56 protein-coding genes and 1 rRNA gene (1 of these 57 only partly in view) are annotated in these 55,087 nt (G+C 68.8%); 34 read left to right on the top strand and 23 right to left on the bottom strand.

What is annotated here, in order from left to right; translation table 11 throughout:
- Positions 1-84 (top strand): 5S ribosomal RNA (gene rrf, locus ACYVJH_RS08840); the annotation flags it as partial.
- Between the two features lie 127 nt (positions 85-211).
- Here rrf and ACYVJH_RS08835 read toward each other — a convergent pair.
- Positions 212-1,138: a carbohydrate kinase family protein gene (locus ACYVJH_RS08835; RefSeq protein ID WP_460454242.1), complete on the bottom strand. Its 927-nt coding sequence runs from the start codon at positions 1,136-1,138 to the stop codon at positions 212-214.
- A 125-nt stretch (positions 1,139-1,263) separates the two neighbouring features.
- On the opposite strand from ACYVJH_RS08835, the gene ACYVJH_RS08830 reads away from it, so the two are divergent.
- The 15 genes from ACYVJH_RS08830 to yedA all read left to right on the top strand — a co-directional run bounded on the left by ACYVJH_RS08830 (position 1,264) and on the right by yedA (position 17,426).
- The gene (locus ACYVJH_RS08830) at positions 1,264-2,301 is read left to right on the top strand and encodes a rod shape-determining protein (protein WP_188659651.1); all 1,038 of its coding nucleotides are present in this window, start codon (positions 1,264-1,266) and stop codon (positions 2,299-2,301) included.
- 37 nt (positions 2,302-2,338) lie between these two features.
- A complete protein-coding gene (mreC, locus tag ACYVJH_RS08825; protein ID WP_460454241.1) occupies positions 2,339-3,310 on the top strand; it encodes a rod shape-determining protein MreC in 972 nt (323 codons plus the stop codon).
- On the top strand, positions 3,307-3,795 hold the full coding sequence (gene mreD, locus ACYVJH_RS08820; RefSeq protein WP_460454240.1) for a rod shape-determining protein MreD: 489 nt from the start codon (positions 3,307-3,309) through the stop codon (positions 3,793-3,795). Before mreC ends, mreD begins: the two co-directional genes overlap by 4 nt.
- A gap of 4 nt (positions 3,796-3,799) precedes the next feature.
- The gene (gene mrdA / locus ACYVJH_RS08815; protein ID WP_460454239.1) at positions 3,800-5,662 is read left to right on the top strand and encodes a penicillin-binding protein 2; all 1,863 of its coding nucleotides are present in this window, start codon (positions 3,800-3,802) and stop codon (positions 5,660-5,662) included.
- Positions 5,659-6,768 carry a rod shape-determining protein RodA gene (rodA, locus tag ACYVJH_RS08810; protein ID WP_460454238.1) on the top strand — a complete coding sequence of 370 codons (1,110 nt, stop codon included), beginning with the start codon at positions 5,659-5,661 and terminating at the stop codon, positions 6,766-6,768. Before mrdA ends, rodA begins: the two co-directional genes overlap by 4 nt.
- Before the next feature lie 56 nt (positions 6,769-6,824).
- Positions 6,825-7,856, top strand: a complete 1,032-nt coding sequence (gene mltB, locus ACYVJH_RS08805; RefSeq protein WP_460454237.1) for a lytic murein transglycosylase B — start codon at positions 6,825-6,827, stop codon at positions 7,854-7,856.
- Positions 7,853-8,842, top strand: coding sequence for a septal ring lytic transglycosylase RlpA family protein (locus tag ACYVJH_RS08800; protein ID WP_460454236.1), 990 nt, complete (start codon positions 7,853-7,855; stop codon positions 8,840-8,842). Before mltB ends, ACYVJH_RS08800 begins: the two co-directional genes overlap by 4 nt.
- Before the next feature lie 70 nt (positions 8,843-8,912).
- Complete coding sequence (locus ACYVJH_RS08795) at positions 8,913-10,136, top strand: D-alanyl-D-alanine carboxypeptidase family protein (RefSeq protein WP_460454235.1); 1,224 nt, start codon at positions 8,913-8,915, stop codon at positions 10,134-10,136.
- A gap of 52 nt (positions 10,137-10,188) precedes the next feature.
- A complete protein-coding gene (locus tag ACYVJH_RS08790; protein WP_460454234.1) occupies positions 10,189-11,313 on the top strand; it encodes a GGDEF domain-containing protein in 1,125 nt (374 codons plus the stop codon).
- Positions 11,314-11,351: 38 nt separating this feature from the next.
- Positions 11,352-11,630: a DUF493 family protein gene (locus ACYVJH_RS08785; protein ID WP_460454233.1), complete on the top strand. Its 279-nt coding sequence runs from the start codon at positions 11,352-11,354 to the stop codon at positions 11,628-11,630.
- A complete protein-coding gene (gene lipB / locus ACYVJH_RS08780; RefSeq protein ID WP_460454232.1) occupies positions 11,618-12,322 on the top strand; it encodes a lipoyl(octanoyl) transferase LipB in 705 nt (234 codons plus the stop codon). The genes ACYVJH_RS08785 and lipB overlap by 13 nt, the downstream gene beginning before the upstream one ends.
- A 6-nt stretch (positions 12,323-12,328) precedes the next feature.
- Positions 12,329-13,336, top strand: a complete 1,008-nt coding sequence (gene lipA / locus ACYVJH_RS08775) for a lipoyl synthase (protein WP_460454231.1) — start codon at positions 12,329-12,331, stop codon at positions 13,334-13,336.
- Positions 13,337-13,444: 108 nt separating this feature from the next.
- Positions 13,445-15,625 carry a carboxy terminal-processing peptidase gene (locus tag ACYVJH_RS08770; protein WP_460454230.1) on the top strand — a complete coding sequence of 727 codons (2,181 nt, stop codon included), beginning with the start codon at positions 13,445-13,447 and terminating at the stop codon, positions 15,623-15,625.
- A gap of 56 nt (positions 15,626-15,681) precedes the next feature.
- Positions 15,682-16,542 carry a methylated-DNA--[protein]-cysteine S-methyltransferase gene (locus ACYVJH_RS08765; RefSeq protein WP_460454229.1) on the top strand — a complete coding sequence of 287 codons (861 nt, stop codon included), beginning with the start codon at positions 15,682-15,684 and terminating at the stop codon, positions 16,540-16,542.
- Positions 16,539-17,426: a drug/metabolite exporter YedA gene (gene yedA / locus ACYVJH_RS08760; RefSeq protein WP_460454228.1), complete on the top strand. Its 888-nt coding sequence runs from the start codon at positions 16,539-16,541 to the stop codon at positions 17,424-17,426. Before ACYVJH_RS08765 ends, yedA begins: the two co-directional genes overlap by 4 nt.
- A 9-nt stretch (positions 17,427-17,435) precedes the next feature.
- Here the strand turns inward: yedA and ACYVJH_RS08755 are convergent, their stop codons facing one another.
- From ACYVJH_RS08755 to ACYVJH_RS08675, 17 genes are all read right to left on the bottom strand, one after another.
- Complete coding sequence (locus tag ACYVJH_RS08755) at positions 17,436-19,592, bottom strand: xanthine dehydrogenase family protein molybdopterin-binding subunit (protein ID WP_460454227.1); 2,157 nt, start codon at positions 19,590-19,592, stop codon at positions 17,436-17,438.
- Complete coding sequence (locus tag ACYVJH_RS08750) at positions 19,589-20,056, bottom strand: (2Fe-2S)-binding protein (RefSeq protein ID WP_460454226.1); 468 nt, start codon at positions 20,054-20,056, stop codon at positions 19,589-19,591. The genes ACYVJH_RS08755 and ACYVJH_RS08750 overlap by 4 nt, the downstream gene beginning before the upstream one ends.
- A 36-nt stretch (positions 20,057-20,092) precedes the next feature.
- Complete coding sequence (locus tag ACYVJH_RS08745; RefSeq protein WP_460454225.1) at positions 20,093-20,710, bottom strand: nucleotidyltransferase family protein; 618 nt, start codon at positions 20,708-20,710, stop codon at positions 20,093-20,095.
- On the bottom strand, positions 20,707-21,654 hold the full coding sequence (locus tag ACYVJH_RS08740; RefSeq protein WP_460454224.1) for an XdhC family protein: 948 nt from the start codon (positions 21,652-21,654) through the stop codon (positions 20,707-20,709). Before ACYVJH_RS08740 ends, ACYVJH_RS08745 begins: the two co-directional genes overlap by 4 nt.
- Entirely contained in the window at positions 21,651-22,115 is a 465-nt protein-coding gene (locus ACYVJH_RS08735) for an iron-sulfur cluster assembly scaffold protein (RefSeq protein ID WP_460454223.1), read from the bottom strand. The genes ACYVJH_RS08740 and ACYVJH_RS08735 overlap by 4 nt, the downstream gene beginning before the upstream one ends.
- 38 nt (positions 22,116-22,153) lie before the next feature.
- Entirely contained in the window at positions 22,154-23,119 is a 966-nt protein-coding gene (rarD, locus tag ACYVJH_RS08730; protein ID WP_460454285.1) for an EamA family transporter RarD, read from the bottom strand.
- Between the two features lie 70 nt (positions 23,120-23,189).
- Complete coding sequence (locus ACYVJH_RS08725) at positions 23,190-24,371, bottom strand: ABC transporter permease (RefSeq protein WP_460454222.1); 1,182 nt, start codon at positions 24,369-24,371, stop codon at positions 23,190-23,192.
- A gap of 12 nt (positions 24,372-24,383) precedes the next feature.
- Positions 24,384-25,544, bottom strand: coding sequence for an ABC transporter permease (locus tag ACYVJH_RS08720; RefSeq protein ID WP_460454221.1), 1,161 nt, complete (start codon positions 25,542-25,544; stop codon positions 24,384-24,386).
- 10 nt (positions 25,545-25,554) lie between these two features.
- On the bottom strand, positions 25,555-26,247 hold the full coding sequence (locus ACYVJH_RS08715; RefSeq protein WP_460454220.1) for an ABC transporter ATP-binding protein: 693 nt from the start codon (positions 26,245-26,247) through the stop codon (positions 25,555-25,557).
- 66 nt (positions 26,248-26,313) lie between these two features.
- Positions 26,314-27,573, bottom strand: a complete 1,260-nt coding sequence (locus tag ACYVJH_RS08710) for an efflux RND transporter periplasmic adaptor subunit (protein WP_460454219.1) — start codon at positions 27,571-27,573, stop codon at positions 26,314-26,316.
- Between the two features lie 105 nt (positions 27,574-27,678).
- On the bottom strand, positions 27,679-29,079 hold the full coding sequence (locus ACYVJH_RS08705; protein WP_460454218.1) for a leucyl aminopeptidase family protein: 1,401 nt from the start codon (positions 29,077-29,079) through the stop codon (positions 27,679-27,681).
- Positions 29,076-29,789, bottom strand: coding sequence for an HAD family hydrolase (locus tag ACYVJH_RS08700; RefSeq protein ID WP_460454217.1), 714 nt, complete (start codon positions 29,787-29,789; stop codon positions 29,076-29,078). Before ACYVJH_RS08700 ends, ACYVJH_RS08705 begins: the two co-directional genes overlap by 4 nt.
- 47 nt (positions 29,790-29,836) lie before the next feature.
- A complete protein-coding gene (locus ACYVJH_RS08695; protein WP_460454216.1) occupies positions 29,837-30,841 on the bottom strand; it encodes an AI-2E family transporter in 1,005 nt (334 codons plus the stop codon).
- Between the two features lie 145 nt (positions 30,842-30,986).
- A complete protein-coding gene (locus tag ACYVJH_RS08690) occupies positions 30,987-31,484 on the bottom strand; it encodes a hypothetical protein (RefSeq protein WP_460454215.1) in 498 nt (165 codons plus the stop codon).
- Positions 31,481-31,933 (bottom strand): hypothetical protein, encoded by a 453-nt coding sequence (locus ACYVJH_RS08685; protein WP_460454214.1) that lies wholly within the window; start codon positions 31,931-31,933, stop codon positions 31,481-31,483. Before ACYVJH_RS08685 ends, ACYVJH_RS08690 begins: the two co-directional genes overlap by 4 nt.
- 9 nt (positions 31,934-31,942) lie before the next feature.
- Complete coding sequence (locus ACYVJH_RS08680; RefSeq protein ID WP_460454213.1) at positions 31,943-32,230, bottom strand: hypothetical protein; 288 nt, start codon at positions 32,228-32,230, stop codon at positions 31,943-31,945.
- Between the two features lie 70 nt (positions 32,231-32,300).
- On the bottom strand, positions 32,301-33,764 hold the full coding sequence (locus tag ACYVJH_RS08675) for a Do family serine endopeptidase (RefSeq protein ID WP_460454284.1): 1,464 nt from the start codon (positions 33,762-33,764) through the stop codon (positions 32,301-32,303).
- A 507-nt stretch (positions 33,765-34,271) separates the two neighbouring features.
- On the opposite strand from ACYVJH_RS08675, the gene ACYVJH_RS08670 reads away from it, so the two are divergent.
- From ACYVJH_RS08670 to ACYVJH_RS08660, 3 genes are all read left to right on the top strand, one after another.
- The gene (locus tag ACYVJH_RS08670; RefSeq protein WP_460454212.1) at positions 34,272-36,422 is read left to right on the top strand and encodes an adenosylcobalamin-dependent ribonucleoside-diphosphate reductase; all 2,151 of its coding nucleotides are present in this window, start codon (positions 34,272-34,274) and stop codon (positions 36,420-36,422) included.
- A gap of 50 nt (positions 36,423-36,472) precedes the next feature.
- Entirely contained in the window at positions 36,473-37,111 is a 639-nt protein-coding gene (locus tag ACYVJH_RS08665) for a hypothetical protein (RefSeq protein ID WP_460454211.1), read from the top strand.
- Positions 37,112-37,215: 104 nt separating this feature from the next.
- Entirely contained in the window at positions 37,216-37,998 is a 783-nt protein-coding gene (locus ACYVJH_RS08660; RefSeq protein WP_460454210.1) for a TSCPD domain-containing protein, read from the top strand.
- 124 nt (positions 37,999-38,122) lie between these two features.
- On the opposite strand, the gene fabR is transcribed toward ACYVJH_RS08660, so the two are convergent.
- Positions 38,123-38,761, bottom strand: coding sequence for an HTH-type transcriptional repressor FabR (fabR, locus tag ACYVJH_RS08655; protein ID WP_460454209.1), 639 nt, complete (start codon positions 38,759-38,761; stop codon positions 38,123-38,125).
- A 92-nt stretch (positions 38,762-38,853) separates the two neighbouring features.
- On the opposite strand from fabR, the gene ACYVJH_RS08650 reads away from it, so the two are divergent.
- Positions 38,854-39,954 (top strand): ferredoxin reductase, encoded by a 1,101-nt coding sequence (locus ACYVJH_RS08650; RefSeq protein WP_460454208.1) that lies wholly within the window; start codon positions 38,854-38,856, stop codon positions 39,952-39,954.
- 4 nt (positions 39,955-39,958) lie between these two features.
- Entirely contained in the window at positions 39,959-41,101 is a 1,143-nt protein-coding gene (locus tag ACYVJH_RS08645; protein WP_460454207.1) for a fatty acid desaturase family protein, read from the top strand.
- Between the two features lie 6 nt (positions 41,102-41,107).
- Here the strand turns inward: ACYVJH_RS08645 and ACYVJH_RS08640 are convergent, their stop codons facing one another.
- The gene (locus ACYVJH_RS08640; RefSeq protein WP_460454206.1) at positions 41,108-41,479 is read right to left on the bottom strand and encodes an SH3 domain-containing protein; all 372 of its coding nucleotides are present in this window, start codon (positions 41,477-41,479) and stop codon (positions 41,108-41,110) included.
- Positions 41,480-41,681: 202 nt separating this feature from the next.
- On the opposite strand from ACYVJH_RS08640, the gene ACYVJH_RS08635 reads away from it, so the two are divergent.
- The 7 genes from ACYVJH_RS08635 to ACYVJH_RS08605 all read left to right on the top strand — a co-directional run bounded on the left by ACYVJH_RS08635 (position 41,682) and on the right by ACYVJH_RS08605 (position 47,081).
- Positions 41,682-42,002: a putative signal transducing protein gene (locus tag ACYVJH_RS08635; protein WP_460454205.1), complete on the top strand. Its 321-nt coding sequence runs from the start codon at positions 41,682-41,684 to the stop codon at positions 42,000-42,002.
- A gap of 168 nt (positions 42,003-42,170) precedes the next feature.
- Positions 42,171-42,911, top strand: a complete 741-nt coding sequence (locus tag ACYVJH_RS08630; protein WP_460454204.1) for an energy transducer TonB — start codon at positions 42,171-42,173, stop codon at positions 42,909-42,911.
- Between the two features lie 89 nt (positions 42,912-43,000).
- Complete coding sequence (locus ACYVJH_RS08625) at positions 43,001-43,681, top strand: hypothetical protein (protein WP_460454203.1); 681 nt, start codon at positions 43,001-43,003, stop codon at positions 43,679-43,681.
- Positions 43,682-44,504: 823 nt separating this feature from the next.
- The gene (locus tag ACYVJH_RS08620) at positions 44,505-45,200 is read left to right on the top strand and encodes a GNAT family N-acetyltransferase (protein WP_460454202.1); all 696 of its coding nucleotides are present in this window, start codon (positions 44,505-44,507) and stop codon (positions 45,198-45,200) included.
- A gap of 19 nt (positions 45,201-45,219) precedes the next feature.
- Complete coding sequence (locus ACYVJH_RS08615) at positions 45,220-45,501, top strand: putative signal transducing protein (protein ID WP_460454201.1); 282 nt, start codon at positions 45,220-45,222, stop codon at positions 45,499-45,501.
- 7 nt (positions 45,502-45,508) lie between these two features.
- Positions 45,509-46,252 carry a hypothetical protein gene (locus ACYVJH_RS08610; protein WP_460454200.1) on the top strand — a complete coding sequence of 248 codons (744 nt, stop codon included), beginning with the start codon at positions 45,509-45,511 and terminating at the stop codon, positions 46,250-46,252.
- A 10-nt stretch (positions 46,253-46,262) separates the two neighbouring features.
- Positions 46,263-47,081, top strand: a complete 819-nt coding sequence (locus tag ACYVJH_RS08605; RefSeq protein ID WP_460454199.1) for an EcsC family protein — start codon at positions 46,263-46,265, stop codon at positions 47,079-47,081.
- 36 nt (positions 47,082-47,117) lie between these two features.
- Here ACYVJH_RS08605 and ACYVJH_RS08600 read toward each other — a convergent pair whose 3' ends face one another.
- On the bottom strand, positions 47,118-48,029 hold the full coding sequence (locus ACYVJH_RS08600) for a BON domain-containing protein (RefSeq protein ID WP_460454198.1): 912 nt from the start codon (positions 48,027-48,029) through the stop codon (positions 47,118-47,120).
- A 53-nt stretch (positions 48,030-48,082) separates the two neighbouring features.
- Positions 48,083-48,559, bottom strand: coding sequence for a PA2169 family four-helix-bundle protein (locus tag ACYVJH_RS08595; RefSeq protein WP_460454197.1), 477 nt, complete (start codon positions 48,557-48,559; stop codon positions 48,083-48,085).
- A 319-nt stretch (positions 48,560-48,878) separates the two neighbouring features.
- Between ACYVJH_RS08595 and ACYVJH_RS08590 the strand changes: the two genes are divergently transcribed.
- From ACYVJH_RS08590 to ACYVJH_RS08580, 3 genes are all read left to right on the top strand, one after another.
- Positions 48,879-50,861, top strand: a complete 1,983-nt coding sequence (locus ACYVJH_RS08590) for a S9 family peptidase (protein ID WP_460454196.1) — start codon at positions 48,879-48,881, stop codon at positions 50,859-50,861.
- Positions 50,862-50,864: 3 nt separating this feature from the next.
- Complete coding sequence (locus tag ACYVJH_RS08585) at positions 50,865-51,332, top strand: DUF4124 domain-containing protein (RefSeq protein ID WP_460454195.1); 468 nt, start codon at positions 50,865-50,867, stop codon at positions 51,330-51,332.
- Between the two features lie 108 nt (positions 51,333-51,440).
- On the top strand, positions 51,441-51,842 hold the full coding sequence (locus ACYVJH_RS08580) for a hypothetical protein (RefSeq protein ID WP_460454194.1): 402 nt from the start codon (positions 51,441-51,443) through the stop codon (positions 51,840-51,842).
- 6 nt (positions 51,843-51,848) lie between these two features.
- Here the strand turns inward: ACYVJH_RS08580 and ACYVJH_RS08575 are convergent, their stop codons facing one another.
- Positions 51,849-52,748, bottom strand: coding sequence for a LysR substrate-binding domain-containing protein (locus ACYVJH_RS08575; protein WP_460454193.1), 900 nt, complete (start codon positions 52,746-52,748; stop codon positions 51,849-51,851).
- A gap of 205 nt (positions 52,749-52,953) precedes the next feature.
- On the opposite strand from ACYVJH_RS08575, the gene ACYVJH_RS08570 reads away from it, so the two are divergent.
- The 3 genes from ACYVJH_RS08570 to ACYVJH_RS08560 all read left to right on the top strand — a co-directional run.
- Positions 52,954-53,832: a DMT family transporter gene (locus ACYVJH_RS08570; RefSeq protein WP_460454192.1), complete on the top strand. Its 879-nt coding sequence runs from the start codon at positions 52,954-52,956 to the stop codon at positions 53,830-53,832.
- 61 nt (positions 53,833-53,893) lie between these two features.
- Positions 53,894-54,496, top strand: coding sequence for a hypothetical protein (locus tag ACYVJH_RS08565; RefSeq protein WP_460454191.1), 603 nt, complete (start codon positions 53,894-53,896; stop codon positions 54,494-54,496).
- Positions 54,493-55,087: the 5' portion of an HAD family hydrolase gene (locus ACYVJH_RS08560; RefSeq protein WP_460454190.1), read on the top strand. 152 nt of this gene lie beyond the right edge of the window; the window shows 595 of its 747 coding nt (coding positions 1-595); its start codon is at positions 54,493-54,495; its stop codon lies beyond the right edge, outside the window. The genes ACYVJH_RS08565 and ACYVJH_RS08560 overlap by 4 nt, the downstream gene beginning before the upstream one ends.

Here is a 55,087-nt window from a genome sequence, read left to right as displayed (position 1 = left end):
ATCCCATCCCGAACTCGGAAGTGAAACGCAGCTGCGCCAATGGTAGTGTGGCCTAAGCCATGCAAGAGTAGGTCATCGCCAGGGGCTTTACCCCTAAAACCCCCGCCAACAGGCGGGGGTTTTTCTTTGCCCAGGGGAATACCTTCTCGATGTAACCCAGGCAACAAAAAAGCCGCCAGTTGGCGGCTTTTCAGCGATACCTGGGTGGCTATCAGCGCAGCGCGTAGCCAAACTGCTGGCGGAACTGCTCGTAATCGAAGCGCTGGTTCTGCGGACCCAGGTGTTCGATCTTCAGGGCACCCATCAGCGAGGCGATGCGGCCGGTGGTGGCCATGTCCATGCCGTTCATCAGGCCAAAAATGAGGCCGGCGCGGTAGGCGTCGCCGCAGCCGGTGGGGTCGACCACGCGCATGGCCGTGGCTGCCGGGATATGCATCTCGCCGCCCTGGGTATGTACCTCCGAACCCTTGGGGCCGCGGGTGATGATGTAGGCCTGCACCCGCTCGGCGATGTCCTTCTCGGACAGCCCGGTCTTCTCCTGCAGCAGGTTCGACTCGTAGTCGTTGACCGTGACGTAGGTGGACTGCTCGATCATCTGGGTCAGTTCCTTGCCGTTGAACAGCGGCATCGCCTGGCCCGGGTCGAAGATGAACGGGATTTCCAACTCCGCGAATTCCTTCGAGTTTTGCAGCATCGCCTCGTAGCCGTCGGGCCCGACGATGCCAAAACCTACGTCCTTCACGTCCCGGACGTGGTTCTCGTAGGACCGCATCATCGCGCCGGGGTGGAAGGCCGTGATCTGGTTGTCGTCCAGGTCGGTCGTGATGAAGGCCTGGGCGGTATACAGGTCAGGCAGCGTCTTGACGTGGTCCAGGCGGATCTCGCAGGCCTCGAAGTGCTCGCGGTAGGGCTCGAAGTCCTGGCCGACCGTGGCCATCGGGATCGGCTCGCCGCCGAGCAGCTTGAGGTTGTAGGCGATATTGCCGGCGCAGCCGCCAAACTCGCGGCGCATCCGCGGCACCAGGAAGGACACATTCAGGATGTGCACCTTGTCGGGCAGGATGTGGTTCTTGAACTGGTCCTGGAACACCATGATGGTGTCGTAAGCCAGCGAACCGCAGATCAGGGCGGATGCCATTGTTCGGGACCTCTCGGGGCAAGGGCGGGGCGACTGCCCGCAAAGTCGCACATGGTAGCGCGAGGGCCACTTGGTTGCTACGCTAGCCCACCCCCCGAAACCCCACATTTAACGGGCTCTCCCGCATGTTCAAGAAGCTCCGCGGGCTGTTCTCCAACGATCTGTCGATCGATCTCGGAACCGCCAACACCCTAATTTTCGTCCGTGGCCAGGGCATCGTCCTGAACGAGCCGTCGGTGGTGGCCGTGCGCCATGGCCCCGGTGGCCGAGAGGTCGCCGCGGTCGGCGCCGAGGCAAAAAAGATGCTTGGCCGCACCCCCGGCAACATCACCACGCATCGCCCGATGAAGGACGGCGTCATCGCCGACTTCACCCACACCGAAGAAATGCTCAAGCAGTTCATCAAGAAGGTGCACAAGTCGCGGTTCCTGCGACCCAGCCCCCGCGTGCTGATCTGCGTGCCCTGCGGTTCGACCCAGGTCGAACGCCGCGCCATCAAGGAGTCGGCTGAAGAGGCCGGTGCCCGCGAGGTCTACCTGATCGAAGAGCCGATGGCCGCCGCGATCGGCGCCGGCATCCCGGTCGACGAAGCCCGCGGTTCGATGGTCATCGATATCGGCGGCGGCACGTCCGAGGTCGCGGTCATCTCGCTCAACGGCATCGTCTATTCGCAGTCGGTGCGCATCGGCGGCGACCGCTTCGACGAAGCCATCATCAACTACGTCCGTCGCAACCACGGCACCCTCATCGGCGAAACCACCGCCGAACGCATCAAGCTCGAGATCGGCTGCGCCTTCCCGCAGGCACAGGTCAAGGAGTTCGAAGTGTCGGGGCGTAACCTCGCCGAGGGCGTGCCGCGCATGATCGTCATCAACTCCAACGAAGTGCTCGAGGCCCTGCACGAACCGCTCAGCGGCATCGTCAGTGCCGTCAAGCAGGCGCTGGAACAGACGCCGCCCGAGCTGTGCGCCGACGTCGCCGAGCGCGGCATCGTGCTCAGCGGTGGTGGTGCGCTGCTGCGCGACCTCGACAAGCTGATCTCCGAGGAAACCGGTCTGCACGTGCACGTCGCCGACGACCCGCTCACCTGCGTCGCCCGCGGCGGCGGCAGGGCGCTGGAACTGATCGACATGCACGGCAACGAGTTCTTCTCGGCCGAGTGAGCCTGCTTGCAGGCGCAGTCCCCATCCGGATGACGCCGTGGCCTACCCTGGAAACCCGGCGCCGCGCCTGACCGACGGCGCCGGCAGCACCCTACCGCTGCTGGCCTATCTCGCCATCGCCACCGTGCTGATGGTGGCGGACCTGCGTGGCGGCTTCGCCGCCAAGGCACGCGTGCAGCTCACGACCCTGGTCGAACCCGTGTGGTGGCTGGCATCGGCACCGGGCCGACTGAGCGACGGCGCCAGCGAGTTCTTCAGCAGTCGTGCCGCGCTGCAGCAGGAAAACGAGCGACTGCATCGCGAACTGCAGGTCAACGCCAGTCGCCTGCACCGCCTGCTGGCCGTGGCCGAGGAAAACCAGCGCCTGCGCGGGCTGCTGGGCGGTACGCGCGGCTACCGCCTCGAGGCCCAGCTTGCGAGCATCATCGACGTCGACCTGGATCCCTCGCGCCAGCGCATCGTGCTCGACGCCGGTGGCAACGACGGCGTGCGCGTCGGCCAGGCCATGATCGACGCCGGCGGCGTGCTGGGCCAGGTCATCGAAGTGACGCCCCGGCATTCAACCGCGCTGCTGCTGACCGATCCCGAACACGCCGTGCCGGTGCAGGTGGCCCGCACGGGCCTGCGCGCCATTGCCTACGGCACCGGCCGCACCGACATGTTGCGCCTGCCCAGCATCCCGCAAAGCGGCGACATCCGGGTCGGCGACCGCCTGGTCACCTCGGGCATCGGCGGCCGCTTTCCCGCGGGCTTCCCGGTGGGTGTGATCCTGAGCGTGCAGCCTGACGAAACCCAGGCCTTCGTCGTTGCCGAGGCCCGCCCGTCGGCGCGCCTGGATCGCGGCGTGGAAGTCCTGCTGGTCAGCAATACGACCACTGGCGTTGATGCCGGCCCGCCGCTGCCGCCGCCGCCGGTCCCGGTCCAGGATCCGGCGCCCGCCGGCGCCGACGCGCCGGCCGTGGACCCCGGGCAGGCCGATGCCCCCCAGCCGCAGGAGCCCGTCGAATGAACCGCGGCCCTTCCGGCTGGCTTCTCTACGGCGGCCTGTTCATCGCCCTGCTGCTGATGGTCGTGCCGCTGCCCGACGGCATGGACCTTGCCCGCCCCTACGTGCTGGCCATGCTGCTTTGTTACTGGTTGCTAGAGACCCCCGACCAGGTGGGCCTGGGCACGGCCTTCGTCGTCGGGCTGGCCGCCGACCTGGTGGCCGGCACCCTGCTGGGTGAACAGGCCCTGCGCCTGGTGGTGATGGCCTTCCTGGTGCAGCGTTTTCGCGCCCGCCTGCGTTTTTTCCCGCTGTGGCAGCAGGCGCTGGCCATCTTCGCGCTGCTGGTGAACGACCGCCTGGTCGACCAGGCCATCCACGGCATGGCCGGCAACGGCTGGCTGCACTGGACCAGCTGGCTGTCGCCGGTGCTGGGCTTCGCCCTGTGGCCGTGGCTGTTCCTGCTGCTCGACGGGCTGCGCCTGCGCACGCGCGACCGCGCCAGCTGACGCCATGCGCAGCATCCCGCGCCGCAAGCTCAAGAACCTGCACGCCGAGGCGGCGCAGTTCGACCGCCGCGCGATCATCGGCTTCATCGGCATCGCCCTGGCGCTGCTCGGCCTGGCCGGCGGCTATTTCCGCCTGCAGGTGCTGCAGCACGAGGAATACCAGCTGCGCTCGGAAGCCAACCGCATCAAGCCCCGGCCAATCGTGCCGGCGCGCGGACTGATCTACGACCGCAATGGCCGCCTGCTGGCCGACAACGTGCCGGCCTATCGCCTGGAGATTGTCGCCGAGCAGGTGCAGGACCTCGACGCCACGCTCGCGGGCCTGGCCGACCTGGTCGAACTGGACCCCGAGGACATCGAACGTTTCCGTGAAGCGCGCCGCGCCACGCGCAGCTTCCGGCCGGTGCCCCTGAAGCTGCGCCTGAGCGAAGGCGAGCTGGCGCGCCTGGCGGTCAATCGCCACCGTTTTCCCGGCGTCGAAGTCGTTCCCTACCTGACCCGGCGCTATCCGTATGGCGATCTGTTCGCCCACGTCATCGGCTACGTCGGCCGCGTCGACGCAGACGACCTGGAGGCCTTGGGCGACAGCCGCAATGCGGCGCTGACGCATATCGGCAAGGCGGGCATCGAGCGTTATTACGAAGATCGCCTGCGCGGCGAGATCGGCTATGAAGAAGTCGAGACCAATGTCGAGGGCCGGGCGCTGGGCGTGGTGCGCCGGCAGCCGGCGACGCCCGGCACCGACCTGCGCCTGACCGTCGATGCCCGCCTGCAGCAGGCGATGGTGGATGCCTTCGAAGGCCAGCATGGCGCCGCGATCGCCATCGATCCGCGCAATGGCGAGATCCTCGCCATGGTCAGCCTGCCCAGTTACGACCCGAACCTGTTCATCAACGGCATCAGCCACCCGGCCTGGCAGGCGCTGCAGGCGCCGTCGCGGCCCTTGTTCAACCGGAACGTGCTGGGCGGCGCACCGCCGGGTTCGACCATCAAGCCATTCATGGCGCTCGCGGCACTGGAAGCGGGTATCCGCACGCCGGACTATCAAACCCTGTCCACCGGCGAGTTTTTCCTGCCGGGCGAATCCCGCGGTTACCGCGACTGGCGCCCGGGTGGCCATGGCCGCGTGAACCTGCGTGAGTCGCTGGCGCAATCGGTGAACACCTACTACTTCGAGCTGGCGGTCGAACTGGGCGTGGACCGCATCGACCCCTTCTTCGAACGCCTGGGCTTTGGCCGGCCCACCGGCATCGACCTGGCCGGCGAAATGCCCGGCGTTCGTCCGTCGCGTCAGTGGAAGCGCATGCAGTACAACCAGGGCTGGTTCCCCGGCGATACCGTCAATGCCGCCATCGGCCAGGGTTACTGGGTCACCACGCCGCTGCAGATGGCCCAGGCCACGGCCGTGCTGGCCAACGGCGGCATGCTCTACCGGCCGCACCTGCTGCAGGCCAGCCAGGCCGGTTTCAACCAGCCGCTGCAGCCCGAACCGCAGCTGCCCGGGCGGCGCGTGATCGAAAGCGCGGAAGACCTGGCAGCGGTCAACGAAGGCCTGGTGGCGGTGATGCACGGCCCCACCGGCTCGGCCCGCGCCGCCGCCGTGGGTGCCACCTACCGCATGGCCGGCAAGACCGGCACCGCCCAGCGGGTCAGCCGCCGCGGCACAGAACGCACGAACCCCAAGGACCTGCCCTACCACCTGCGCCACCAGGCCTGGTTCATCGGTTTCGCGCCAGTGGAGGCGCCGAGCATCGCCGTGGTGGTGCTGGTCGAGCATGGTGGCTCGGGCAGCGGCGCCGCGGCGCCGGTGGCCAGGCGCATCCTCGATGCCTGGCTGCTGCCGGTCGCCGACGAGGTCGCGCCATGACCGCCGTGCTGCGCTTGCTGCGCCAGCTGTTTGACCGCCTGTTCGAGAAGGTGGACCTGCCCCTGCTGCTGGCCCTGATGGCCCTGATGGTGGTCAGCCTGGTGGTGTTGGCGAGCGCCTCGGGCGAAAACACCCGGCTGGTGGTGTCGCAGGGCGCGCGTTTCGGCGTCGGCCTGGTGGCGCTGCTGCTGCTGTCGCGGGTGACCCCGGCGAAGTTCCGCCTGTGGACCCCGCTGGCTTACGCCGGCAGCCTGCTGCTGCTCGCGGCGGTGTTCGTGTTCGGGACGGGGCGCAGTGCCAACCTGTGGTTGAACCTGGGCGTGTTCTACCTGCAGCCCGGCGAACTGCTCAAGCTCACCGTGCCGATGATGCTGGCCTGGTACCTGCACTCGGTGCCGCTGCCGCCTGGCTGGCGGGTGTTGGCGGTCTGCGCCGGCATCATCGGCGTGCCGGTCGTGATGATCGTGCTCCAGCCCGACCTGGGCACGGGCATGCTGGTGGCGGCCTCGGGCGTGTTCGCGATTTTCCTGGCCGGCATCGCCTGGTGGCGCATCGGGCTGTTCGCCGGCATGGGCCTGGCGGCGCTGCCGGCGGCCTGGCCCTTCCTGTTGCCCCACCAGCGCGAGCGCATCCTCACCTTCATGAACCCGGAGAACGACCCGCTGGGGGCGGGCTGGAACATCATCCAGTCCAAGATCGCGATCGGTTCGGGCGGCCTCACCGGCAAGGGCTGGGGGCAGGGCAGCCAGTCGCACCTGGACTTCCTGCCCGAACACACCACCGACTTCGTCTTCTCGGTGCTCAGTGAAGAATTCGGCTGGGCGGGCGTGGTCACCGTGCTGGCCCTGTACCTGTTCGTGGTCGGGCGCTGCCTGTGGATCGCCACCCAGGCCCGCGATGGCTTCGCCCGCCTGCTGGCCGGCACCCTTGCGATGACCTTCTCGGTGTACGTCGTGGTCAATGGCGGCATGGTCGCCGGCCTGCTGCCGGTGGTGGGCGTGCCCATGCCTCTGGTCAGCTTCGGCGGCACCTCGGCGGTGTCGTTGCTGGTGGGCTTTGGCATGGTGATGTCGGTGCATGCGCACCGAAAATTCATGGCTACCTGAACCGGCCGGGAAACGCCGCCGTGTCAAATCGCCGGCATTCCCATATGCTTGTTTCCATGCGCACCTTCCTGCTTCGCCTGTCCGCCCTGCTGCTGGCCACTTCGACCGCCGTGGCCGCCGCCAACCCGTCCCCGGACCCGGCGCTGCGCCAGGTCTTCCTTGACCACGCCAGCAGCCAGTACGGGCTGCCGGCCGCCGAGGTCGAAGCCTGGCTGGCCAAGTCCGAATACCGCCAGAGCATCGTCAATGCCATGTCGCGGCCGGCCGAGAAGGTGAAACCGTGGCGCGACTACCGGCCGATCTTCATTTCCGACAAACGCATCCGCGATGGCCAGGCCTTCCTCGCCCGCCACCGCGATGCCCTGGCCCAGGTCGAGGCCGATACCGGCGTGCCGGCGGAAATGATCGTCGCCATCATCGGCGTCGAGACCAGCTACGGCGGCAACACCGGCAGCTACCCGGTGCTCGATGCGCTCTACACGCTGGGCTTTTTCTACCCGGTCAGCGGTGACCCCGGCCAGCTCGAGCGCGAAGCCGCCCGCGGCCGCTTCTTCCGCGACGAACTGGCCCAGGTGATGCTGCTGGCCAAGGAAGAAAAGCTCGACCTGGCCGCGCTCAAGGGCAGTTACGCCGGCGCCATGGGCTACGGCCAGTTCATGCCGTCCAGCTACCGCGCCTACGCCCGCGACGGCGACGGCGACGGCCGCCGCGACCTGTTCGGCTCGCTCGACGATGTCTTCGCCTCGATCGCCAATTATTTCGTCGCCCACGGCTGGCAGGCCGGGGAGCCGGTGGTGGCCCTGGCCCGCGCCGACCAGGGTAGCGATGGCTTCAAGCCCGAAGGCCTGGAGGCGCGCTACAGCCTGGCCGAGCTGGGCGAGAAGGGCTTTCGCCCGGCCGAGGCCCTGGGCCACGACCACAAGGCGACGCTGGTGACGCTGGAAGGTACGGAAGGCACCGAACACTGGTTCGGCTTCCAGAATTTCTACACCATCACCCGCTACAACCGTTCGCCGATGTACGCGATGGCGGTGTACCAGCTGTCGCGCGAAATCGCCGCCGGATCCGGGGCCGCCGCCGCGCCATGAGGGCTGGCCTGGCCTGCGTGGTGCTGCTGCTGGCGGCCTGCGCCGGCAAGCCCACCCGCCCCGTGGCACCCGTGCCCGAACCGGCCGCCGACACGCCGCGCGCGGCCGTGGCCGGAATGCCGGCCACCGCTTCGGCGCAGGCGCTGCAGGCGGCCTGCCTGCAGGTGCGCGAACATCGCGACGAGGACTACACCCCGGGCGGCCTGTACGCGCCGGGCGTGGCCGACTCCGCTCCCGGTGAAAGCCTGGACATCAGCGGCCTGGTCGAACCCGAGCCCCGGCACGAACCCCTGGCGCGTTACGGCAACCGCTCGCCCTACACGGTGCTGGGCAAGAGCTACCGCGTGCTGGACCGGGCCGCGGGTTATCGCGAGCGTGGCATCGCGTCCTGGTACGGCCAGAAGTTCCACGGCCGGCATACCTCCAGCCGCGAGATCTACGACATGTGCAGCTTCAGCGCGGCGCACAAGACCCTGCCCTTGCCCAGCTTCGCGCGGGTGACCCGCCTGGACACCGGCGAAAGCGTGGTGGTGCGGGTCAACGACCGCGGCCCCTTCCACGACGGCCGCATCATCGACCTCAGCTACGCCGCGGCGGTGAAGCTGGGGCTGGACCGCAGTGGCACCGCGAAGGTGGAAGTGCAGGCGCTGGTGCCCGGCGCCGATGCACCGCGCCTGGCGGCGGGCACGCCGGCCGCGCCCCTGCCCGCCGCGGCACCGCTGCCCGGGCCCCCCGTGCACGTGGCGGAGGACGGCCGCCGCCGCATATTGCAGGTGGGTGCCTACCGCGAACGCGACAATGCCCGCCGGATCGCCCGCCTCATCGAGGACGCCGGCATCGATGACGTCGAAGTCGCGTCGGTGAAGGTCAACGGCAACAAGCTCTGGCGCGTGCGCATCGGCCCCCTGGCGGCCGGCGCCGCGACCGAAGTCATCGAAAACCTGCGCAGCCTGGGCCTGCCCAGCCCGCGCGTGTTCATTGAATAAGGGCTAGCATCATCGCCTTGTCCCCGGTCGGCGCCTCGCGCGGATCCTGAATAACTGGAGTTTTTGCCGGATGTCCGTTTCCCGTTTCCTGTCCTTCCTGCTGGCGGCCGTGTTGGCCGGCAGTGTTTTCGCCCAGGTCCCCGCCCCGATGCCGGTGCCCGACCAGCCGCAGGCCGCGCCGCCGCCCACGCCCGAGGCCCCGGTACCCGAAGGCGCGAAGGCCTGGATCCTGATGGACCATGTCAGCGGCCAGGTGCTGGCCGGCGAAAAGATCGACGAGCCGCTCAATCCTGCGTCCATCACCAAGGTGATGACCTCCTACGTCGTCGCCGCCGAAGTGGCCGCCGGCCGCGCGTCGCTCGACGACATGGTGAAGATCAGCGAAAACGCCTGGCGCCAGGGTGGCGCCGGCACCGACGGCAGCTACAGCGCGCTGGAGGTCAATACCGAGGTCAAACTCGACGACGTGCTGCATGGCCTGGTCATCCAGTCGGGCAACGACGCCGCGATCGCGCTGGCCGAACACCTGGCCGGCACCGAGGCGGCGTTCGTGGACATGATGAATGCCTACGCCGGCAAGCTGGGCATGACCGGTTCGCATTTCGAGAACGCGCACGGCCTGACCGCGGACGGCCACCTGATGACCGCGCGCGACATCGCCATGCTTTCGCGCGCCCTGATCAACCACTTCCCCGACCATTACGCGCTCTACAAGGTCAAGGAATTCACCTACAACGGCATCCAGCAGTACAACCGCAACGGCCTGCTGTGGAAGGACGACAGCGTTGACGGCCTCAAGACCGGCCACACCTCGGCGGCCGGTTATTGCCTGGCCGCCTCGGCCAAGCGCGGCGACCAGCGCCTGGTCTCGGTGGTGCTGGGCATCGACACCAACAGCCGCAACGAAGGTTTCCGCCTGCGCGAGCAGGGCAACCTGGCCTTGCTCAACTGGGGTTTCCGGAACTTCGAGACGCACAGCGTCTACGGCGCCGGCGAGCAGGTGGCCGAGCACCCGATTTGGCGCGGCGTCGCCGACACCGTTTCACTGGGCCTCACCGAGCCGCTGCTGGTGACCGTGCCGCGTGGTCGCTACGGCGAACTCAAGCCCAGCATGGACGTGCCCAGGCAGCTCAGCGCGCCGGTGGCCAAGGGCCAGGCCATCGGCACCCTGCGCCTGAGCCTGGACGGCAAGGTGGTGGCCGAGCGGCCGCTGGTGGCGCTGGCCGACGTCGCCGAGGGCGGCTTCTTCAAGCGCATGAGCGACGACTTCTGGCTGTGGTGGGAAAGCGACTAAAACCGGCGTGGCCCGCCCCCGGGTTCGCCGGGCGGGCAGGGGGGTCGGCGGCATGCGTGAAACCATTGACGACGACGTGGCGCTCCTGCGGCTGGCCCGCGAAGCCGCCGACACCCGCCAGCGCCTGATCGCCGGCGGTCTGTTTTACGTGCTGGGCTGGCTGGTGGTTTCGACCGCCGGCGACGTCTTCCGCGAACACACCGCCATCTGGGCGGCCACCGCATTGGCCTTCCTGGCGCTGGCCGCCCTGCGTTTCTGGCCTGCGGTACCCGACCAGCAGCTGGGCATGGACCGGCTCCGGCAATGGCTGGACCGCCAGTGGGCCGTGGTGCTGGCCACCGCGGCCCTGTGGGGAGGCATCCTGAGCTGGGTGCTGCTCGATCCGCACCTGGCCGGTGGTCGCAGCGCCGCGCTGTTGTGCACGATCGCCTTCGCCACCGCTTTCGCGCACAACTATCCGCTGCGCCGCAACCGCGCGCTGCTGGGCGTGGCCCTGCTGTACCTGCCGGCGCCCATCCTGCTGCCCTATACGGACGAAAGCCTGTCGGTCGGCATCACGGTGGCGGTGTATTCGGTTTACCTGGGCGTGGTTCTGGTGCGCAGTCACGGCGATTACCAGCGGCAACTGGACCTTTACGATGCCCTGCGCATGCAGCGCGACCAGTACGAGCGGCTCAGCCGGATCGACCCGCTGACCGGCGTGGCCAACCGCCGGTCCTTCAGCGGCGCGCTTGAACACCACGTCGGCGAAGCGCGCCGGTCGGGCCGGCCACTGGCGATGCTGGTGCTGGACCTGGACCACTTCAAGCGGGTCAATGACGAACACGGCCATGACGCCGGAGACGCCTGCCTGGTGCGTTTCGCCGACCGCATGCGCGAGATCTTCACCGTGCCCGGTGCCCACCTGTCGCGGCTGGGCGGCGAGGAGTTCGGGGTGCTGCTGCCCGGCCACGGCGCGGACGCGGCGGCGGGCCTGGCCGAGGCCATGCGGGCCAGCCTGGAAGACCGTCCCCTGCAGCTTCGAGAAGGTCCCTTGGCGCTTACCGTCAGCATCGGCGTGGCGGTGCTGCATCCGGACGCAGGGGAGGGCGGCGACGAGCTCTATCGCGCCGCCGACCGCGCCATGTACCGGGCCAAGACCGAGGGCCGGAACCGGGTCCGGGTCGACGGCGTCTGACCCTTGGGCGGGCGGACCGGCGCCCCCATAATGGGGGCATGTCCATCCATTCCGACAATCCCGAACACGGGTTCCAGTTCCCGGGCATCTTCGAGATCAGCGCCATGGGGTCGGCCGAGGCCGACCTGCACCTGGTGATGCCGATCGTGCTCGAGGCCCTGGGCCTCACCGTCTATCGCGACCGCATGGCCATCAAGCCGTCGGCCAAGGGCAACTACGTGTCGGTTTCGCTGGTTTTCGAGGCGCACAGCCGCGAGGACTACGATGCCGCGCACGGGGCGCTGCGCGAGCACCCGGCGGTGAAGTGGACGCTGTAGCGGCCGCCTGCGACACGGCGCCGGCCGCGGCGTCGGCCGACCGGCCCTGGCTGGTGCGCGAACTGGGTCGCCAGGCCTACGAGCCGGTCTGGCGCGCGATGCAGGCGTTCACCGACGCCCGCGGCCCGGACACGCCCGACGAACTGTGGCTGGTCGAGCACGACCCGGTCTTCACCCTGGGCCAGGCCGGCAAACCCGAACACGTGCTGGCGGCCGGGGATATTCCGGTGCTGCGGGTCGACCGCGGCGGCCAGGTCACCTACCACGGCCCCGGCCAGCTGGTGGCCTACCCGATGGTCGACCTGCGCCGCCTTGGCGTGGGCGTGCGCGAGCTGGTCTGCCGCATCGAGGCGGCCGTCATCGACGTGCTGGCCGGCTTCGACGTGCGCGGCGAACGCCGCGAGGGCGCGCCCGGCATCTACGTGGACGGCCGCAAGGTCATGGCCCTGGGCCTGCGCGTCCGCCGCGGCTGCAGCTTCCATGGCCTGGCCTTCAACATCGCGATGGACCTGGAGCCGTTCAGGCGCATCAATCCCTGCGGTTACCAGGGCCTGGAAGTGACCTCGATGCTAGAATTGGGCGGTCCCGGCGAGCTCGCCGCGGTCAAGCCGCTGCTGGTCGAAGCCCTGTCCCGGCGCCTCGGCCTGCAGGCCCGGCCGGTGGCCGGCCTCCCCGATTTCACTTCCGCCTGAGGCGTCATGTCCGAGTCCACCAGCAAGTCCATCCCGCTGCAGGTCCTGGGGTCGCCCCTTGTGGAAGGCCAGAAGCAGCTGGGCGGGGACAAGATCGGCAAAAGCCCGGTGAAATTCGACGAAGCAGCGCCCATCCTGCGCAAGCCCAGCTGGATTCGGGTGCGCATTCCCTCGGGCAACGCCGTGCAGAAGCTCAAGAGCAAACTGCGCGAGAACCGCCTGGTCACCGTCTGTGAAGAAGCCAGCTGCCCGAACATCCACGAATGTTTCAGCCACGGCACCGCCACGTTCATGATCCTGGGCGAGGTCTGCACCCGGCGCTGCAGCTTCTGCGACGTCGCCCACGGCCGGCCCAAGCCGCCCGATGCCGATGAGCCGGCCAGCCTGGCGCGCACGATCGCCGACATGGGCCTGCGTTACGTGGTCATTACCTCGGTGGACCGCGACGACCTGCGCGACGGCGGTGCCCAGCATTTCGTCGACTGCATCCGCGAAGCGCGGGCGCTGGCGCCGTCGCTGAAGATCGAGATCCTCACGCCCGATTTCCGCGGCAAGGGCCGCATGGACCGCGCGCTGGAAATCCTGGCCCAGTCGCCGCCCGACGTCTTCAACCACAATCTCGAAACGGTGCCCGACCTGTACCCGAACGTGCGCCCGGGCGCCGACTACGCCTGGTCGCTGCAGCTGCTCAAGCGCTTCAAGGCGCAGCATCCGGACGTGCCCACCAAGTCCGGCATCATGCTGGGCCTGGGCGAAACCTTCGAACAGGTGATGGCCACCCTGCGCGACCTGCGTGCCCACGACGTCGACATGATCACCATCGGCCAGTACCTGCAGCCCACGCCGCACCACCACCCGGTGATCCGCTACTGGACTCCCGAGGAGTTCAAGGCGCTCGAAGCCGCTGGCCAGGCCCTGGGCTTCACCCACGTGGCCTCCGGGCCGATGGTCCGTTCGTCCTACCACGCGGACCGAATGGCCGCTGAAGCCGGGTTCGTCGCCGACACCGCCTGAACGCCGGGCGGGGTATGCTCGGAACCGTGCCCCCAGCCAGCACTATCGGCACACGCCGCGGCCAGTGCCGGGGCGCAAAGTGGGCCCCTGACGCACCGGATCCCAATCATGGTCAAGTACAAGCTCATCGCCCTTTCCGCCGCGCTGCCCCTGGCCCTGGCCTTTTCGGCCACCGGCAGCCCGGCTTCGGAAGCCGACATCGCCCGCGCCGGTCCGCCGGGGCTGACGCCTTCGGCCGAACAGGCCGCGGCGGCACGCATGGTCTACGGCATCCTGTCCGACAGCCGCTACGTGTACCGGTCCAAGCCGCTCAACGACGAACTGTCGGCCGACATCCACCGCCGCTACCTTGACTCACTGGACGGCCAGAAGCTGTTCTTCACCCGCGCCGACATCAATCGTTTCGACGCCCAGCGCCTGCAGCACGACGACGCCATCAAGTCGCAGCAGCTGGCGCCGGCCTTCGACATCTTCGCCACCTACCAGCGCCGGGTCGCCGAGCGCGTGGCCTACGCGCGCTCGCTGCTCCGGCAGCCCTTCGACTTCGCGAAGGATGAAACCTGGCTCTACGACCGCGAAGACGCGACGTGGGCGGCCAGCGACAGCGACCTCAACGACGCCTGGCGCAAGTACGTCAAGAACGACGCCCTGCGCCTGAAGCTGGCCGGTCGCAGCCAGGCCGAAATCCGCAAGACGCTGGACAAACGCTACGCCGGCATGGCCGAACGCGTCGGTGAGCTGCGCGCGGACGACGCCTTCGAAACCTTCATGAATGCCTATGCCGGTTCGATCGATCCGCACACCAGCTACATGTCGCCGCGCAGCGCGGAAAACTTCAACATGTCCATGCGCCTCTCGCTCGAGGGCATCGGCGCGGTGCTGCAGCGACAGGACGAATTCGTGGTCGTGCGCACCATCGTGCCGGGTGGCCCGGCCGCCAATTCCGGCAAGGTCAACGTTGGCGACCGCGTGATCGCCGTTGGCCAGGGCGATACCGGCCCGATGACCGACGTGGTCGGCTGGCGCATCGACGACACCGTGGCCCTGATTCGCGGCAAGAAAGGCACCCGGGTGCGCCTGGACATCCTGCCGGCCGAATCGGGCGTGGACGCCAAGCCCAGGCTGGTGGTGATCGAGCGCGACAAGGTCAAGCTTGAACAGCAGGCGGCGCAGAAGCGCATCATCGATGTCGACGACCGCCGCATCGGCGTGGTCGAGCTGCCCACCTTCTACCTGGATTTCGACGCCCGCCGCCGCGGCGACAAGGACGCGCGTTCGGCCACCGCTGACGTCGCCCGGCTGCTGCGCGAGCTGCGCGCCGAACAGGTGGACGGCGTGGTCATCGACCTTCGCGACAACGGCGGCGGCTCGCTGCTCGAGGCGGTTGAACTGACCGGCCTGTTCATCGACACCGGCCCGGTCGTGCAGGTCCGCGAAACCGGTGGCCGCGTCAGCGTCGAAGCTGACGACCAGAGCGGCGTCGCCTGGGACGGCCCGCTGGCCGTGCTGGTCAACCGCGCCTCGGCGTCCGCTTCCGAAATCTTCGCCGCGGCGATCCAGGATTACGGCCGCGGCCTGATCATCGGTGAGCCGACCTTTGGCAAGGGCACGGTGCAGAGCCTGATCGACCTCGACCGTTTCCCGCGCAAGGACGACGTCAGGTTCGGCCAGGTGAAGCTGACCGTGGCGCAGTTCTTCCGCGTCGACGGCGGCACCACCCAGCACGCCGGCGTGGTGCCCGACCTGCAGTTCCCGGTCAGCCTCGACGCCAGCGAATACGGCGAAAGCACCTACGACAATGCCCTGCCGGCAACCCGCATCGCCATGGCGCCGCACGGCAACGTCGGCAACCTGGCCGCGCTGACCCCGCAGCTGGTGGCCAACCACGAGGCCCGCGTCGCCAAGGACCGCGAGTTCCAGTGGTGGTCCGATGACGTGGCCCGCTTCCGCAGCGAACGCGAGAAGAAGCAGGTGTCGCTGAACGAAGCGGTGCGCCGCGCCGAACGCGACCGCCTCGAGGCCGAGCGCAAGCAGCGCCGCGCCGAGCGCATCGCCGCCGGCCTGGAAGTGGACGAGGACGCCGCCCTGGTGGACGACGGCCTGGCCTACAACGAGCGCAGCGTGGTCGAGCAGGCGGCCGAGGAAGAAGCCGCGAAGAATGGCCCCGACCCGCTGCTGCGTGAATCGGCCGCGATCCTGGCCGACGCGCTCGACCTGCTGTCGGCCGATCGCCAGCTCACCGCCCAGGTGCTGCCGGTGACCCGCCAGCCCACCGTCTGGGCGGAGTGAGCCCGGGCGCAAGAACCGGATAGCCGGCCCCCCGGGCGCCGGCTAACCTCGCCCGCATGGACAAGCACACACACGCCGCCGATCCCCGCCTCGACCAGGCCCGCCGCCTGCTCGACCACGCCGACCTCGGCCTGGCCGAGCTGGCCGGGGTCGTTGGTCTGAGCGCGACCTACCTGCAGCGCCGCTTCCGCCAGCAGTTCGGGCTGAGCCCGGCCGAATACCGCGCCCAGCGCCGGCTGGCCGGCCTCAAGCAGGGCCTGCGTGCCGGGCACGATGTCACCCGCGCGCTGTACGACGCCGGTTATGGTTCGCCCAGCCGCGTTTACGAACACGGCGCCGCCCGCCTGGGCATGGCGCCGCAGGCGTATCGCCGTGGCGGTGACGGCCTCGAGATCCGCTGGTCGCTGGTCGACACCGCCCTGGGCCAGGCGCTGGTGGCGGTCACCGAGCGTGGCGTCTGCGCGGTCTTGCTCGGCGAGGACGGCGACGCCCTGGCCGCCGACCTGCAGGCCGAATTCCCACGCGCGCGCCTGCGTCGCGTCGATGCGGGCCGCGACCAGTTCCTGGCGCCGCGCGTGCAGGCCGTGGCCGACGCGTTGGCCCAGCGCCGCGGCGAGGTGCCGGTGGAGCTGGTCGGCACCGCCTTCCAGCAGCGGGTATGGGACGCGCTGATGCGCATCCCCAGCGGCGAAACCCGCAGTTATGCCGAACTCGCGAACGCGCTCGGCATGCCACGCGGGGCCCGCGCGGTGGCGCGCGCCTGCGCCAGCAACCGGGTGGCCGTGCTGGTGCCCTGCCACCGCGTCATCCGCGGCGACGGCAGCCTGGGCGGCTACCGCTGGGGCCTGCCGCGCAAGCAGGCGCTTCTCGACGCCGAAACCCGCCAACATCCTTCCGGGGGACGCAAACAGGCATGAACAAGGCCCCCGTCGCGCCCCCGTCCGCTTTGGCGGTCGCGCTGGCGCTTGCCTCGGTTTACCTGGTCTGGGGCTCGACCTACCTGGCCATCCGCGTTGGCCTGGAAGGCTACCCGCCCTTCCTGATGGGCAGCATCCGTTTCATCGCCGCCAGCCTGGTGTTCTATGCCTTCCTGCGCTGGCGCGGACACGCACCGCCGACCCGCGCGCAGTGGCGCAACGCCGCGGTCATGGGACTCTTCATGATGCTGCTGGGCAACGGCATGGTGAACTTCGCCGAACAGTCGGTGTCCTCGGGCCTGGCCGCGATCGCCGTGGCGTCCATGCCGCTGTGGGCGGCGCTGTTCGGCGTGCTGCGCAAGCAGCACCCGAGCCGCGGCGAATGGCTGGGACTGGCGATCGGCTTTGTCGGCGTCATCTGGCTGAACGCCGGCAGCCAGCTGCGCGGCAGCCTGCCGGGCATGGCGGCGCTGATCCTGGCGCCCATCGCATGGGCCTGGGGTTCGGTCTGGAGCCGCGGCCGCGACCTGCCGGCACCGTTCATGAGCACGGCCGCGCAGATGTTGTGCGGCGGCGTCGCGATGGGCCTGCTGGGCCTGGGCCTGGGCGAGCGCCTGACCGAAGTGCCGCCGCTGCGCGCGACCCTGGCGGTGGGTTACCTGGCGGCGTTCGGTTCGATCATCGGCTTCAGCGCCTACGTCTGGCTGCTGCACCACGTGCGACCGGCGCTGGCCACCAGCTACGCCTACGTCAATCCGCCGATCGCGGTGCTGCTGGGCGCGCTGCTGCTGGGCGAACGCTTCAGCGTGCACGCGATCGGCGCCATGGTCGTCATCCTCGCCGGCGTCATCCTGATCACCTTCTCCAAGGCGCGCGTCGCCTGAGGCGCAGGCTCAAGCGTCCAGGCGCAGGGGCAGTTCACGCAGGCGCTTGCCGGTCAGCGCGAAGACCGCATTGGCGACGGCCGGTGCGATCGGTGGCAGGCCGGGTTCGCCGACGCCGCCGGCGCGCTCGGTGCTGGTGACGATGTGGGTTTCCACCACCGGCATTTCCGGCAGGCGCAGCGAGGGGTAGTCGTGGTAGTTCGACTGCTGCACGCGTCCGTCGGCAAAGGTGATCTGGCCGTGCAGCGCCGCGCCCAGGCCGAAGGCGATGCCCGAATCCATCTGGGCGCGGATCGCCAGCGGATTGACCGCGATGCCGCAGTCGATGGCGCAGACCACGCGATGCACGCGCAGCTGCCCGGATTCGACCGACACTTCCGCGACCTGGGCCACGTAACTTCCAAAGGACTCGTGCACGGCGATGCCACGCGCGCGTCCTTTCGCCAGCGGTTCGCCCCAGCCGGCTTTCTGCGCGGCCAGGTTGAGTACGCCGAGATGGCGCGGATGCTTTGCCAGCAGCGTGCGCCGGTATTCAAGCGGGTCGCGGCCGGCGGCGTGCGCCAGTTCGTCGACCAGGCTTTCCATCACGAAGGCGTTCTGGCTGTGGCCCACCGAACGCCACCACAGCACCGGGATGCCGGTGCGCGGTGAGTGCAACTCGACGCGGTGGTGGGCCAGGTCCTTGATGTAGGGCGAATCGCTGACGCCCTCGACCGAGGCATTGTCGACGCCGTTCTTGATGCTGCCCTCGAAGGGTGTGCCGGCCATGATCGACTGCCCGACCAGGCTGTGGTCCCAGGCCACCGGCAGGCCGTCGTCGCCCAGGGCGATCGCGGCGCGCTCCAGGAACATGGGCCGGTAATAACCGCCGCGGGTGTCGTCCTCGCGGGTCCAGACCGTTTTCACCGGCGCGCCCGCGGCCTTGGCCACGTGCACGGCTTCGGAAACCACGTCGGCGGCGGCGGTGGCGCGGCGACCGAACGCACCGCCCAGGAAGGGCGTGTGCACCGTCACCTGTTCCGGCTTGAGGCCGGTGATCGCGGCGGCGGCGTTCTGCTCGACGGTCTGGAACTGGGTGCCGACCCAAAGCTCGCAGCTGTCCGGGCCGATGCGCACCGTGCAGTTGAGCGGCTCCATGGCGGCATGCGCCAGGTAAGGCACGAAATATTCGGCCTCGACCTTGCGCGACGCCTCGGCCACGCGGGCGCGGGCGTCACCGGCGCGGGCGGCGCTGGCGCCGTCGGTTTGCGCCAGGCCACGGAACTGTTCGCGCAGCGCCTTGCTGTCGAGCGCCGCGTTCGGGCCCAGGTCCCACTCCACTTCAAGCGCATCCCGGCCCTGTTTGGCCGCCCAGAAATGATCGGCCACCACGGCCACGCCCGAGGGCACCTGCACCACCTTGCGTACGCCTTTCACCGCCAGCGCGGGCGCGGGGTCGAAGGACTTCACCTGGCCGCCGAACACCGGCGCGCGGGCGACGACCGCGGTAAGCAGGCCCTCGAACTGCACGTCCATGCCGAACATGGCGCGGCCCGTGGTTTTTTCGGGCGTATCGAGCCGGGGCGTGTCCTTGCCGATGACCTTCCAGTCGGCCGGCGCCTTGAGCGTGACGGTTTCCGGCACGGGCAGCTGGCCCGCGGCATCGGCCAGCTCGCCGTAGCGGGCGCGTTGCCCGCCGCAGATCACCACGCCGTTTTCAGTGCGGCAGTCGCTGGCGGCAACGCCGAAGCGCGCGGCGGCTGCCTGCACCAGCATCGCGCGCGCGGCCGCGCCGACCTGGCGATAGCGGTCGAATTCGGACCAGGTGGTGGTGGAGCCGCCGGTGCCCTGCATGCCGAACACCGGGCTGGCGTAAACCGCCGCCGCCGGCGCGTGTTCAACCCGGATGCGCGACCAGTCGGCGTCGAGCTCTTCGGCGATCAGCATCGGCAGCGTCGTCCAGATGCCCTGGCCCATTTCCGAATGCGCCAGCAGCACCGTGACGCTGTCGTCGCTGCCGACGCGCAGGAAGGCATTGGGCGGCGGCAGCGCGGCCTTGGCCGCGGGTTCCTGCGCGAAGGCCAGGCGTTTGCCGCCGGGCACCACGAAGGCCACCACCAGGCCACCACCCAGCAGGGCGCCGGCCTTGAGGAAGCGGCGGCGGGAGGGATCGTTGGCGGCGTTCATGCCTGGCCTCCGTCGTTATTTTGCCCGGCGGCCTTGTGAATGGCGGCGCGGATGCGCGGGTAGGTGCCACAGCGGCAGAGGTTGCCGCCCATGGCGTCATCAATCTGCTGGTCGGTGGGCTGGCCCACCTGCTGCAGCAGCGCGGCGGCGGCCATGATCTGCCCGGACTGGCAGTAGCCGCATTGCACGACATCGAGCTCGGCCCAGGCTTTCTGCACCGGGTGGCTGCCGTCGCTGGACAGGCCTTCGATGGTGGTCACCGCGCGTCCGGCCACGGCCGACACCGGCAGCACGCAGGACTTCACCGGGCTGCCGTCCAGGTGCACGGTGCAGGCGCCGCACTGCGAAAGGCCGCAGCCGTATTTGGTGCCGGTGAGTCCGACCAGGTCGCGCAGGACCCAGAGCAGCGGCATTTCCGGCGTGGCGTCGACGTCGTGTTCGACGCCGTTGACGGTGAGCTTCATGGCGACCCCTGGCGACGGCTGGTTTGAATCGTGAGCCTACTCCGCCGGGTCCTTCGGTCCAAGTGAAGACCGGACGCGCCATTCTTCACGCTGCGCCGGCGTGTCCAGGTCGTGTGCCAGGCCTGGCGCAGGCACGGCGGACACCTCCTGCTCATGCCGGCGCAGCAGTTCGCGGGCGCCGCGGTCGTCGCGGCCGGTGGCGAGCTCCTCGAACCAGGTGCGCGGCAACAGCGCCGGCACGCCCAGCACGCCGGCGTAGGCGCTGGCGGCCGCGTGCGCGGGATCCTTGCGCCAGGCCGCGACCAGGGCCTGCAGGTGTGCGCCGTCGAGGGCGGGCTGGTCGCACAGCAGGACCAGCGCGCCGGCGATGTCCTCGCCCAGCGCCTTTACGCCGACGGCCAGCGAGGCGCCCAGACCGTCCCGCCAATGATCACAAACGAGCGGCGTGACCGGCAGGTCGGCGACCCCGGCGCGCACTTCGCCGGCGCCGGCGCCAATCACCAGCAGGGCCTGCGTGGGATCGGTGGCGAGGCCGAAACGTACGGCGCGATGCACCAGGCTTTCACCGTCCACCCGCAGCAGCTGCTTGGGTTCGCCCAGGCGCCGCGACGCACCTGCGGCGAGCACCAGAAGGGCGTGGCGGGGAACACTCATCGCGATCCGTGGAAAAAACGCTGCAGGTCGGCGCTGATCGCCAGCGCGATGGCCTCCGGGCCATGCCCGCCCAGCGGCATGCCGGCGGGTGCGTGCAGGCGGGGCTGCAGCTGCGCCTGTTCACCGACCGCAAGCTGCGCCATCAGTTCGTCCCGTCGCGCCGGCGGGCCAAGCAGGCCGATATAGGGCACGTCGCGTGTTGCCAGCGCGCGCAGGGCTTCAAGGTCGGCGCTGGCGACGTGGGTCATCACCAGTGCCGCGTCCGGCGGCGCCGCCAGCTCGGCCAGCGCCTGCGCCGGACGACGTGCATGCAGGGCACGTGCGCCGGCCAGGCGCTCGGCGCGCAGCAGGGCCGGGCGATGGTCGGCCACCTCCGCCAGCCAGCCCATCACCCGCGCCAGGTGCAGCAGCGGTGGCGCTTCGGGCCCGGCGCCGAGCAGCAGCAGCCGGGGTACCGGGGCTACGAGCACGGGCAGCGCCCCCGGATCGGCCTGCGTGGCTTCGAACGCAAGTCCGCCCAGGTTCGCTGCGTCCACGCCGACCCAGATCGCCAGCGGCTGCCTCGCCGTGTGTGCCTCTTCAAGCCGGTCAAGCAGGGTTTGCCCGGTGCCGGGAACCGGCCAGGCCAGCACCCGCATGCGGCCGCGGCAGCCGGAGCCGGAGCCGAACAACAGGTCGTCATCGTCGCGGGTGTCGAACACCGCGGCCTCCGGCACGCCGCTGGCGATGATACGTGCGGCCAGGGCTTCGAGCGCCGGCTCCAGGCAGCCCCCGGAAAGCGTGCCGGTGCGCTGGCCGTTGCCGGCCACCAGGGCCAGGGCGCCGGCCTTGCGATACGTCGAACCCTCGGTATCGGTCACCAGTGCCAGCGCAAAGGCCTGGCCCTGGTCGCGATGTGCGCGTGCCGCTTCCAGTACGGCCAGCAGGCCGCCGCCGGCGATCACGGCGAGGGCTCCGTTTCGGGGGCTTCAAGCGCATCGCGCAGCGCTTCCCAAGGCAGCAGCACGCAGCGGTGGCGAGAAGGGTAGGGCGCAACGCCAGCCAGGGCGGCCAGGTCCCCGCTGGCGCCGGCGCCGGATGCGTCCTGGATGCCGGCGCGCAGCATTTCGTGGTGGCGCGCGACGCCGGCGGCGTCAAGCCCGGCCACGTGCTGGGTCATCAGCGACGCGGACGCCAGGCAAAGCAGGCAGGCCTGCGAGTCATGGCGAAGTTCGCTGATGCGACCCTGCGGATCGAGCCGCAGGCTGACCGCGACGCGGTCTCCGCAGAGGGTATTGCTGGCCTGCGCGCGCCGGGCCCGGCCGTCCAGCCGTCCGGACTGCCGCGGCTGCCGCCCGTGGTCGAGCACCTGCTGCCGGTAAAGCGCGGCGGCGGCATTCGCCGGCTCGGGGGAAGGCGTGGTCATGCGGGCAGTGTGCCGTCGGGGCGACGGGCGGCGCAAACCTACTTCGGCGGCGCGGCGCCGTCGGCGACAGGCACCTCTTCGGCGCAGTGTTCCTGCGCGGCCTTGACGGGCTGGCGGCGGGCGCGGCGCCAGCCGTCGGCGGCGTAGATGGCCAGGGCCAGCCAGATGCAGGCAAAACCCACCGCCTGCGTCGCGCTGAACGCTTCACCCAGGATCAGCACGCCGGCCAGCAGCTGCAGGGTCGGTGCGATGTACTGCAGGATGCCGACCAGCGAATAGGGAATGCGCCGCGCGCCGTAGGCGAAGCCGATCAGGGGCAGGGCCGTAAGGGCGCCGCCCACGATCAGCAGCACGTCGCTGCCGGTGTCGCCGTCCAGGAAGGCGGCAGTGCCCTGCCACTGCGCGAAGCCCAGCCAGGCCAGGGCAGGCAGCAGCAACACCAGGCTTTCGATCGCCAGGCCGGGGATGGCATCCACTTGCGCCACTTTCCGGATCAGGCCGTAGAACGCGAAGCTGAAGGCCAGGGTCAAAGCCACCCACGGCGGGTCGCCGTGCTGGAAGGCCAGCCACAGCACGCCGACCGCGGCGATCGACACGGCCGTCCACTGCGACGGGTTCAGGCGCTCACGCAGCACCAGCACGCCGATCAGCACGTTCACCAGCGGGTTGATGAAATAACCCAGGCTGGCTTCGACCACGCGGCCGTGGGTCACCGCCCAGATGTACACGCCCCAGTTGAAGCTGATCAGGAGGCTGCTGAGCACCAGCAGCCGGCCGACGCCAGGGCGGGCCAGGGCATCGGTTAGCCAGCGGCGGCCTTCGCGCAGCACCAGGTAACCCACCACGAACACCGCACACCAGATGATGCGGTGGGCGATGATCTGCAGCGAGGGAACATGCTTGAGCAGGATCCAATAGAGCGGAAACACGCCCCACAGCACGTAGGAAGCAATGGCGGCCGAGAGGCCCTTGCGGTCGATGGCGGGAATGGCTGGCGTTGCGATCACGGGGCCTCCGGGCTTGGGCGGCGATTATCCGCCCAAGCGCCCGTTCGTGGTTGCAACGATGTGGTGACTACTGCGTGCGCAAGGCCGTGGTGACTGGCAGGCGCGCCGCCCGCACCGCCGGCAGCAGGCCGCCGATGAAGCCGATCACCACCGCGATCACCAGGCCGGCCATCACCAGGCCCAGGCTGACCTGGAAGGCGAACACCACCTGGGTGAAGCTCTGGCCCAGGGTCGACACCGACAGGTTGTCGAACAGGGCCCAGGCGATGAAGGCGCCGACCAGGCCGCCGAGGAAGGCCAGCACCACCGCTTCGATCATCACCGACACCAGCACCGGGAAGCCGCCGAAGCCGATCGCGCGCAGGGTGGCGATTTCCCGGCTGCGGGTAGCGACGGCGGCGTACATGGTGTTGAGCGCCGCGAAGATGGCGCCCAGGGCCATGATCAGGGTGACCACGCCGGCCAGCACGCTGACCATGGCCCGGAACTGGCCGGTCTGGGCGCTGTAATAGGCCTGTTCCTGCAACACTTCGACGGTCAGTCGCTTGTCGGAGGTCAGCGCCTCTTCAAGCACCGCCAGGGACTCCGGCGACTCCAGGCCGACGCGCACGCCACTGACGCCGTTGCCGCGGTTGAAGGCCGAGCGCGCCGTATCCAGGTCGGCCCACATTTCGCTGTCGTTGGCGTCGCCAGCCTCGAAGATGCCGACCACGGTCCAGTCCGAGCCACGCATTCGCAGCACTTCGCCCAGCTCGACCCCGGCGAACTGCCGCGCCACGCCGGCGCCGACCAGGATCTCGCGCAGGCCGGGCTTGAACATCCGGCCTTCGATGATCTCCAGCTGCGGCCGCAGTTCGAACGAGGCCGGTTCGACGCCGCGCAGGGTGACGTTGGAGCCGTTGACGGTCTCGCCCTTCTTGAACAGTTCGGTGATGACGATGATCTCGCCCGCCGCCAGCGGCCGGCCGTCCTTGCCCTTGCGGATGCCGGGACCCAGCTTGATCAGGTCGGCGCTGTCGCCGCCGAAGCCGGAATTGAGCTCGGCGCCGGAGCCGCCGCGCAGCACGATGGCGTTGTCGGTGCGGCCGGCGTCCTTGAGCGTGGCCTGGAAGCCCTGGGCCATGGCCAGCAGCGCGGTGAATACGGCCACGACGCCGGCCAGGCCGATGACGATGACCAGGGAGGGGCCCCAACGCTGCGGGATCGAACGCAGGTTCAGGCCGGTGATGGCGATGATCTGGCTAAGCATGGTCCAGTCTCCTCAGCGCCCGGCCAGGGCGTCGATGATTTTCAGGCGGCGCGCACGCAGCGCCGGCAACAGTCCCACCACCACGGCGAGCACGAAGATGGCGACGATGCCGGCCATCCATACCCGTGCGTCGACGGCGATAGGCAGCATCGGGCCGGCGGCCTGCGCGACCACGGCGCCCAGCGCGGTGGCCAGGCCCAGCCCGACCACGCCGCCGATCAGGCAAAGCGCCAGCGTTTCGGCCAGCACGAAGCCCAGCACGCTGTTGTCGGAGAAACCCAGGGTCTTGAGCACCGCGAACTGCGGGATACGTTCGCGCACGCTCTGGGCCATGGTGTTGCCCACCACCAGCAGCAGGGTGAAGAACACCGCGAACAGGATCCAGCGCACGATCATGCCGATGTCGCCGAGCTGCTTGATGAAGCCGACCTGGAAGTCCTTCTCGGTCTGGGTCTTGGTTTCGTCCGAGGAGTTGAGGTAGCGCTCGTCGACCAGGGTGGCGATCGATTCGGCCATCTCCGGATCCTCAAGCCGCAGCACGAAGATGCCGGCGTTGCCGCCGCCGAACATCGTGGCTTCGGCGAAATAGGCGTGGTTGATGTACATGCTGCCCGCGGTCTGCTGGCGCCACTGGTCGTCCTTGCCGTCGAAGATGCCGACCAGCTCGAACTCCCAGTCCTTGGAGTTGTTCTTCTGCGGGAAGATGTTGGACTTGACCGGGATGCGGTCGCCGACCTTCCAGCCGTACTGTTCGGCCAGAAGCTTGCCGGCGATCATGCCGGTGCGGGTGTCGCGGAAGGCGTTCCAGTGCTCTTCCGGCATCACCCATTCCGGGTAGGTGTCGTGCAGGCGCTCGGGGTCCACAGCGAACGCGAAGATCTGCGGATTGTCCTGGTACACGGCGCCGAACCACTGCTGGTACATCACGCTGCGCACGCCGGGGATGGCGTCCATTTCGGGAACCATGCGCATCGGCAGCGACTGGGTGAACGACACCCGCGACTGGGTGACCAGGCGCGTGGCCCCGACGAAGTCGGCGCCGGCGCTGAACACCAGGTTGAGCGACTGCAGCAGCCCGAACAGCACGAAGGCCATCACCACCGACAGCAGGGTCAGCCAGGTGCGAGTCTTCTTGTGGAAGAGGTTCGCGATTACGAAACCGGTCTTGGTCATGGCGGTGTCCTCAGTGGGCCGCGGCGTCTTCCGCCAGCAGGCCCTTGTCCAGGTGCACCGTGTGGGCGGCGAACTCGGCGGCCTTGGGGTCGTGGGTCACCATGATGATGGTCTTGCCGTGCTCGCGGTTGAGCACCTGCAGCAGGCCCAGGATCTCGTCGGCGGTCTTTCGGTCGAGGTCACCCGTGGGTTCGTCGCAGACCAGCAGGGTCGGGTCGGTGACCAGGGCGCGGGCGATGGCGACGCGCTGTTCCTGGCCGCCGGAGAGTTCGTTGGGCTTGTGCCCGGCGCGATCGGCCAGGCCGACCAGGGTCAGCGCCACCTGGGCGCGCTTGGCCCGCTCGGCACCGCTCATCTTGGTCAGCAGCAGCGGCAGTTCGACGTTCTTCTGGGCGCTGAGCACCGGCAACAGGTTGTAGAACTGGAAGACGAAGCCGACGTGTTCCGCGCGCCACCTGGCCAGCTCGCCGCCGCTGAACTGGTCGATACGCTTGCCGTCGACGCTGACGCTGCCGGCGGTGGGCGTGTCCAGGCCGCCGATCAGGTTGAGCAGGGTGGTCTTGCCCGAGCCCGAGGGCCCCATCAGGGCGACGAAGCCGCCGCGCGGGATGTCCAGGTCGATGCCATGCAGTACTTCGACGGTCTGCTTGCCGCGGGTGTAGTGCTTGGTCAGGTTGCGGATTTGTACCAGCGACTCAGTCATGACATTCCTCGCAAAGTCTGTGGGAGGGACTTGCGTCCCGACGATCCTGAACGTGTGGGAGGGACTTCAGTCCCGAAGCGCTTGGCCTTGTTCAACCAGCACCTTCGCCCCGTCCCCGAGCTCCGCCGGCGGCGCCAGGACGACGTTTTCGCCGACCGCCAGCCCGCGGCTCACCCGCCGGCGGCCATCACGCGCATCGGCGGCCTCAATCTCGCGCAGCGAGGCCCGGTCATCGCGCACCACGAACGCGACGCTGCGACCTTCGCGCTGCACCACGGCCTCGGCCGGTACGGTGACGCCGGTCACCACCGGCGCGTTGGCGGCGGCTGGCGGCGCATCTTCGAGGAAGGACACGCGCACGCCCATGTCGGGCACCACGCGCTCGTCGCGCTCCTTGAAGGCGATGCGCACCTTCACCGTGGCCTTGCTGCGGTCGGCGGTGGGCACGATGGCGATCACCTCGGCCGGGATGCGCCAGTCGGGATAGGCGTTGAGCACGGCTTCGACCTTCTGGCCCGGCTTGACCCGGCCGATGAAGGCTTCGCTGACGTCGACCTGGATCTCCAGCGAGTCCATGTCCACGACCGTGCCGATGCCGGTGCGGGTGAAGCCGCCGCCGGCGGAAATGGGCGAGATCATTTCGCCGGGCTGGGCCGCCTTGACGGTGACAACGCCGGCGAAGGGCGCGCGCACGATGGTGTTGTCGACGCCGATGCGCGCCAGCGCCAGCGATTGTTCGGCGACGCGGATGTTGCTGCGCGCGGACTGGACCTGGGCCGCCAGGGCGTCGTGTTCGCCCTGGGCCTGGTCCAGCGCGGCGGTGGCCACCAGCTTCTGCGCGGCCATGTCGCGGGTACGGGCCAGGTTCTGGCGGGCAAGGGTGAGCTGGGCTTCGGCGCGGGTGGCGTCGTTGCGCGCCGCCTCCAGCCGGGCCTGGGCCAGGGCCTGCTGGGCCTGGGCGTCGGTGGCCTCGAGCCGGGCCATCACTTCGCCGGCCTCGACGACCTGGCCTTCTTCTATCAACACCTCGTCCACCTTGCCGGTGATCTTCGAGGACACGGTGGCGATGCGGCGGGCCGTGACATACCCGCTGGCGTCGAGAACCGAGTTGCCGGCCGAGGCGGCGGCCGAGGTTTCCGCCTCGGCGATGGCCACGCGCACGGGCACTGCCTCTGCGCGCAGCAGCCAAAGGGTGATGGCGACGATCGCCAGCAGCGTGGCACCGGCGAGCCAGGGCCAGGTACGGCGCCCACGCGCCGGACCGGGTGCGGCAGGGGCGCTGCGGTCGATGCGCAGTTCCTTGATCAGGTCCGACGAAGCAGGCATGGCGGCTCGTTTCCGAAGACAGGCGGGCAGTGTACCCGCCGTCCGGTGACCACCAAGGTGCCGGAAGTTAGTTTCTGCAGGTGACGCTTGTCACCCGCGCCGGCCTCAAGCGCCGAAACGCTTGCGCAGCAATCCCCAGGCCGCGCGCAGCCCCTGCGCTTCGCCACCGGCCGGTTTGCCCGGGCGCGTATTGTCGTTCCAGGAGTACACGTCCACGTGCGTCCAGGCCAGGCCTTCGGGCACGAAGCGCTCGAGGTACAGGGCCGCGGTGATGCTGCCGGCCATGCGCGTGGCCCCGGAGTTGGCCAGGTCGGCGACGTTGGACTTGAGGTAGTGCAGGTAGGGACGCCACAGCGGCATGCGCCAGAGCGGGTCCCGGCTGGCTTCGCCGGCAGCCAGGTAATCGGCGGCGATGGCGTCGTCGTTGGCGTACAGCGCCGGCAGGTCGGGGCCCAGCGCGATGCGCGCGGCGCCGGTGAGCGTGGCGAAGTCCATCAGCAGCGCCGGCTTGCCTTCGGCGGCGTAGGTGAGTGCGTCGCACAGCACCAGCCGGCCTTCGGCGTCGGTGTTGTCCACTTCGACGCTCAGGCCCTGGCGCGTGGCCAGCACTTCGCCGGGCCGGAAGGCGTTGGGACCGATGGCGTTTTCCACCGCCGGCACCAGCAGCTGCAGGAACACCGGCAGCTTTCGCGCCATCACCAGCTTGGCCAGGCCCAGGGCGTGGGCGGCGCCGCCCATGTCCTTCTTCATGTTGCGCATGCCGTCGGCGCCCTTGATGTCCAGGCCGCCGGTGTCGAAACACACGCCCTTGCCGACGATGGCCAGGCGCGGGTGCGCCGGGTCGCCCCAGGTGAGTTCGATCAGGCGCGGTGCGCGGTGGCTGGCGCGGCCGACGGCGTGGATGGCCGGGAAGTTCTGGTCGGTGAGCGCGTCGCCGACCACGCAGCGGGTTTCGCCGCCGTGGGCGCGCGCCAGCTCGGCGGCGGCGGCCTCGAGCTCGGCCGGGCCCATGTGTTCGGTCGGGGTGTTGATGAGGTCGCGGACCAGTCCGGCCGCTTCGATCTGCGCCAGCGCTTCGGCCACGGCGTCGCCGTCGCCGTCGCCGGGCAACACCAGCCGGGCGGGATCGCGGCCAGGCTTGAGGTAGCGGCCGAAGTGGTAGCTGCCCAGTCCCCAGCCCAGCACCGCCAGCGCGGGATCAATGGCCTGCGGGCTGGCATCGGCCAGGCGGTAGCTGCCCGGCGGCAGCATCTGCGGCAGGTGCGCCAGCGCCAGCGGGTCGGCGGCGTCGGCCACCGTGGCCAGGGCGAAGGCCGGCTGGCCGTCGGCACCGGGCACCAGCAGCGGCGCGCCGGGCTGGCCGCTGAAGTCGTTCGCCCGCAGCCAGGCCTGCACCGTCGCCGGCTGCGCGTCGCGCCAGGCCGCCAGGCCTTCGCGGCCGACCAGCACCAGCGGCAGGGCGTCGTCGGCGGACGCGGGGCGGTCGAAGCAGGCGGGCAGGTTCATCGTGGCTCCGTGGCGTCGGGGTGGGATTCAAGCCAGTCGGCGAGACCGGCTAGCGTAGCGAATTCCAGGTCGGGCCGGGGCAGGCCCAGGGGCCAGGAATCTTTCTTGCGGTTTATCCAGCAGCTGCGCAGGCCGGCCCGGCGGGCGCCCATGACGTCCAGCAGCGGGTCGTCGCCGATGTGCAGCACCTGGGCCGGTTCCAGGCCAAGGCGCTCGCAGGTGGCCAGGAAGATCGGGGTGTCGGGTTTGGCGTGGCCCTGGTCGCGGGCACTGATGAAACAGCAGAAGTGGCCGTCGATGCCGATGCGCGCCAGGTCGGCGTTGCCGTTGGTCAGGGCGGCGACCGGCCAGCGGGACGACAGCCTGGCCAGGGCCGCCAGGGCATCGGGGTAGAACTCGACCTGGTTGCGGCCGGCGTAAAAGGACTCGAAGGCGTCGTCCGCACGGGACACGTCATCGCCCGAGCGCTCCAGCGCCAGCTGCAGCGAGATCAGCCGCTGCTGCGTGTAGTCGTGCACCAGGTGCGGGTGTTCGGCCGCCACCTCCTCGCGCAGCCGGCGCATGCGGTGCACCGGGTAGCGGTTGGCCGTGCGCGGGCAGTGTTCGCGCAGGTAGGCGTCGAGCGCGCGTTCGGCGCGTTCGATCGAGGGCCAGATCGGCCAGAGGGTGTCGTCGAGGTCGAGGCTGAGCGCCCGGGGCAGCGTTTCCACCGGTGAATGATAGCGCGGGCCCCTGGCAGCGGCCCGTGAAGCCGGCGTCACTCCAGCAGCCGCGACCAGCCCTTCCAGTCCTCGACCTGGTCGGCGACGATTTTCAGGCACACCAGCATCGGCACCGCCACCAGCAGCCCGGGCACGCCCCACAGCCAGCCCCAGAGCATCAGCCACAGGATGATCGCCAGTGGATTGAGGCTCATCGTGCGGCCCAGCACCATCGGCGTCAGCAGCTGGCTTTCCAGGGCATTGAGCGCGATGTAGCCGGCGGCCGGCAGCATGGCCGCACCGAGGGTGTCGAACTGCGACAGCCCGACCATCGACAGCAGCAGGAACATCACCAGCGGCCCGACGATCGGCGTGAGGTTGAGTCCGACCGCCAGCACGCCCCACAGCAGGGGGTCCGGCACGCCCAACCACCACAGCCAGGTGAGGGTGGCCAGGCCCAGGACCGAGCTGGTGGCGGTGATGGTGAGCATGTAGCGCGACAGGTCGGACTGGATCTGCTGCACGATGCCGGCCGTGAGCTTCTTTTGCGCCCGCGTCGGCCTCAGGTCGAGCAACTTGCGCAGCACGTCGTCGCCGAACACCAGGAAACTGAAGGTCAGCAGGATCACCGCCAGGATCGGGCCGACGACGCCGGGAATGGCTTCGATCAGGTCCGGCTGTGGCGGTCGCACCACCACCGATCCGTTGCCCGTGTCCGGCTCCTTGGTCAGGCTGCCCAGGGACTCGCGGGCGCGATTGGCCTGGTTGAAGGGTTCGATCATCTGCTGCAGCTTGGGTGCTGCATCGCGCATCACGAAGGGCACCTTGCGCACCCAGTCGGCCGCCGGCGCCGCCAGGAAGGTGCCCACGGCGCCGATGGTTCCCAGCAGCGCCGCCACCAGCAGCGCCGCCGACACCGCGCGCGGCAGCCAGCGCAGCGGCGCACGCCGCATCAGCGGGGCCAGCAGCAGCGCGAAGAAGCCCGCCAGCACGATCGGCAGGATCAGGCTGCTGGCCAGGTAGCAGGTGTAGAGCAGCGCCGCGATGACCAGCAGCCACATCGGCCGCGCCTGGGCGCGCCGCTGCGCCGGCCCGGGACCGGCGCCGGGTCTGGAGTCTTGATTGGAGTCGGCCGGTAAAGACGGCGTTGCCGCCCGCGACCCGGTGTCTGGCCCGGTGCCGGACCCGCCGCCGCCGCGTGGGCGCCTACGCCGTGCCACGGCGTGCCCTTGCGGCCTTCGCGGCCCGCGCCTTCTTGGCCGCGGCGGCTTTCACCGCCGCTCGTTCAGCGGCTTGTTCGGCCTCGGCCGCTTCCGCTGCGGCGGCTTCGGCTTCTGCCTCGGCCTGCGCCTGGGCCTCGGCGTCTTCTTCGCTGATGTCTTCGGCCATCTCGTCTTCTTCGGCCGACTGCAGGCCGGCAGCGGCCGTGATGCCCGCCAGCAGGCCCGGCAGCACCGCCTCGAGCACCATGGAAAACACCGGGCCGCCGAGCACCTTGCCGGCCAGGGACTGGTGCGCGCCCTTGGGTTCCTTCAGGCCGACCGCGAAGCCCATGGCGACGCCCGAGACCAGGATGCGCGCCGGCGTGGCGCTGCGGTGCAATTCGTGGCGCAGGCGTTCACGCGAATCGCCGATCTGCAGCCGGCGCTCGACGCAGTGCGTTTCGGCCGCGTGCACGGCGGCCAGGCGTTCGCGCAGCTTCACGGCGGGGGCCCTTCATCGCTGGTCGGCGGCGGGTCGGAGGGCAGGCCCTTGAGGCCCAGCTTGACCTGCCGGCGGGTGGCCTCGAAATCCAGGTGCCGCATCAAACCATGGGCGCGCCAGGCGGCGGCCGCGCCGATGAGTGCGCTCAACACCAGAGGCACCGAAATCGCCAGCAACCAGGACGCGCCGGTGGCGCGGATGCCGGCGACGATGAGGGCCGTCAGCAGGCCCCAGGTGGTGGCCACCATCACGGTCGCCAGCATCAGCAGCACCATGGCCTGGGTCAGCGCGTGGCGGGCCAGCCCGACCTCGGCCAGGAACAGCTGGCGCAGTGCCTGCAGCGTGCCGGCATAGGCGCTGGCGGTGTCGCGGGCGGCGGAAAGCACCGCATGGGCATCGTCGCCGAGCTTGCCTGCGCCTTCGCCGGCGCGCGGATCCGCGTCGGTCATGGCGTGGCTTTACTTGCGGCGCGTCAGCGCGGCGATCAGGTAGCCGGCGGCGAAGGCGACGCCGAAGGACGCCAGCGGCTTGCTGCGGATCAGGTCTTCGGCCTGGTTGAGCATGCCGCGACCCTGTTCCATCAGGCCTTCAAGCTGTTCGTTGATTTCGGCGCGCGCTTCGGACGCGGCGGCGGCGCCGGCCTCCAGGGCCTCGTCGACGCCGGACTTGAGGGCCTCGCGGGCCTCACCCAGGTTTTCCCTGGCCTGGTCGATATGGCGGGCGTTTGCTTGCTGCGCAGGACTCATGGGGGGCTCCTCCAGGACGACAGGATGACGACGTGTTCACCTTACACCGTATGCCGCTCGCGGCGCGGCTCTACTCCATGCGCAGGTAGCCGGTGCGGCCGCCCCGGCGCACGTCCAGCTGAAGGGCCCGCGGCGGGTCCTGCATGCGGTCGCGGAAGGCCTGCAGGTCGTCCACGCGGCGCTGGTTGACGCCCAGGATGTAGTCGCCGGGCCGCAGGCCACTGCGGGCGGCGCGGCTGTCGGCGTCGACCTTGCTGGCGACCACGCCGTACCAGCCACGCTGGCGGAAACGTTCGGGCAGTTCGGCCAGGGTGGCGCCGGCCAGGCGCGGGTCGATCTCGGCACCGTCGATTTCGGTGGTGCGCGCCTTGAGCACGGCCTGCACGCTGAGCCGGCGATCCTCGCGCATCAGGTCCAGGCGGACCTGTTCGTCCACCGGCAGCAGGCCCTCGAGGTTGCGCAGGGCCTGGGCGCTGTCGACGCGGGTGCCGTTGGCGGCCACCACCACGTCGCCCGGGCGCACGCCGGCGGCTTCGGCGGGGCTGCCGCGATAGACGCGGCTGACTACGGCGCCGCGCTGGTTGGCCGGCAGACCCAGCTGTTCGGCCAGGCGCGGGCTCAGGTCCTCGCTGTCGAGGCCGAGGCTGCCGCGGCGCACTTCGCCGTAGGCAAGCAGCTGGCGCTTGACCTCGTCGGCCAGGTTGGCGGGGATGGCGAAACCCAGGCCGATGTTGCCGGCGGCGCTGCCGCGCGGGTTGAAGCTGGCGGTGTTGATGCCGACCAGTTCACCGCGCAGGTTGACCAGCGCGCCGCCGGAGTTGCCCGGGTTGATCGACGCATCGGTCTGGATGAAGTTCTGGTAGCCCATGCCCTGCAGGCCGCTGCGGCCCACGGCCGAGACGATGCCGCTGGTGACCGTCTGGCCCAGGCCGAAGGGGTTGCCCACGGCGACCACGAAGTCGCCGACCCGCAGGCTGCTCGAGTCGGCCAGCGTGAGGGCCACCAGTTCTTCGGCGGGGATGCGGATGACGGCCACGTCCGTGTCCGGGTCCGAGCCGATGAATTCAGCCTCGAAGGTGCGGCCGTCGGCCAGGGTCACCGAGACTTCGTCGGCGTTTTCGATGACGTGGTGGTTGGTCAGCACCAGGCCGCGTTCGGCATCGACGATGACCCCGGAGCCCAGGGACTGCTGGCTGCGCTGCTCGGGCATGCCCGGCATGCCGAACAGTTCGGCCAGCGGGTTGCGGACGCGGATGACCTGGCGGCTGTAGATGTTCACCACCGCCGGGGTCACCTGCTCGAGCATCGGCGCCAGCGAGGGCAGGGCGACCCCGTCCACCTCGACCGGCAGGGCGGCGTGGGCCGCGCGCGGCAGGGCCAGCTCGGCGGCGCGTTCCAGGGCCTGGTCGCCGCGGCTGGGCGCTGCCGGATCGGCGGCCGGCGCGGGCGGGGCCGGCTGGGCCAGCCAGTGGGCGGCCCCGGCCCCGGCGAGGGCGGCGACAAGGAGGGCGGCGACGGTGGGCAAACGCATCAGGCAGGTCTCCGGGGCGGGTCGGACAGCCCGCGATTCATACCAGAGTGCGTCCAAACGGCGGCTGGACAAGGGGTGGCCGGGGCAATCCGGGGGGTCGGGCCGTCTGTCCGGAGGCGGCCCGAACGTGGATCGAGAGAATTTCAGGACAGCCACAGGTCAAAGGTGGAAATGCTTGATGGGATTGGAGTTTCCCTCCTGGTTTCCGGTTTGCCGGGCGGTTGACAGCCCCTCCGGGCAGGGGTAGTTTTGCCTACCGTTGCCACTACATCTTGTGTTTGGCAGCGGGGGGCGGCCCCAAGGCCTTGGGTTGAAGGCGCGGGGTGGCAAGCAAGTACGACGCGAAGGCGAGACGGCATGCGGAAACCGGAACGGACATCACACAAGCCACGGGGCAAGGTCCCGCGGGCGGGTGACGCTTCCCCCGGATCCCGGGCCGGCTGGACCCGATAAGAACGTAGACATAAGGCGCCCTTCCCGAGGGGGCGCCCCGGGAGGAAGAAAGGACTTATGAGCACGGTTCGCCTGGAGGCGGTAAAGAGCAAAGCGGCGCAGGAAATCGAAATGCAGCCGGCATCCCAGGACATCTGGGACAAGAAGTACCGCCTGAAGACCAAGCGTGGCGAACCGGTGGATGCCACCATCGACCACACCTACCAGCGCGTGGCCCGGGCCCTGTCCGATGCCGAGCCCACTGCCGAGAAGCGCAAGTACTGGTACGAGCGCTTCCTCTGGGCGCTGCGCCGCGGGGCCATCCCGGCCGGCCGCATCACGTCCAACGCCGGCGCGCTCGAGCACAAGCCGGCCACCAGCACGATCAACTGCACCGTGTCGGGCACCATCACCGACTCGATGGACGACATCCTGGGCAAGGTCCACGAGGCCGGCCTGACGCTCAAGGCCGGCTGCGGCATCGGCTACGAGTTCTCGACCCTGCGCCCGCGCGGCGCCTACGTGTCCGGCGCCGGCGCCTACACCTCGGGCCCGCTGTCGTTCATGGATATCTACGACAAGATGTGTTTCACCGTCTCGTCGGCCGGCGGTCGCCGTGGTGCCCAGATGGGCACCTTCGACGTCGCCCACCCGGACGTGAAGGAATTCATCGGCGCCAAGCGCGAGGACGGCCGCCTGCGCCAGTTCAACCTCTCGCTGCTGGTCACCGACGAGTTCATCCAGGCCGTCGAGGCCGACACCGACTGGCCGCTGGTGTTCCCGGTGAACATCAAGGAAAAGGGCGACGTCGACGTCAACGACCCCAAGCAGGTGGTCTGGCGCGACTGGCCGCACTCGGAGAACTACGTCAGCCGCGAAGACGGCCTGGTGGCCTGCAAGATCTACGGCCACATCCGCGCGCAGCAGCTGTGGAACCGCATCATGGCGTCCACCTACGACTTCGCCGAGCCGGGTTTCATCCTGATCGACCGCGTCAACGAAATGAACAACAACTGGTGGTGCGAAACCATCCGCGCCACCAACCCCTGCGGCGAGCAGCCGCTGCCGCCCTACGGCGCCTGCCTGCTCGGGTCGGTGAACCTCACCAAGTTCGTCCGCGACCCGTTCACCGACAAGGCCAGCTTCGACTGGGACGAGTACAAGGAAGTCGTGCGTGTATTCACCCGCATGCTCGACAACGTGGTCGAGGTCAACGGCCTGCCGCTTGAACAGCAGCGCCAGGAAATCATGCGCAAGCGCCGCCACGGCATGGGCTTCCTGGGCCTGGGCAGCACCGTCACCATGCTGCGCATGAAGTACGGCGAGCCCGATTCGGTGAAGTTCACCGAGGAAGTGAGCCGCGAAATGGCCCTGGCCGGCTGGGAAGTCGCGCTGAGCCTGGCGAAGGAAAAGGGTGCCGCGCCGATCATGGACGAGGACTTCACCGTCACCGCCGAGATGCTGCGCAAGCGCCCGGAAATGAAGAAGGACGGCTGGAAGCTGGGCCAGACCATCAAGGGCCGGCAGCTGCACGCGCTTTATTCGCGCTACATGCAGCGCGTGTCCGGTGTGGCTCCGGAGCTGGTGAAGGAACTGTCCGAAACCGGCGCGCGCTTCACCCACCACAGCTCGATTGCGCCGACCGGCACGATTTCGCTGTCGCTGGCGAACAACGCGTCCAACGGCATCGAGCCCAGCTTCGCCCACCACTACAGCCGCAACGTCATCCGCGAAGGCAAGAAGTCCAAGGAAAAGGTCGAGGTCTACAGCTTCGAGCTGCTGGCCTACCGCACCCTGGTCAACCCCGAGGCGATGCCGTTCAGCACCGATGAAAAGACCCGCCTGCCGGACTATTTCATCTCGGCCGACGACATCACGCCCAAGGCGCACGTCGATATCCAGGCGGCGTCGCAGAAGTGGATCGATTCGTCCATTTCCAAGACCGCCAACGTCCCGACGGACTACCCGTACGAGGACTTCAAGGACATCTACCTTTACGCCCACAAGCAGGGCCTGAAGGGCTGCACGACCTTCCGGTTCAACCCGGCCGCCTTCCAGGGCGTGCTGGTGAAGGAAACCGACCTGGAAAACACCACCTACCGCTTCGAACTCGAGGACGGCACCGTGGTCGAGGCCAAGGGCAACGAGGAAATCGAATACGACGGCGAGCTGCATACCGCGGCCAACTTGTTCGATGCCCTCAAAGAAGGGTATTACGGCAAGTTCTGAGGTAAGCCCCGCGGCGCCCCGCCGCGGTTTTCGTAGACGAGGAGAGCGGTATGAGTAATGGCAACGGAGTCACGGCGGCCCTGTCCAGTGCCGCTGGAAGCGTCAGCGACAAAGCGCACGAAATCGGCGACGCCATCGCCCACAAGGCCGAAGCGGCGATGAAGGCGGCGAAGAAGAAGGCGGCCCCGGTGATCAAGAAGGCCAAGGCGCAGGTGAAGAAGGCCGAGAAGTCCGATGCCGGCAAGGCGGTCAAGAAGGCCGTCAAGGGCGCGAAGAAGAAGGTGAGCGCCGCGGTAAAAGCGGTCGAGGCCAAGGTTGGTGGCAAGAAGGCGGCGCCAAAGAAGAAGGCTGCCCCGAAGAAGAAGGCTGCAGCCAAGAAGGCTGCGCCTAAGAAGAAGGCCGCTGCCAAGAAGACCACGGCCAAGCGCAAGGTCGCCGGCAAGAAGGTGGCCGTGAAGAAGAAGGTCGCCGCGAAGAAGACGACGGCCAAGCGCAAGGTCGCCGGCAAGAAGGTGGCGGTGAAGAAAAAGGCCGCCGCCAAGAAGACGACGGCCAAGCGCAAGGTCGCGGCGAAAAAGGTCGCCGTGAAGAAGAAGGCAGTGGCCAGGAAGACCACGGCCAAGAGGAAGGTCGCCGCGAAAAAGGCGGCCCGCAAGAAGACGGCCCGAAAGGTTGCCAGGAAGCGCTAAAACCTAGCGGCTGTCCCGATTGTCGTACCCCGTCCCCCCGCCGCCCGGCGGCGGGGGGCTCCGGGCAAGAAACCACAGAACTGCATAAGCGGAAAGAAACCAGCATGGCCATCAAGATCAGCAAGAAAATCAAGGGATACGCCGTCCAGAAGCCGGAAGACAAGGCCAAGGCCAGCGTTGCCCCCGTCGCCGCTCCCGTGGCCGTGCCGGAGCCTGAATCGAACATCATCCAGATGCACGAGAAGGTCGAGCGCCCCGACGTGCTCATCGGCTCGACCTACAAGATCAAGTCGCCGCTGGTCGAGCACGCCATGTACGTGACGATCAACGACATCGTGCTCAACCCGGGCACCGAGCACGAGCTGCGCCGGCCGTTCGAGGTCTTCATCAACTCCAAGAACATGGACCACTTCCAGTGGATCGTGGCGCTGACCCGCATCATGAGCGCCGTGTTCCGCAAGGGTGGCGACGTCACGTTCCTGGTGGACGAGATGAAAGCGGTGTTCGATCCGCGCGGTGGCTATTTCAAGGCCGGCGGCGTGTACATGCCCTCGATCGTCGCCGAAATCGGCTCGGTGGTCGAAGAGCACCTCAAGTCCATCGGCATGATCCTCGACCCGGAACTGGGCGAGGAGCAGAAGCGACTGATCGCCGAGAAGCGCGCTGCGTTTGAAGCGCGGGCCAAGAAGAAGTCGGGCGAAGCTGCTGCCCCCGCCGGCACCGGCACCGAAGGCGCCGCGCGCGCCGACGAGGCGGTGCAGGTCACCGGCGAGGGCACTTCGTTCCCGCCCAGCGCGACCATGTGCAACAAGTGCAACACCAAGGCCACCGTGCTGATGGACGGCTGCGCGACCTGCCTTAACTGCGGCTACTCCAAGTGCGGTTGAGTGACTGACGCCCAGACCAAAAAAGGGAGCCGTGAGGCTCCCTTTTTTTCAGTCGCTGGTGCCTTTGCCCAGTAGCTTGTTGATCACCGGGTTGATTCTGGTGGCCGTGCTGCGCGGGAGCTGCCTACTTCGTCAGGCTCCGGGCCCCCACCAGGATCATCCGCACCATCGTCGTGAGCTGGTCGATGAGTTCGGCATCGCGCTCGGGTGGCAGGTCCAGGGCGGTGGCGCCCATGGCGAAGGCCAGGCGGGTGATGGCGCGGGCGGCGAGCGCGGGTTCGGCCAGGGGTTGATTGCGCAGTTCGCCGAAGCGCACGAGGTCGGCCTGCAGTTCGTCTTCGAAGAAACTCAGTTCGCGATCGACGGCGCGCTTGAAGGCGTCGGAACCCACGGTGCCTTCGCGCAGCAGCACGTGCAGCAGCTTGTCGTCGGCGCGCACCTGCTCCATGAACGCTTCGACCGAGCCGCGCACCACGCCGCGCTCGGTTTCCGCGCGATGGCGGGCGGCGCCCACGATCTTGCGCAGGGACTGGCCGGCGACATCAATCAGGGCCACGGCGAGTTCGTCGATGTCGCGGAACTGGCGGTAGAAGCTGTTCGGAGCGATGCCCGCCTCGCGCGCCACCTCGCGCAGGCTCAGGCTCGAGACGCTGCGATGCGGGCCGATCAGGCGCAGGGCGGCGTCGAGCAGGTCGCCTTGCGTAATCGCGGTGCGTCGGGCGGGGTGCGGATCGGCGGTGGCTGGGGAGTCTTGGGGCGACACGGGCGGGCCGGGGCGGGGCGGGCCTGCATCATAGCTGTCCGGGTATATACACATGTATAGACACGTGTATGCGGATATGTATAATCCCGTCCATGCACACCGATCCCCGTCCCGGCCCGGCAGTTGCCCGGTCCCCCGGGCGCCGCTGCCGTGCGCCGCTGTTCTCGCCGGCCCTGTTCGACTTCTGGGCCTCGCGCCTGTCCTCGACCTGGACCTGGAACCGCCCGCTCGCCCGGATCGTGGCGCGGGAGCCGGCTGCCTCGGACGCCGTCAGCCTGGTGCTCAAGCCCAATCGCCATTTCCGCGGCTTCGCCCCGGGGCAGCACCTGAACCTGGGTGTCGAGATCGACGGCCGCCGGGTCACGCGCAGCTATAGCCCCAGCGCGTTGGCCGGTCCGGATGGCAGCTTCCGCATCACCGTGAAGGCGATCAACGGCGGCAAGGTCAGCACCCACCTTCGCGACGTCGCCCGCGTCGGCGATGTGCTGGCGATCGGTGATGCCTTCGGCGAGCTGGCGTTCCCGGCCGACGACGGCGCGCCGCGTCTGCTGCTCGCCGCTGGCAGCGGCATCACGCCGATGATGGCGATCTTCGCGTCCTTGGCCATGCAGCCGAACCCGGCGCCGACGACGCTGCTGTATTTCACCCGCACGCGCGGGCAGCGCTGCTTTGTCGATGAGCTGCGGGCGATCGCCGCCGCGAATCCGGCGCTGCAGGTCCGCTTCGCGCTGACGCGCGACCAGGCGCTGGACCAGGACGAGGCGGAGGGTCGCCTCAACGCCGACCAGCTCGCACCGTGGCGGGACAAAACCACACACGTGCTCGCCTGCGGGCCCACCGGCTTCGTCGCCACCGCGCGCGATCTGCTGGCCGACCGCACCGCCAGCTTCGCGGCCGAGTCCTTCTCCCCGCCGGTGCACCACGACACCGAGGCTGGCAGCGTCGAGCTCACGCTTGCACGCAGCGGCCGCAAGCTCCAGGTCGCCCGCGGCAAGCCGCTGCTCGAGGCGCTCGAGGCTGCCGGCCTGTCGCCAGCGGCCGGCTGCCGCCGCGGCCTCTGCAACACCTGCGCCTGCGGAAAGTCCGCCGGCAGCACCCGCCACCTGCTGACGGGCGACGAGGAGCACGAACCGGTGTCTGCTCTGCGCCTTTGCGTCAGCAGCGCCCGCAGCGACCTCGTCCTGGACCTCTGACGCCATGAACGCCACGCCCCGCAACCGCCCCCTGAGCCCCGCCGAACTCGACGATTTCGCCGCCGAGCTCGACGCCCTGCGCGCGCGCACCGTCGCCACCATCGGCCAGGCCGATGCCGACTACATCCGCGCCGTATACGGGGCCGTGCGTTACCTCGGTCTGACCGGCCGCGTGCTGCTGATGGTCGCGGCCATCGCCGGTGCGTTCTACACGCCCGTGCTGTGGATCGCCGGTAGCCTGGGCGTGCTGTCGTTGGCGCTGTCGAAGATCCTGGAAAACATGGAGCTGGGCCACAACGTCATCCACGGCCAGTTCGACTGGATGAACGACCCGACGCTCAACGGCAAGACCTACGAATGGGATATCGCCGGAACCAGCGACAACTGGCGCAAGACCCACAACTTCCGCCACCACACCTGGACCAACGTGCGCGGCATGGACGACGACATCGGCTACGGCCTGCTGCGCATCTTCCCCGAGCAGCGCTGGCGGCCGTTCTACCTGGCGCAGCCGCTGGTGGCCGTGGTGTTCGCCATCCTGTTCGAGTGGGGCATCGCCATCCAGGACCTGCGCCTGGGTCGCTGGTTCGCCGGCAAGACCAAGGCCCGGGACGTGCTGCGCGAATTTCGTCCGGTCGGTCGCAAGATGGGCCGCCAGGTCCTCAAGGACTACGTGTTCTTCCCGCTGCTGGCCGGTCCCTTCTTCCTGACGGTGCTGGTGGGCAACGTGATCGCCAACGTGCTGCGCAACCTGTGGACCTGGCTGATCATCTTCTGCGGCCATTTCACCGCCGATGCCGAAACCTTCAGCCGCGAGTCGGTGCGCAACGAGAGCCGCGGCGCCTGGTACCTGCGTCAACTGCGCGGTTCGTCCAACCTCGCCGGCGGCCGGTTGCTGAACCTGATGTCGGGCAATCTGAGCCACCAGATCGAACACCACTTCTTCCCGGACGTGCCGGCCAACCGCTATGCCGCGATGGCGATTGAAGTGCGCGCCATCTGCGCGCGCCATGGCCAGCACTACAACACCGGCTCACTGCCCCGGCAGTTCGGCCAGGTGGTCTGGCGCATCCTGCGGCATGCGTTCCCGAGCCGCGCGCAGGCGGGCTCCGATGCACCCGTCGCCGGGGTTACCGCGACCCGTTGATCCGGATCAGGCTTGGGGCTTTTCGAAGCTCAGGTGCTCGTTGCGGATCCAGCCGCGCTCGCTGTGCCGGTCTTCGCACCAGCAGGCCCCGTGCGCGGGGTCTTCCCAGATGAGGCGGACACTGTCGCCCGGTTCAACCGTCAGTTCGGCGCTGCAGTACTCACGCTTGGCCTTGGGCGTGCCTGAATTCATGTCGACCAGGTCCAGCGGCATCCAGCCAGCGCTGAGCTGCCCGTCTTCGGCCCAGACATAACCGTCGCGATCCGGGTGGGCGTGCCGGACGTGCACGACATCGCCCGGCTTGAGCGTCAGCGGGATGGCATCGGGACTTTCCTGCGAGCCGGTGACCTGCGCATTGATGGCCTTGAGCGTCGACATCCTGGTCGTTTCCCCTGTTTGCTCCTTGGTCTGGAGCCTGTGTCGTCGAGGATACGGCGAGGTCGCCGACACGAAACGCCCCGTTGGTCAGCCCCAGGACACCATCTGCCCGAAAACGCTAAAAAGTGTGAACCAGTTCACAGTTTGAAGGGGATTTTAACCCCGAAATGTGAACCCGGACCCACTCTCAAGAGGGACCGGCATGACGCCGATCTATGTAGCCGAGAACGATCTCGACGCCCAGCTGGTCCAGGACCTGCTGGTCAGCGCCGGCATCGCCGCGCACATCTTTGGTCCGAACGTGGCCGATCCCGAAGGGGGCGTGCCCGCGACCCGGCAGGTCCGCGTGGTCGTCGAGGACGACGAAGCCAGCGAGGCGCGCCAGCTCGTCCACGACTGGCAAACCATGCCGGAAGAGAACGACGACGACGGCTTCAGCGTCGCCCTCGACGACGACCCGCATGAGATCGAAGCCAACGTCCCTGTGTTCAACCTCTTCGACACGGCGGGCAAACAGGCCTGAGTCGCAAGGCCGTGGTCAGCAGTGCTTGCCCCCGTGTAGTGATGCTGCACATTTTCGACGCGCAGGTTCAGTTCGCTGACTGACTGCGAAATTGTCGCGCCTGCTTGTCTGGTTGGCTTGCCGCGGGTCGCATAGAGTCCAAACCTTGCCCCCCGCAAGGAAAGCCCGATGACCCGACTGCTTACCGGCCTCTTCGCCCTCCTGCTGGCGCTGCCCGCCGTGGCCGCCGACCGCCCCTTCGAGCGCCCCGTGGTCGTGCGCGTGGACGTGGACACCACCGGCAGCGTCGTCGGCGCAGAAGCGGTGGGCGATCTGCCGAAGTCGCTTGCATCGGTGGCTGAAAGCGCCACGGGTGACGTCGAGTTCGAGCCGGCCCGGGTCAACGGCCGCGCAGCGGCGAGCCGCACCCACGTGGTCGTGCAGATGCGCTTCGAGCCCCAGGGCGACGACAGCGTTTCCGCCAGGGCGCTCAAGGTGGAGGCGGCCACGCCCGTCCTGCACCCGCCGGTCTATCCCACGCGCGCGGCGCAGCGCGGCTACGGCGCCCACCTGGTGATGCGCATCGAGCTCAATGCCGACGGCAGCGTGGACATGGATCGTTCTGGCCTGGCGGCGATTTCGCTGTGGAAGGGGGCTCGCAAGCTGGAAGATTCGCAGGCCTTTCGCGATGACTACGTCGCCGAAGTCATGAAGGTGATGCAGCACTGGAAGCCGATGATCGAAGAGGTCGAAGGCGCGCCGGTCGCCACCTCCTGGCACGTGCCGGTCACCTTCTGCCCGGCGAACCGCCCGATCACCTGCGACAAGATCAAGGCCGACTCGCCAGCCGCCACCGGCCGCACCGCCAACGACGACGGCATTCGCCTGGCGAGCCTGAAACCCGCAGCTGCGAAAAACGCCGACTCCTGACGCCGCGGGTCCGGCGCGACGCCTGCCTTGCAACCGTGACCGCCCAGCGGGCGCGGTAGACTCGTGACAGACAGGGCTGGGGAGCAAACATGAATGCCAATCCGTACGCGCGGACCCAAAGGGGGCGCGGCCTGGTGCGCGAATTCCTGGTGGTGATGCTGGGCGTCCTGGTGGCGCTGGCGCTGGAGCAATGGCTGTCGGACTGGCAGGAGGCGCAGCGTGCCGACGACACCCTGCTGGCCATGCAAGAGGAACTGCGCGACTTTGCCGTGGTGCTGCGCCCTCGCCTGGCGGCCTCGCCCTGCGTCGTGCAGCGGCTGCAGGATCTGGAAGCCCATCTTTCGCTTCAAGACCCGCTGCCCGCGGTGGAAGCGGTCGGCCGCACGCCCTATCTGTTCTCCAGCCGCAGCGGCTGGCGCGGTGGCGCGCCCGAACTGCTTTCGCGCCACCAGGGTCCACGGCAGGCACAGGTATACGGCGAGATCTACCAGGGCATGGAAGAGTTCGCCCTGCTGTCGAAGCAGGAGCAGGCCAACTGGGCCCGCCTGCAAACGCTGCAGACCCCGGAAGGCACCGTGGACGGGTCACGCCGCTGGCGCCTGCGCGAGGAAATCGCCAGTGCCCGCAACGCCAACCTGCTGCTCACCGCCATCGCCGACCAGATGCTGGAGCGTCTGACGTCCCTGGACGTGGACGTCGACGGCGAACCGCCGCTGGTGGACATGCAGCAGCGCGCGGTCTGCCAGCCGATGAGCCTGGTGGGTGCCTGAACAACCATGGCCTGCGAGAAATTCGCGGGTCGACGCTTCCGCTTCCGCCGTTTAGCCTCCCAGGAAGTACGGGGGTATGGATGAAGAGTTTCGGGCTGTTGCTGGGCTTGGCATTCGTGGACCTCGCGATCGCCGGCATCATGATCGGGCGCGGCGAGCGCGGCGTGGCACTCGCATTTATCGTCATCGCGGTACTCACCGCCGCCTTTGCATTGTTCGCGAAGCCAGAATTGCGTCGTGACCCCCGCGGCCGACTGCAGCCGGTCGAGCCACCGTTCGCGCGTGTACTTGGTATTGCCGGCGCCGTAGCCATTCTGGGTGCCGCCGCGTATGTCGCTGTATCCACGGGGCGCCCACTTGCGGAACAGGTACCCCGGTCAGCCAAGCCAGCGCCGTTTGTCGCTCCGGTGGCGCCTCCGGCACAAGCGGCAGGGCCTCGCCCGGCACCCGTGGGCAACTGGCTGCACAAGTGCACTGATGCTTCGGGCCACACCAGCTTCCAGTCAGCGCCGTGCCCCGCCGGGAGCCGACAGGACTGGCGGCGTCCCGTCACCCCAGAGCGGGAACCGACCCGGACCGCACGAACCGGGCAATTGGCGCCTTCCGCCAGCCAGTCCAACGCCGGCCAGGGCAGCTCAGGCTGGTCACGCCAGAGGGTGCGCAAGGAAGACTCTGTCGCCTGCCAGGCCGCGCGGGACGCAGACCGCCGCTATCGCCAACAACCCCTTAGTCAGGTGACCCACGACGGACTGCGCCAGCATGGCGATGCCATTCGAAGTGCCTGCGGTTGATCGGCACGCCGTCGGTGTAATCTTTGCGCCGCATGCCACACCCGCTCGACAACCCGGTCTTCGAATCACTGGCCCATCGCCATCGTCCGCTGGCGCTGCAGCAGGGTGGGGTGCTTCGTTACCCATCTGAAATCGCACCCTTCCTAGGAGTCCCGGATGCCGGGCATGACGACCCGGAGGCCCTGCACGCACTGGTGCCGCCGGGCGATACGGTGCTGATGCTGGGAAAGATGGCGACGCCGCCGGTCGGCTGGATTTTCGAGCCCCAGGCCGCCCTGGTGCAGATGGCCTGTCCGGAGCCGCTGGCGGAAGTCGAGGGTCCGGAGGTCATCGAACTTGGCGACGCCCACCACGCCGATATCCTTGAACTGGTGGCGCTGGTCTACCCGCATTACTTCCGCCCGCAGGCCACCCGGCTGGGCCGCTATTTCGGCATCTACCAGCAGGGCCGCCTGGCGGCCATCGCCGGCGAGCGAATGGGCCCGCCCGGCCACCGCGAAGTCAGCGCGGTCTGCACCCATCCCGATTTCCTGGGCCGCGGCTATTCACGCCGGCTGATGGCCCTGCTGTCGAACGACCTGCTGCGCCATGGCCTGGTGCCCTTCCTGCACGTCAGCCCGGCCAATGACCGCGCGCTGGCCTTGTATGAACGCATCGGCTACCAGCACCGGGCGCGTATCGCGTTTGCGTCGCTTTCCCGGCCCGATGGCATGGGCAAGCCGGCCTGATTGACCTAGAGTCACAGGCATGAAAACCGCCTACGACGCCCAGAACCTCATGGACGCCCAGTTGGTCTGCGACCTGCTGCACAGCGCCGGCATCCCGGCACGGGTATCGGGCGCCGGGCTGCTGGGTGCCGCCGGCGAATTGCCGGCCATTGGCGTGGTGCAGGTGCTGGTGCCGGACGACGAGCTCGAACGTGCCCGCGCCGTCGTCGCCGATTGGGACGCCGGCGAGGTCCCGGACGAGGAAGAACTCACGCGCCTTGCCGACCAGGCCCCGGATGATGACGTTGACCTGCTCGCGTGACACGCCCATGAGGTCCGCGTTCGCCCTGCTTCTGTTCGGCGTGCTTTGCCTCTGCGGGGTGCCCGGGGCAGGCGCGGAAGATGGCGGGGGGGAGGGCGCGGGCGATCGGGTCCTCTGGATCGCCGGCTGGGTTGCGCTTTCCGGGCATGGCGAGGTCACCGGGTTTGAATTCGATCCGGACTACAAACTGCCCGATGCCCTGAAGGAGCCGGCGGACGCACTGGTGCGCGCCACGCGCTTCGAGCCTGCGGTGTCGCAGGGCGAAGGCCGGCCCTCGCGTAGCTGGCTGCGGGCCAAACTTCGCCTCGAACCGCGTGGGGAAAGCTACGCCGTGGTCCTTGAATCACCCTACCTCGGGCCGCGCCCGTACACCCCCTTTTTCGTGCGTGGCATCGTGCCGCCGACGAAGCCGGTGCGGGTACTGCTGACGTTCGAGGTAACCGGCGATGGACGCACCCGGGCCATCGAAGTGAAGTCCATGGACGGGCGTTTGCCGTCCGGCCTGCCGCGGCGCCTGGAGGACAAGATCCGCAGCCTGCGGTTTGATCCGGTCGAAGTGGATGGCGCGGCCATAGCCACCGTGATTCGCCAGCCCCTGGCCCTGTCCAGGCATGGCAGGGTAGTACCGCCTTTCGACCTGCCACCGCTGCCGCGCGACCCGGCCCAGCCCGGTGCCGCGGGGCAACCGGCGTATTCGACGGAAATCTTCATCACCGCCAAGATCGAGGCCATGGGCAGCTTCCGTCCATGACGCCCCACCGATGACACAAATCCTCCGCCCGCTGCCGCCCGAGGCGCAGGTTGAACTGGCCGAAGCGCGCCGGCTGCTCGAATCCCCCGGCCTGGCCATGCAGCTGGCCAACGTCATCGGCGCCCCCATCGAAGGCCTGATGGCGCGCCTGCCGGGGCCGGCCGCGCGCCTGGTCGACCGCGCCGCACGCAAAGCCGTGGAGACGGCCTTCGACGCGGCCCGGCGCACGCTGCGCGAGCCCTCGCCGGGGCATACCGCCAGCCCGCGCCTGCACAAATTCGCGGTATTCGGCACCGGCGCCGTCGGCGGCTTTTTCGGGCTGCCGGGCCTGCTGGTGGAACTGCCCATCACCACCGCCGCCATGTTGCGCTCGATCACCGACATCGCCCGCAGCGAAGGTGAATCCGCGGACGACCCGGCCACCCGCATGGCCTGCCTGGAAGTGCTGGCCCTGGGCGGCCCCCGCAGCGACGACGACGGCGCCGAGTCGGGCTACTTCGCCACGCGTGCAGCGCTGGCGCAGCAGGTCACCGCCGCCACGCGCTACGTGGCCGGCGGCATGGGCACCGGCGGCGCGCCGGCGCTGGTGCAGCTGGTGAACGGGATCGCCAGCCGCTTTTCGATCCCGGTGACGCAAAAGGCGCTGGCCCAGGCCGCGCCCCTGATCGGCGCCGCCACCGGCGCCACGCTCAACCTGATCTTCATCGGTCATTTCCAGTCGGTGGCGCGCGGGCATTTCATCGTGCGCCGGCTCGAACGAGCGTACGGGGTGCATGAGGTGCGTGCGGCCTACGCAAAACTGGCCTCCAAACAAAACGGGCCCGGATGACCGGGCCCGCGGGGCTTCCTTGCCTGTTCTCGTCGATCAGCGCTGGCTGACGGCTTCGCTGCTGTCCTGCATCACGAGGCCGCTGGCGTCCACGCGTTGAACGCCGCGGATGCCCTGGGCGATGTCGATGGCCAGTTCCTTTTCGTAACCGCTCTCGACGGTGCCTTCCAGCGTCACCACGCCGTCCCTGGTTTCCACGTCGATGTCGGTGCCATGCACGCCTTCGGTCCACAGCAGGGTGGAGTTGGTCTTGGCGGTGATCCACGCGTCGCTGAGCAGGTTGTCTGCGTCAGCGGCCTCCGCCGTTGCGACCTGGCCCTTCTGGTCGGGGTCCAGCGTCAGCTTGTTGTGCACCAGTACCGCCCCGGGTGTGCCAGCCGCGAGTCGGCCGGCCAGGGCGCGCGAGCTCGGGGTGTCGGCGACGCCGGTCAGGGTGACCACGCCCAGGTTCGAACTGACCTGGATGTCCAGGCCGTCGGTGTACTGGTTCCAAAGCAGCTTGGAATCAATCATGGCTTCCAGCGTGGCGTCGGCCACGAAGCTTGAGTAGCCGGGCATGGGCTCGATCACGGTGACCACCAGCTCGGGGTCAACCTTGATGCGGTTGTCCACCCGGCTGATGCCGTCGGTCCGATCGGCGATGCGTTCGGCCAGGCGCTTCTGGATGGCGGTTTCCACGGTGCCGCTGATCGTGGCCTTGTCACCCTGCACGTCGATCTGCAGGTCCAGGGCATCGAGGCCCGGGTTGGTCACGTAGGTGGCCCAGATCTGGCCTTCGCGGTACGCATCCTTTTCAGCTGCGGACATATCCATCATGGCCGCCAGGCTCTTTTCGTCGCCGTGGCCGGCCTTGGCCTTGTCGCCAGCCAGGGCCAGGCCCGGGGCGACCAGCGCCGCCAGGGCGCCGGCAAGAAGGGTGTGTTTGATGCGGGTGTTCTTGGTCTTCATGATTCCTCCCAGTAGTGAGACTTTCCGGGTGGGTTCGGGCGGGCAGGCGCGGCTTAGTGCCGCGCTTCCATTGCCCACTTGCGCTCGCGCATGGTGTCGTGGTGCTGCTGCACCTTGGGCAGGTAGCTCAGCAGCGACTCCTTCACGGCCTTGGGCGCGTCGTCGCGCTTGATCACGTCGTGGAAGGCCGCCATCAGGCGGTCCTCGCTCTTCTCGAGCTCCTTGACGTAGGCGTAGTCGCCGTGGTCCTTCGCCATCTCGGCGCGAAGCGTCGAATAGAACTGGTGCAGGCTGCCGCGCAGGCTGCCGTCGGTGGCGGGTTCACCCGCCTCGGCGCGAACTTCGCGCGCCATGCTGCCCACGAGGCCCTGCTTCGACTCGGCCATGTCGTCGAACAGCGAGCGCAGCTGGGGATTCTTCACGGCCTTGGCCGCGTCGGCGTAAAACTCGGCGCTGTCGCGGGTGGCCTGGATGAGTTCGTTGAGGGTCTCCACCTTTTCCTGGCGGAGCCCGGCATTGTTGGTCGTCATTGGATTTCTCCTTTGATGCGGCCGGTGATCACGCTGCAGGGTGATCTCTTGATTCGGCGAACGTTCTTTCCTGCAGCTGGAAACAGCCTACGAGCCTGCGCCTGAATCTCGCGTTAGAGCGCAGTTGCATGCGATCTATCGGCTGCGAATCTTCAGGTCCGGCCACGCGCAGGACAGCGGGGATGACCGACATCCGGATGCTGGCGCGACGACGCTCAACGCGTCATGGGGCCGGGGAAATTCCGTTCAGCTTTTGATGACTCGCAGGCCGGTCCAAGGCGGCGTAGATTGTGGCCTTCACGCCCCCGGAGACCCGCCCATGCCTGCTTTCCGCCGTACCGGCCTCACCCTCGCCATTGCCTGTTCCCTGTCGCTGGGCCTGGTGGCCTGCCAGCGTTCGCCGGAACCAGCCCCGGATGCCGGCGCCAACGCCGCCAGCCAGGCGCAAGCCGAGGTGCGGCCGTCCCGCCAGTACGAGATCGAGGAGTTCATTCAATCCACCGGCGTCGGCGGCGCGTCGTTCAGCGCCGACGAGTCGCGCATCCTGTTCTCCTCGAACAAGTCCGGCGTCTGGAACGCCTACACCCTGCCGGTGGGCGGCGGCGAATGGACGGCGGTGACGAATTCGGAGACCGACAATGTTTACGCCGAGGCGTTCTTCCCCAACGACGACCGCGTGCTGGTCAGCCGCGACCAGGGTGGCAACGAGCTCGACCACCTGTACGTGATCGAAGCCGACGGCAGCGAACGCGACCTGACACCGGGCGAAAACCTCAAGGCCGGCCTGATGGGCTTCAGTCACGATGGCGACGCCTTCTTCGTCATCAGCAACGAACGTGATCCGCGCTTCTTCGACGTCTACCGCTACGACGCCGACGACTACGAACGCGAGCTGATCTACAAGAACGAGCTTGGCTACGAGCCCGGCGAGATCTCGCCCGATGGCCGCTGGCTGGCCTTGGGCCAGACCCACACCACCAACGACAGCGACCTGCACGTGGTCGAACTGGCCACCGGCAAGCTCACCAAGGTCTCCGAACACGAAGGCCAGGCGCAGTTCGCCGCCGAAGCCTTCAGCCCGGACGGACAGTGGCTGTATTACACCGCCAACGACCAGGGCGAGTTCGCCGCGCTGCGCCGGGTGAACCTGCAGACCTGGGAACACGAGCCGGTGCGTTCGGCCGACTGGGACATCGTCGATGCCGCGCTTTCGCACGACGGCAGCTATCTTGCCGTGGCCACCAACGTCGACGGCAGCACCGGCGTGCAGCTGTTCAACACCGCCAGCGGCGAAGAAGTGGCCCTTCCCGATTTCCCGGCCGGCGAGGTGCGCAACCTGCGCGTCTCACGTTCGGAGGGCAAGCTGGCCTTCTATCTCAACGGCGACCGCCAGCCCAACGACCTGTACGTGCTCGACCTGGCCGGCGGCGGCGAGCCGACCCAGCTCACGACCTCGCTGAACCCGGCGATCGATCCCGCCGACCTGGTGGATTCCACCGTCGTGCGCTTCGACAGCTTCGACGGCATGGCGATCCCCAACATCCTGTGGAAGCCACACCAGGCCGATGCCCAGAATCCGGCGCCGGCGCTGGTCTGGGTGCATGGTGGCCCGGGCGGCCAGACCACGCGCGCCCATTCCGCCCTCATCCAGTACCTGGCCAACCACGGCTACGTGGTGCTGGGCATCAACAACCGCGGCAGCTCGGGTTACGGCAAGACCTTCTTCGCCGCAGACGACGGCAAGCACGGCCGCGAGCCGCTGTGGGACACGGTCGAGGCCAAGAAGTACCTGCAGACCCTGGACTACGTGGACGACGACAAGATCGGCATCATCGGCGGCAGCTACGGCGGTTACATGGTGCTCTCGGCGCTGGCCTTCCAGCCGGGTGAGTTCAAGGTGGGCGTGAACATCTTCGGCGTCTCGAACTGGCTGCGCACGCTCGAATCGATCCCGCCGTACTGGGAGTCCTTCCGCGAGGCGCTGTACCAGGAGATCGGCAACCCCGAGACCCAGCGTGAGTTCCTCATCGAAACTTCGCCGCTGTTCCATGCCGACAAGATCGACGTGCCGCTGATGGTGCTGCAGGGCGCCAACGACCCGCGCGTGATCAAGCCGGAGTCGGACGATATCGTCGCGGCGGTGGAAAAGAATGGCGTGCCGGTGGAATACGTCGTGTTCGACGACGAAGGCCACGGGTTCTCCAAGAAGAAGAACCAGATCGAAGGCTATGGCCGCATCCTGGCCTTCCTCGACACCCACCTCCGGGGCAGCCCGGCGGCCGGGCCGGCGGCGGCGGAATAAGCCGTGCGTCGCTTCTTCCTTGCCGTGTGTTGCCTGGCCCTGGCCGCGCCCGCCGTGGCCGAGTCCTTGTTCAAGTGCACCGACGCCCAGGGTGCGGTCAGCATCCTGTCCGAGCCCTGTCCGGCCGGCAGCACCCAGGTCTGGAAACGCGACGCAACGCCCGAGCCCGGGCCCAGCGTCGAGGAGCTCGCCGCGCGCGCCGCCCTGGCTGAGGCCGAGGCCAGGCGCGCGGCGGAAGAAGCGCGTCTGGCCGAAGCCGCGCGTCTGGCCGAAGAACAGCGCTTGCAGGCCGAGGCCCAGGCCCGCGCCGAAGAGGCCGCCGGCAGCCCGCGCCGCAAGAGTGAGTGCACCCAGGCGCACGAATTCTCGGACTCGGTGCTCGAGAAGCCATGGCTGCGCCTGACCCAGGCCCAGCTGGCCGAGCTGCGCGCCTGGGTGGTTGCCCAGTGCGCGCACGTCTACGACTCCTGAGTTTTCGTACAGGCGCACAGGGGGGATCCGGGCCTGACCGCGGGTACTTGCGCGGATGTGCCAACGACCCGCGATGCGGTGCACTGGCCCCTCCGCCAGGAGCCTGCCATGTGCATACCGTCCTTGTTCCTTTTCCCCGCGCTGCTTCTTTCCAGCGCCAGCCCAGGCGCCGAACTGCGCAAGTGCGTCGCGGCGTCCGGTGCGGTCAGCTACCAGACGCTGCCCTGCGCCGAGGGCAGCCGGCAGGCCTGGGTGCAGCCGGTCAAGGTCGAAGCGGCGCCGCGCCCGCATGCGGCGCCCGCGCAAGGGGCGGCGCCTGTCCGCGGCAGGCTGCCGTCCGCCGCCGGCAAGGCCCGTGCGCGCGGTAGCGAGCTTGCGCAGGCGCGGCGCCAACGCTGCGACAAGGCCCGCGCGGCGGCCGACGAGCTGCGCGATCGGCTCTGGAACAAGCTCGATTTCCAGCAGCGTTCCGCGCTTGACGCCAAGGTCGCCCGCGCCTGCGCCCGCTGACCGGCTTCAGCCGGTTTCCCGGGCCAGGTGGTCCGCGTAGTCGGCGGCTTCGCCCCGCAGCCAGTCACGAAAGGCCAGGAAGCCGGCGTGGTCGGCGGAGCGGGGCGGATGCACCAGGTAATGGGCGTAATTGGCCTTCATGCGTTGCTTGCTCAGCAGCACCAGCAGGCCCGCGTCCACCAGTGGCTTGGCCAGGGTCAGGCGTCCCAGGGCCACGCCCATGCCTGACGCCGCGGCGCGATGAAGTGTTTCGGCATCATCGAAGCGCGCGACGAAACGTGGCGGCCGCTGGCCACCGAACCGGTTGAACCACTCCGGCCAGCGCCCGGCGTCGTCTTCAAGCAGCGGGTAGCGCGACAGGTCGCCGGGCGTGTCGCCGCCCAGGCGACGCACCAGGTCCGGGCTGGCCAGTGGCGCGATCCAATCCTCGAACAAGGGCATCGCTTCCAGGCCGGGCCAATGGCCCGGGCCATAGCGCATGGCGGCGTCCACGTCGCGGTCGCGCTGGAAATCGACCAGGCCGATGCCCGACTGCAGGTTGATCTCCAGCTGCGGGTGCGCGGCCAGGAAGCCGGGCAGGCGCGGCACCAGCCAGCTCGAGGCCATCGACGGCAACAGGCTCAGGGTCAGCACGTGGTCGCGCCGGCCTGCGCAGGGGCGCAGCGCATGCTCGAGTGATTGCAGGGGGCCGGCCACGGCATCGAACAGCCGCTGGCCATCGGCCGTCAGCCGGATGCCGCGCGGACCCCGTTCGAACAGGCGCTGCTGCAGCCGGTCCTCCAGGCCGCGGACCTGGTGGCTCAGCGCGCTGACCGTCAGGTTCAGCGCCTCTGCCGCCAGCGACAGCTTGCCCAGCCGCGCGGCCGTCACGAAACCCTGAAGGGCTTGTAGCGGGAGTCGACTCATGTTGAATCCAGTTCAAGTCCGGGTACTAAAGATATCGCTACATAAGGGTGCCGGCGAGACCTATCTTTCAGTCACCTAAACCCACGCCCCGTCGGGGCCAGGAGTCCGCCATGAGCTTCTTCCGCGACCTGCTGTTTCTCCAGGGCTTCCCCACGGCGCCGATGTTCGGCCCCCGGCCGACGCCGGCACCAGCGACAATACCGCCATGCAAACCCAGTCCAACCTCCGCGGCATCGTTGCCATGCTGCTTGCCGTCGGCTTCTTCTCGCTGATGGATGGCGGCCTCAAGCAGCTGTCGGGGCACTACCCGCCGATGCAGGTGGCGGCGCTGCGCGGACTGTCCGGCCTGCCGCTGGTCGTGGCCTGGGTGCTGGCCACGGGCACGGTGGTGGGGCTGCTGAGGATCCGCTGGCCGCTGCACCTGCTGCGTGCCGGCCTCTCGATCATGATGCTGTCGGCGTTTGCCTTCGCGCTGCGGCAGATGCCGATGACCAGCGCCTACGCCATCTTCTTCGTGGCGCCGCTGCTGATCACCGCACTGTCGGTGCCGATGCTGGGCGAACACGTTGGCCCGCGCCGCTGGGCCGCGATCGTGGTGGGCCTGGTTGGCGTGCTGGTGGTCCTGCGGCCCACCGGCGAAGGCCTGTTCGGCTGGGCCGGGCTGGCCGTGGTGGTGGCTGCGGCGGGTTACGCCCTGTCGGCCATCCTGGTGCGGGTGCTGCATCGCACCGACAGTGGCCAGTCGATGGTGTTCTGGATGCTGGTGATGACCGCCGTGGGCGCCTCGGTGCTGGCGTTGCCGGCCTGGGTGCCGCTGCGGGCGGCGGATGCCTGGGTGATAGCCGGCGTCGGCGTCACCGGATTCCTCGGCCAGGTCGCGATCACCGAAGCCTTCCGTTCCGGCGAGGCGTCGGTGGTGGCGCCCTTCGAATACAGCGCGCTGGCCTGGGGCCTGGGCCTGGACCTGATGATCTGGGGCGTATTGCCCGACGGCTGGACCTTCTTCGGTGCGGGCATCATCGTCGCCAGCGGCCTGTACATGGTGCATCGCGAGCGCGTGCTGGGGCGCCGCCGCACTGCCTGAACCCGCGGCCGGCACACGAGGGTTTATGCTGCCGGCTGACTTGATTCAAGGATTTCCCCGCATGTCGTCGCCACGCCTCTTGCTTGCCGTCCTGGTTTCCACCTGCCTGCTGTCCGCTTGCGGCGACGACGAGGCGGCTCCGGAGACCGAGGCCGCGGTGGCCGCCGGCGTCGAGTCGGCTCCGGCCGCGACCGGCCCGGATTGGGGCCCGTGCCGGATCGATGGCCTGAGGTTGCCGATCAGTGCGCGCCTGTTCGTCGTGGACGCCGCCGCGCCGGTCGCGGACGCCGAGCCGGGCCGTGAGGTCATTCGACGCGTCGACATTGTCGTGCCCGGTCCGGTGGCCTTGCTGCTGACCGCCCCGGAAGCGACGGCCTGGCACGTCCGTCCCGGTCCGGAAACCCAGGTGCGCGCGATCGTGGCCCTGGGTGACCAGCCCCAGCGCATCACCGGCCTGGGCCTCGGGAACAACCGTCGCGAAGCCTCTTCGGTGCTCGGCGCCGAGTGCGCCAGCTACGTCATGCAGGGCGGCGTCGGCCCGGACCTGGCCGAAGCCACCGCCCAGGTTTTCGGCAAGGCGCACGACGCCATCTACCAGATGCGCATCGGCAGCGTCATCATCGGCGGCAGCGACCCGACGCTCGATCAACCCCTCACCGAATGAGCCCCGCAGCCATGGGTTTTGGCCTGGTCGGATTCGATGGCGACGACACGCTCTGGCACAGCGAGGGCTATTTCCGCGCCGCGCACGCGGAGTTCGAGGCCGTCGTCGGAAACTACGTGGACCTGGCCGACGCCGGCCTGCACGAGCGTCTGCTGGACACCGAACGGCGCAACATCAAGCTGTTCGGTTACGGCGCCAAGGGCATGACCCTTTCCATGGTGGAAACCGCCATCGCGCTTACCGGCCAGCGCATCGCCGCGGCCGACATCCACCGCATCGTCGAACTCGGCAAGGCGGTGATGTCGCATCCGGTCGACCTGCTTCCCGGCATCCGGGCCGCCGTCGAGGCGGTGGCGCGCGACCGCCCCGTGGTGTTGATCACCAAGGGCGACCTGTTCCACCAGGAAGCCAAGGTGCGCGCCTGCGGCCTGGCCGACCTTTTCCAGCGCATCGAGATCGTGTCCGAAAAGGACGCGACGACCTACGGGCGCGTGCTCGGCGAGTTCTCGTTGGCGTCGCACGACTTCGTGATGGTCGGGAATTCCTTGCGCTCCGACATCGAACCGGTGCTGCGCCTGGGCGGCTGGGGCG

The organism is Arenimonas aestuarii, assembly GCF_054781715.1.
This window is presented reverse-complemented; position numbering and strand designations above follow the sequence as displayed.

What these genes read in the sequence shown, in the direction of transcription:
- ACYVJH_RS08835 (WP_460454242.1), bottom strand. Translation starts at nt 1,138, where the DNA reads ATGGCATCCGCCCTGATCTGCGGTTCGCTGGCTTACGACACCATCATG.
- ACYVJH_RS08830 (WP_188659651.1), top strand. Translation starts at nt 1,264, where the DNA reads ATGTTCAAGAAGCTCCGCGGGCTGTTCTCCAACGATCTGTCGATCGAT.
- mreD (WP_460454240.1), top strand. Translation starts at nt 3,307, where the DNA reads ATGAACCGCGGCCCTTCCGGCTGGCTTCTCTACGGCGGCCTGTTCATC.
- mrdA (WP_460454239.1), top strand. Translation starts at nt 3,800, where the DNA reads ATGCGCAGCATCCCGCGCCGCAAGCTCAAGAACCTGCACGCCGAGGCG.
- rodA (WP_460454238.1), top strand. Translation starts at nt 5,659, where the DNA reads ATGACCGCCGTGCTGCGCTTGCTGCGCCAGCTGTTTGACCGCCTGTTC.
- mltB (WP_460454237.1), top strand. Translation starts at nt 6,825, where the DNA reads ATGCGCACCTTCCTGCTTCGCCTGTCCGCCCTGCTGCTGGCCACTTCG.
- ACYVJH_RS08800 (WP_460454236.1), top strand. Translation starts at nt 7,853, where the DNA reads ATGAGGGCTGGCCTGGCCTGCGTGGTGCTGCTGCTGGCGGCCTGCGCC.
- ACYVJH_RS08795 (WP_460454235.1), top strand. Translation starts at nt 8,913, where the DNA reads ATGTCCGTTTCCCGTTTCCTGTCCTTCCTGCTGGCGGCCGTGTTGGCC.
- ACYVJH_RS08790 (WP_460454234.1), top strand. Translation starts at nt 10,189, where the DNA reads ATGCGTGAAACCATTGACGACGACGTGGCGCTCCTGCGGCTGGCCCGC.
- ACYVJH_RS08785 (WP_460454233.1), top strand. Translation starts at nt 11,352, where the DNA reads ATGTCCATCCATTCCGACAATCCCGAACACGGGTTCCAGTTCCCGGGC.
- lipA (WP_460454231.1), top strand. Translation starts at nt 12,329, where the DNA reads ATGTCCGAGTCCACCAGCAAGTCCATCCCGCTGCAGGTCCTGGGGTCG.
- ACYVJH_RS08770 (WP_460454230.1), top strand. Translation starts at nt 13,445, where the DNA reads ATGGTCAAGTACAAGCTCATCGCCCTTTCCGCCGCGCTGCCCCTGGCC.
- ACYVJH_RS08765 (WP_460454229.1), top strand. Translation starts at nt 15,682, where the DNA reads ATGGACAAGCACACACACGCCGCCGATCCCCGCCTCGACCAGGCCCGC.
- yedA (WP_460454228.1), top strand. Translation starts at nt 16,539, where the DNA reads ATGAACAAGGCCCCCGTCGCGCCCCCGTCCGCTTTGGCGGTCGCGCTG.
- ACYVJH_RS08755 (WP_460454227.1), bottom strand. Translation starts at nt 19,592, where the DNA reads ATGAACGCCGCCAACGATCCCTCCCGCCGCCGCTTCCTCAAGGCCGGC.
- ACYVJH_RS08750 (WP_460454226.1), bottom strand. Translation starts at nt 20,056, where the DNA reads ATGAAGCTCACCGTCAACGGCGTCGAACACGACGTCGACGCCACGCCG.
- ACYVJH_RS08745 (WP_460454225.1), bottom strand. Translation starts at nt 20,710, where the DNA reads ATGAGTGTTCCCCGCCACGCCCTTCTGGTGCTCGCCGCAGGTGCGTCG.
- ACYVJH_RS08735 (WP_460454223.1), bottom strand. Translation starts at nt 22,115, where the DNA reads ATGACCACGCCTTCCCCCGAGCCGGCGAATGCCGCCGCCGCGCTTTAC.
- ACYVJH_RS08725 (WP_460454222.1), bottom strand. Translation starts at nt 24,371, where the DNA reads ATGCTTAGCCAGATCATCGCCATCACCGGCCTGAACCTGCGTTCGATC.
- ACYVJH_RS08720 (WP_460454221.1), bottom strand. Translation starts at nt 25,544, where the DNA reads ATGACCAAGACCGGTTTCGTAATCGCGAACCTCTTCCACAAGAAGACT.
- ACYVJH_RS08715 (WP_460454220.1), bottom strand. Translation starts at nt 26,247, where the DNA reads ATGACTGAGTCGCTGGTACAAATCCGCAACCTGACCAAGCACTACACC.
- ACYVJH_RS08710 (WP_460454219.1), bottom strand. Translation starts at nt 27,573, where the DNA reads ATGCCTGCTTCGTCGGACCTGATCAAGGAACTGCGCATCGACCGCAGC.
- ACYVJH_RS08705 (WP_460454218.1), bottom strand. Translation starts at nt 29,079, where the DNA reads ATGAACCTGCCCGCCTGCTTCGACCGCCCCGCGTCCGCCGACGACGCC.
- ACYVJH_RS08695 (WP_460454216.1), bottom strand. Translation starts at nt 30,841, where the DNA reads ATGTGGCTGCTGGTCATCGCGGCGCTGCTCTACACCTGCTACCTGGCC.
- ACYVJH_RS08685 (WP_460454214.1), bottom strand. Translation starts at nt 31,933, where the DNA reads ATGACCGACGCGGATCCGCGCGCCGGCGAAGGCGCAGGCAAGCTCGGC.
- ACYVJH_RS08680 (WP_460454213.1), bottom strand. Translation starts at nt 32,230, where the DNA reads ATGAGTCCTGCGCAGCAAGCAAACGCCCGCCATATCGACCAGGCCAGG.
- ACYVJH_RS08670 (WP_460454212.1), top strand. Translation starts at nt 34,272, where the DNA reads ATGAGCACGGTTCGCCTGGAGGCGGTAAAGAGCAAAGCGGCGCAGGAA.
- ACYVJH_RS08665 (WP_460454211.1), top strand. Translation starts at nt 36,473, where the DNA reads ATGAGTAATGGCAACGGAGTCACGGCGGCCCTGTCCAGTGCCGCTGGA.
- ACYVJH_RS08660 (WP_460454210.1), top strand. Translation starts at nt 37,216, where the DNA reads ATGGCCATCAAGATCAGCAAGAAAATCAAGGGATACGCCGTCCAGAAG.
- ACYVJH_RS08650 (WP_460454208.1), top strand. Translation starts at nt 38,854, where the DNA reads ATGCACACCGATCCCCGTCCCGGCCCGGCAGTTGCCCGGTCCCCCGGG.
- ACYVJH_RS08645 (WP_460454207.1), top strand. Translation starts at nt 39,959, where the DNA reads ATGAACGCCACGCCCCGCAACCGCCCCCTGAGCCCCGCCGAACTCGAC.
- ACYVJH_RS08640 (WP_460454206.1), bottom strand. Translation starts at nt 41,479, where the DNA reads ATGTCGACGCTCAAGGCCATCAATGCGCAGGTCACCGGCTCGCAGGAA.
- ACYVJH_RS08635 (WP_460454205.1), top strand. Translation starts at nt 41,682, where the DNA reads ATGACGCCGATCTATGTAGCCGAGAACGATCTCGACGCCCAGCTGGTC.
- ACYVJH_RS08630 (WP_460454204.1), top strand. Translation starts at nt 42,171, where the DNA reads ATGACCCGACTGCTTACCGGCCTCTTCGCCCTCCTGCTGGCGCTGCCC.
- ACYVJH_RS08625 (WP_460454203.1), top strand. Translation starts at nt 43,001, where the DNA reads ATGAATGCCAATCCGTACGCGCGGACCCAAAGGGGGCGCGGCCTGGTG.
- ACYVJH_RS08620 (WP_460454202.1), top strand. Translation starts at nt 44,505, where the DNA reads ATGCCACACCCGCTCGACAACCCGGTCTTCGAATCACTGGCCCATCGC.
- ACYVJH_RS08615 (WP_460454201.1), top strand. Translation starts at nt 45,220, where the DNA reads ATGAAAACCGCCTACGACGCCCAGAACCTCATGGACGCCCAGTTGGTC.
- ACYVJH_RS08610 (WP_460454200.1), top strand. Translation starts at nt 45,509, where the DNA reads ATGAGGTCCGCGTTCGCCCTGCTTCTGTTCGGCGTGCTTTGCCTCTGC.
- ACYVJH_RS08605 (WP_460454199.1), top strand. Translation starts at nt 46,263, where the DNA reads ATGACACAAATCCTCCGCCCGCTGCCGCCCGAGGCGCAGGTTGAACTG.
- ACYVJH_RS08600 (WP_460454198.1), bottom strand. Translation starts at nt 48,029, where the DNA reads ATGAAGACCAAGAACACCCGCATCAAACACACCCTTCTTGCCGGCGCC.
- ACYVJH_RS08595 (WP_460454197.1), bottom strand. Translation starts at nt 48,559, where the DNA reads ATGACGACCAACAATGCCGGGCTCCGCCAGGAAAAGGTGGAGACCCTC.
- ACYVJH_RS08590 (WP_460454196.1), top strand. Translation starts at nt 48,879, where the DNA reads ATGCCTGCTTTCCGCCGTACCGGCCTCACCCTCGCCATTGCCTGTTCC.
- ACYVJH_RS08580 (WP_460454194.1), top strand. Translation starts at nt 51,441, where the DNA reads ATGTGCATACCGTCCTTGTTCCTTTTCCCCGCGCTGCTTCTTTCCAGC.
- ACYVJH_RS08575 (WP_460454193.1), bottom strand. Translation starts at nt 52,748, where the DNA reads ATGAGTCGACTCCCGCTACAAGCCCTTCAGGGTTTCGTGACGGCCGCG.
- ACYVJH_RS08570 (WP_460454192.1), top strand. Translation starts at nt 52,954, where the DNA reads ATGCAAACCCAGTCCAACCTCCGCGGCATCGTTGCCATGCTGCTTGCC.
- ACYVJH_RS08565 (WP_460454191.1), top strand. Translation starts at nt 53,894, where the DNA reads ATGTCGTCGCCACGCCTCTTGCTTGCCGTCCTGGTTTCCACCTGCCTG.